General features: G+C 61.6%; 41 protein-coding genes and 1 pseudogene (2 of these 42 running past the window's edge). 18 read left to right on the top strand and 24 right to left on the bottom strand.

The features are described from left to right. Window positions 1–66 carry the 5' portion of an acyl-CoA synthetase gene (locus AB7M25_RS12755; RefSeq protein WP_429518702.1) on the bottom strand. It extends 1,557 nt beyond the left edge of the window, so only the first 66 of its 1,623 coding nucleotides appear in the window; its start codon is at window positions 64–66; its stop codon lies off the left edge, out of view. A gap of 230 nt (window positions 67–296) precedes the next feature. Here AB7M25_RS12755 and AB7M25_RS12750 point away from each other — a divergent pair, with 230 nt between their 5' ends. The 3 genes from AB7M25_RS12750 to AB7M25_RS12740 all read left to right on the top strand — a co-directional run bounded on the left by AB7M25_RS12750 (window position 297) and on the right by AB7M25_RS12740 (window position 12,566). Continuing rightward, on the top strand, window positions 297–2,567 hold the full coding sequence (locus AB7M25_RS12750; protein WP_429384643.1) for a PAS domain-containing sensor histidine kinase: 2,271 nt from the start codon (window positions 297–299) through the stop codon (window positions 2,565–2,567). A 10-nt stretch (window positions 2,568–2,577) separates the two neighbouring features. Next, window positions 2,578–3,213, top strand: coding sequence for a response regulator transcription factor (locus AB7M25_RS12745; RefSeq protein ID WP_429518704.1), 636 nt, complete (start codon window positions 2,578–2,580; stop codon window positions 3,211–3,213). A 686-nt stretch (window positions 3,214–3,899) separates the two neighbouring features. Continuing rightward, window positions 3,900–12,566 carry a GH36-type glycosyl hydrolase domain-containing protein gene (locus AB7M25_RS12740; RefSeq protein ID WP_454237402.1) on the top strand — a complete coding sequence of 2,889 codons (8,667 nt, stop codon included), beginning with the start codon at window positions 3,900–3,902 and terminating at the stop codon, window positions 12,564–12,566. A 27-nt stretch (window positions 12,567–12,593) separates the two neighbouring features. Here the strand turns inward: AB7M25_RS12740 and AB7M25_RS12735 are convergent, their stop codons facing one another. After that, the gene (locus AB7M25_RS12735; RefSeq protein WP_007977081.1) at window positions 12,594–12,773 is read right to left on the bottom strand and encodes a hypothetical protein; all 180 of its coding nucleotides are present in this window, start codon (window positions 12,771–12,773) and stop codon (window positions 12,594–12,596) included. A gap of 148 nt (window positions 12,774–12,921) precedes the next feature. Here AB7M25_RS12735 and AB7M25_RS12730 point away from each other — a divergent pair, with 148 nt between their 5' ends. Continuing rightward, a complete protein-coding gene (locus tag AB7M25_RS12730; protein ID WP_429384650.1) occupies window positions 12,922–13,662 on the top strand; it encodes a Crp/Fnr family transcriptional regulator in 741 nt (246 codons plus the stop codon). Window positions 13,663–13,790: 128 nt separating this feature from the next. On the opposite strand, the gene AB7M25_RS12725 is transcribed toward AB7M25_RS12730, so the two are convergent. The 3 genes from AB7M25_RS12725 to AB7M25_RS12715 all read right to left on the bottom strand — a co-directional run bounded on the left by AB7M25_RS12725 (window position 13,791) and on the right by AB7M25_RS12715 (window position 17,543). Continuing rightward, a complete protein-coding gene (locus AB7M25_RS12725; RefSeq protein WP_429384653.1) occupies window positions 13,791–14,198 on the bottom strand; it encodes a hypothetical protein in 408 nt (135 codons plus the stop codon). Window positions 14,199–14,268: 70 nt separating this feature from the next. Beyond that, window positions 14,269–14,610, bottom strand: coding sequence for a YciI family protein (locus AB7M25_RS12720; protein ID WP_429384656.1), 342 nt, complete (start codon window positions 14,608–14,610; stop codon window positions 14,269–14,271). 422 nt (window positions 14,611–15,032) lie between these two features. After that, window positions 15,033–17,543, bottom strand: coding sequence for a putative bifunctional diguanylate cyclase/phosphodiesterase (locus AB7M25_RS12715; protein ID WP_429384659.1), 2,511 nt, complete (start codon window positions 17,541–17,543; stop codon window positions 15,033–15,035). A 351-nt stretch (window positions 17,544–17,894) separates the two neighbouring features. Between AB7M25_RS12715 and AB7M25_RS12710 the strand changes: the two genes are divergently transcribed. Continuing rightward, entirely contained in the window at window positions 17,895–18,167 is a 273-nt protein-coding gene (locus AB7M25_RS12710) for a hypothetical protein (protein ID WP_429518707.1), read from the top strand. 11 nt (window positions 18,168–18,178) lie between these two features. Here AB7M25_RS12710 and AB7M25_RS12705 read toward each other — a convergent pair whose 3' ends face one another. After that, window positions 18,179–18,718, bottom strand: a complete 540-nt coding sequence (locus tag AB7M25_RS12705; RefSeq protein WP_429384662.1) for a LysR substrate-binding domain-containing protein — start codon at window positions 18,716–18,718, stop codon at window positions 18,179–18,181. After that, window positions 18,718–18,810: pseudogene (locus AB7M25_RS12700) on the bottom strand (LysR family transcriptional regulator); the annotation flags it as partial. The gene AB7M25_RS12705 and the pseudogene AB7M25_RS12700, both read right to left, overlap by 1 nt. 227 nt (window positions 18,811–19,037) lie before the next feature. Between AB7M25_RS12700 and AB7M25_RS12695 the strand changes: the two are divergent. Further along, on the top strand, window positions 19,038–19,844 hold the full coding sequence (locus tag AB7M25_RS12695) for a lytic transglycosylase domain-containing protein (RefSeq protein ID WP_429384664.1): 807 nt from the start codon (window positions 19,038–19,040) through the stop codon (window positions 19,842–19,844). Window positions 19,845–19,875: 31 nt separating this feature from the next. Here the strand turns inward: AB7M25_RS12695 and AB7M25_RS12690 are convergent, their stop codons facing one another. From AB7M25_RS12690 to AB7M25_RS12645, 10 genes are all read right to left on the bottom strand, one after another. After that, a complete protein-coding gene (locus AB7M25_RS12690; RefSeq protein ID WP_429384667.1) occupies window positions 19,876–22,434 on the bottom strand; it encodes an efflux RND transporter permease subunit in 2,559 nt (852 codons plus the stop codon). A 29-nt stretch (window positions 22,435–22,463) separates the two neighbouring features. Next, window positions 22,464–23,540, bottom strand: a complete 1,077-nt coding sequence (locus tag AB7M25_RS12685; RefSeq protein ID WP_454237401.1) for a WD40/YVTN/BNR-like repeat-containing protein — start codon at window positions 23,538–23,540, stop codon at window positions 22,464–22,466. A gap of 168 nt (window positions 23,541–23,708) precedes the next feature. Continuing rightward, window positions 23,709–25,067, bottom strand: coding sequence for a DUF1329 domain-containing protein (locus AB7M25_RS12680; RefSeq protein ID WP_454237400.1), 1,359 nt, complete (start codon window positions 25,065–25,067; stop codon window positions 23,709–23,711). A 38-nt stretch (window positions 25,068–25,105) separates the two neighbouring features. Continuing rightward, entirely contained in the window at window positions 25,106–26,932 is a 1,827-nt protein-coding gene (locus tag AB7M25_RS12675; RefSeq protein WP_454237399.1) for a DUF1302 domain-containing protein, read from the bottom strand. Window positions 26,933–27,111: 179 nt separating this feature from the next. Further along, on the bottom strand, window positions 27,112–28,119 hold the full coding sequence (locus AB7M25_RS12670; protein ID WP_429518712.1) for a YeiH family protein: 1,008 nt from the start codon (window positions 28,117–28,119) through the stop codon (window positions 27,112–27,114). A gap of 3 nt (window positions 28,120–28,122) precedes the next feature. Beyond that, on the bottom strand, window positions 28,123–29,397 hold the full coding sequence (locus AB7M25_RS12665) for an MFS transporter (protein ID WP_429384682.1): 1,275 nt from the start codon (window positions 29,395–29,397) through the stop codon (window positions 28,123–28,125). Between the two features lie 61 nt (window positions 29,398–29,458). Beyond that, the gene (locus AB7M25_RS12660; protein ID WP_454237398.1) at window positions 29,459–31,039 is read right to left on the bottom strand and encodes an acyl-CoA carboxylase subunit beta; all 1,581 of its coding nucleotides are present in this window, start codon (window positions 31,037–31,039) and stop codon (window positions 29,459–29,461) included. Beyond that, window positions 31,036–32,595, bottom strand: a complete 1,560-nt coding sequence (locus AB7M25_RS12655; RefSeq protein WP_429384688.1) for a class I adenylate-forming enzyme family protein — start codon at window positions 32,593–32,595, stop codon at window positions 31,036–31,038. The genes AB7M25_RS12660 and AB7M25_RS12655 overlap by 4 nt, the downstream gene beginning before the upstream one ends. Window positions 32,596–32,660: 65 nt before the next feature. Further along, window positions 32,661–33,371, bottom strand: coding sequence for a GntR family transcriptional regulator (locus AB7M25_RS12650; protein ID WP_429384691.1), 711 nt, complete (start codon window positions 33,369–33,371; stop codon window positions 32,661–32,663). 5 nt (window positions 33,372–33,376) lie between these two features. Next, a complete protein-coding gene (locus tag AB7M25_RS12645; protein WP_102699883.1) occupies window positions 33,377–33,601 on the bottom strand; it encodes an acetyl-CoA carboxylase biotin carboxyl carrier protein subunit in 225 nt (74 codons plus the stop codon). A gap of 196 nt (window positions 33,602–33,797) precedes the next feature. Here AB7M25_RS12645 and AB7M25_RS12640 point away from each other — a divergent pair, with 196 nt between their 5' ends. The 12 genes from AB7M25_RS12640 to AB7M25_RS12585 all read left to right on the top strand — a co-directional run bounded on the left by AB7M25_RS12640 (window position 33,798) and on the right by AB7M25_RS12585 (window position 49,936). Further along, entirely contained in the window at window positions 33,798–34,265 is a 468-nt protein-coding gene (locus AB7M25_RS12640; protein ID WP_429384695.1) for an acetyl-CoA carboxylase biotin carboxyl carrier protein, read from the top strand. Then, entirely contained in the window at window positions 34,265–35,674 is a 1,410-nt protein-coding gene (gene accC / locus AB7M25_RS12635; RefSeq protein ID WP_429384698.1) for an acetyl-CoA carboxylase biotin carboxylase subunit, read from the top strand. Before AB7M25_RS12640 ends, accC begins: the two co-directional genes overlap by 1 nt. Further along, complete coding sequence (locus tag AB7M25_RS12630; RefSeq protein WP_454237397.1) at window positions 35,671–37,065, top strand: hypothetical protein; 1,395 nt, start codon at window positions 35,671–35,673, stop codon at window positions 37,063–37,065. The genes accC and AB7M25_RS12630 overlap by 4 nt, the downstream gene beginning before the upstream one ends. Before the next feature lie 3 nt (window positions 37,066–37,068). Continuing rightward, window positions 37,069–38,568, top strand: a complete 1,500-nt coding sequence (locus AB7M25_RS12625) for a hypothetical protein (RefSeq protein WP_454237396.1) — start codon at window positions 37,069–37,071, stop codon at window positions 38,566–38,568. A gap of 7 nt (window positions 38,569–38,575) precedes the next feature. After that, the gene (locus tag AB7M25_RS12620) at window positions 38,576–38,992 is read left to right on the top strand and encodes a Zn-ribbon domain-containing OB-fold protein (RefSeq protein WP_429518721.1); all 417 of its coding nucleotides are present in this window, start codon (window positions 38,576–38,578) and stop codon (window positions 38,990–38,992) included. An 8-nt stretch (window positions 38,993–39,000) separates the two neighbouring features. Further along, window positions 39,001–40,530 (top strand): AMP-binding protein, encoded by a 1,530-nt coding sequence (locus tag AB7M25_RS12615; protein ID WP_429384710.1) that lies wholly within the window; start codon window positions 39,001–39,003, stop codon window positions 40,528–40,530. Beyond that, a complete protein-coding gene (locus AB7M25_RS12610; RefSeq protein ID WP_454237395.1) occupies window positions 40,527–41,711 on the top strand; it encodes a thiolase C-terminal domain-containing protein in 1,185 nt (394 codons plus the stop codon). The genes AB7M25_RS12615 and AB7M25_RS12610 overlap by 4 nt, the downstream gene beginning before the upstream one ends. After that, window positions 41,708–41,866, top strand: coding sequence for a hypothetical protein (locus AB7M25_RS12605; protein WP_454237394.1), 159 nt, complete (start codon window positions 41,708–41,710; stop codon window positions 41,864–41,866). Before AB7M25_RS12610 ends, AB7M25_RS12605 begins: the two co-directional genes overlap by 4 nt. Continuing rightward, window positions 41,863–43,404: an acyl-CoA carboxylase subunit beta gene (locus AB7M25_RS12600; RefSeq protein ID WP_454237393.1), complete on the top strand. Its 1,542-nt coding sequence runs from the start codon at window positions 41,863–41,865 to the stop codon at window positions 43,402–43,404. The genes AB7M25_RS12605 and AB7M25_RS12600 overlap by 4 nt, the downstream gene beginning before the upstream one ends. 49 nt (window positions 43,405–43,453) lie before the next feature. Beyond that, window positions 43,454–44,188 (top strand): NAD(P)H-dependent oxidoreductase, encoded by a 735-nt coding sequence (locus AB7M25_RS12595; protein ID WP_454237392.1) that lies wholly within the window; start codon window positions 43,454–43,456, stop codon window positions 44,186–44,188. A 138-nt stretch (window positions 44,189–44,326) separates the two neighbouring features. Continuing rightward, a complete protein-coding gene (locus AB7M25_RS12590; RefSeq protein ID WP_454237391.1) occupies window positions 44,327–45,481 on the top strand; it encodes an HD-GYP domain-containing protein in 1,155 nt (384 codons plus the stop codon). A gap of 39 nt (window positions 45,482–45,520) precedes the next feature. Beyond that, window positions 45,521–49,936, top strand: a complete 4,416-nt coding sequence (locus AB7M25_RS12585) for a response regulator (protein WP_454237390.1) — start codon at window positions 45,521–45,523, stop codon at window positions 49,934–49,936. 35 nt (window positions 49,937–49,971) lie between these two features. Here the strand turns inward: AB7M25_RS12585 and AB7M25_RS12580 are convergent, their stop codons facing one another. From AB7M25_RS12580 to mhpA, 7 genes are all read right to left on the bottom strand, one after another. Beyond that, window positions 49,972–51,291 carry an outer membrane protein transport protein gene (locus AB7M25_RS12580; RefSeq protein ID WP_429384730.1) on the bottom strand — a complete coding sequence of 440 codons (1,320 nt, stop codon included), beginning with the start codon at window positions 51,289–51,291 and terminating at the stop codon, window positions 49,972–49,974. Window positions 51,292–51,437: 146 nt separating this feature from the next. Beyond that, window positions 51,438–53,339 carry an acyl-CoA synthetase gene (locus tag AB7M25_RS12575; protein ID WP_454237389.1) on the bottom strand — a complete coding sequence of 634 codons (1,902 nt, stop codon included), beginning with the start codon at window positions 53,337–53,339 and terminating at the stop codon, window positions 51,438–51,440. A gap of 2 nt (window positions 53,340–53,341) precedes the next feature. Next, window positions 53,342–54,298, bottom strand: a complete 957-nt coding sequence (locus AB7M25_RS12570) for a fumarylacetoacetate hydrolase family protein (protein WP_454237388.1) — start codon at window positions 54,296–54,298, stop codon at window positions 53,342–53,344. A 175-nt stretch (window positions 54,299–54,473) separates the two neighbouring features. Next, the gene (locus AB7M25_RS12565; RefSeq protein WP_454237387.1) at window positions 54,474–55,565 is read right to left on the bottom strand and encodes a VOC family protein; all 1,092 of its coding nucleotides are present in this window, start codon (window positions 55,563–55,565) and stop codon (window positions 54,474–54,476) included. A gap of 86 nt (window positions 55,566–55,651) precedes the next feature. Continuing rightward, entirely contained in the window at window positions 55,652–56,266 is a 615-nt protein-coding gene (locus AB7M25_RS12560; protein WP_429560703.1) for a TetR/AcrR family transcriptional regulator, read from the bottom strand. Window positions 56,267–56,516: 250 nt separating this feature from the next. Then, the gene (locus tag AB7M25_RS12555) at window positions 56,517–57,164 is read right to left on the bottom strand and encodes a TetR/AcrR family transcriptional regulator (RefSeq protein WP_454237386.1); all 648 of its coding nucleotides are present in this window, start codon (window positions 57,162–57,164) and stop codon (window positions 56,517–56,519) included. Window positions 57,165–57,166: 2 nt separating this feature from the next. Further along, window positions 57,167–57,671, bottom strand: partial view of a bifunctional 3-(3-hydroxy-phenyl)propionate/3-hydroxycinnamic acid hydroxylase MhpA gene (gene mhpA / locus AB7M25_RS12550; RefSeq protein ID WP_429518731.1) — the 3' portion only. The gene runs 1,154 nt beyond the window's last position; only the last 505 of its 1,659 coding nucleotides appear in the window; its start codon lies beyond the right edge, outside the window — the gene reads right to left on this strand; the stop codon is at window positions 57,167–57,169.

The raw sequence follows: 57,671 nt of genomic DNA, 5'->3' as shown, positions 1-57,671 counted from the left end.
ACTCAGCGGAGACAAGGCAATGTGGTTAACAGCCGAAGGGCCTAGGCCTTGGTCATAGATAGACATGTGCGGGTACTCGATGGCTGATTGTTAGCTCTATGGTTGACCTTCCAGCGTTGTCGCCGGGGTCACCTTCAAAGTCCGGATGACTTTATATAACATCTCGCCCTTGATATGGAAGTAAAACCTATAACGTATAGTATTTGTTCTATATCAACTTCTTTTAACTCCGAATCAATGCCGCCAACGCTCCAAGGCTGGTATATGCTTGGTTTCCCTGAAAAAGTGGACCCGCAATGACCCTGACGCCCGTTCGATTGCACAGCTGGTTGCGCCTGCAGCGCGAGGGTGTGCCTCTGGCCGCCCGGGCCGATGCGTTGTGTCGGGCACTGCAGGATTGCCCTGAGGTGCAGCGGGCGGTTTACCTGAGCTGGCAGCCCAATGCGCGGATCTACAGCCATGAAGGTGCCGCCCAGCATTTACCGCCGGGACTTGGCGACCCGGCGCTGGCCAGTGACCAATTGCTCTTCGAGCACCTGGTCGAGACAGGCCGCCTGGACCTGGCTCAAGTCCGTCAACTCGACTGCTGGTTGTCCGGCCGGTTGCGCCGGGCCGCGATCAGCCATGGCCAGGTATTTGATCTGGCCTTGCAACCGGGGCAGCCGGGCTTGTTGCTGGTGGAAGTGCGCGAGGGCGTGAGTCTCGACTGGCTGGGCTGGGTGCAGGATTTGCTGACGACGCTGCTGAGCAGCGTCAACGGCCTGCTGCGGGGTTCGCCACTGCTGGGTCACGATCCGCAACCGAGCCTGCTGCTCGATGCGCAAGGTCGACCGCTGGAGTTCAACGCGGCACTGATGGCGCTGCTCGCCGAGAAGTCACTGACCGATGTGTTGGGCTTTTTACCGGTCAATCATCGGGTGCTGGTTCGTGCTTGCCTGGACCAGCAACGCGCCGTCGAAGGTGTCGAGGCTCAGTTTGAAACGCAGATCCTGATCTGGACGTTCATTCCCGACCCCCTGGACAACCGGGTGCTCGCCCGTTGCCGCGACGCCACGGCTCAAGTGCTGGCGGAGCGTGAAGCGAGCACCGCACGACGGCTGTACCGTTTGATCATCGAAAACACCACCGACCTGATTTCCCGTCATACACCGCAAGGGCGCGTTATCGATGCGTCACCGGCCTCCTGGACCTTGCTCGGTTACTGGCCCGAAGAGTTACGCGGGCAAATGGCCCAGGGCCTGTTTCATGGCCAGGATCTGGCCGCTCTTGTACAGCGCGCGCGCGACGCGCTGGAGCAGGATGGCTATCACACCATGACGTATCGCATTCGCCATCGCGACGGCCATTACCTGTGGTTCGAAACGGCCAGCCGGGCGATCCGGGAAACCTACACCGGGGCGGTGGTCGAAATCGTCAGTGTATCCCGGGACATCACGGCTCGAGTGCAGGCCGAGGAGAACAAGCGACGTCTGGCCGAAGTGGTCGAGGCCAACATCGATCCGGTGTTGTTCATCGCTCCCGAGGGCCAAGTCACTTACCTCAATCCAGCCGCGCGACACATCCTCGGGATTGATGAGCAACAACCCATGCCGGCCCTGACCGCGTTGTTCGCAAGCGGCGACCTTGCGCGCCTGCAACGCGATGGCTGGAGGCGCGCCGAGCGCGACGGAGTCTGGAGCACCGATGCGCGGTTGCAACCGCCGGGCGGTGGCACATCGGTGCCGGTGTCGCTGGTACTGCTGGCGCACCGTTCCACTGGCGGCGAGCGTTACTACTCATTGGTCGCCCGCGACATGACCGAGCGCGAGCTGCGGGAAGTGCAACAGCGCCGTCATCAGGACGAACTGGCACACACTGCGCGGCTGGTCACACTCGGTGAGCTGGCCTCGGGGATCGCCCACGAAATCAACCAGCCGCTGGCTGCCGTGGTCAATTATGCGAATGCAAGCCAGCGCTATCTACAGACACTGGATTCCAATCCCCAGGCCGCTGCAAGAGTGACCCAGGGTCTGGAACGCATTACCCATCACGCCACCCACGCCTCCGAAGTGATCCGGCGCTTACGCTCCTTTTTGCGCAAGGGACAGCGTCGCATGCAGGCGCTGAACTTGACCGATGTCGCCCGCGAAGCCGTGCGTTTGTGTGCCTGGGAAGCAAGCAATTGCCAAGTGACAATCGAGGATCGACTGCCGGATAATCTGCCTCCCGTTTATGCCGACCGCGTGTTGCTGGAACAGGTGCTGCTCAATTTGTTGCGCAACGCCATCGACGCCAACCGTGAGCAACATCCCGGGCAACCCTCTCTGATCGTGATGGCCGTGGAGCATGGCAGTGGCGCCTGCGTGGAAATCAGTGTGCGAGACCAGGGGCCGGGCGTCAGCGAGCCGGAACTGGAGCAGATATTTACCCCGTTTTACACCAGCAAGGCCGATGGCCTGGGGCTCGGTCTGTCCATGAGCCGTAGCATCATCGAGGGTTTCGGTGGCGAATTGAATGCCCGGCGCCAACCTGTCGGGCTACTGATGTGTTGCCGCTTGCCGCTTGCCGGCCCAACAAAACAACAATAGGAATCAGGTAATGGCAGGTGTAACGGAGCACGTTGTGTACGTGGTCGATGATGACCAGGGCATGCTCGAATCGACGGTCTGGTTATTGGAGTCAGTCGGGCTCAAGGCCTTGCCGTTTACCAGTGGTGTCGCATTCCTCGATGCCTGCGATGCAAGCCTCGATGCCTGTGTGCTGCTGGACGTTCGCATGCCCGGTATGGGCGGGTTGAACGTGCAGGAAGAAATGCGTGTGCGCCAACTGAACCTGCCGATCATCTTCGTCAGCGGGCATGCGGATGTGCCGATCGTGGTGCGCGCGTTCAAGGCCGGTGCCCATGATTTTATCGAGAAGCCCTACAACGAACAGCTGTTGCTGGACAGCGTGCAACAGGCGCTCAGCAACTGTGCCGCCAACCGTTCGGGCAACCAGGGCCACGAAGCCTTGCAGGCGCGCTTGCAGACCTTGACCCCGCGGGAGCGCGATATCCTGTTGCCGCTGGTGCAGGGTTACACCACCCGCGAAATCGCGGAGCAACTGGGCGTGAGTGCAAAAACCATCGATCTGTACCGCGCACGCGTCATGAAACGCATGCAGGCCAACACGTTGCCGGACCTGGTGGGCATGGCCATCGCGGCACAGATGGTCGATCCGCTGAAGTTGCGCTGACCGGTTGAATCCACAATCAAAAGCAGGCGTTCGGCAGTTGAATCAAGGATGCTTGCCCATCAAATGCCCACGGGCTTCGGGGCCTCGCCCGGTTGCAGTCATCACTTTTTCTCTTCAGCAATCTTCAGATCGCAAAATCAAAAGATCGCAGCCTTCGGCAGCTCCTACAGGGGAACGCGTGCACCACCAAACAACGAGGTCGAGCGTTAGCTCTCCTCGCGGTGCTGTTGCGGTGCATGCCCCCTCGAGAGGCCGTGCGCGGCGGGCTCTGTAGGAGCGAGCTTGCTCCGGGCGGCGTTCCGACGAAAAACCTGAGAGCACCGCGGTGTGTCAGGCTCCCCGCATCATCGTTGACCTCCATCGCGAGCAAGCTCGCTCCTACAGGTATCGGGTTCCCCGCAATTACGTGAACAACCAAAAAAAGCCCTGGAAAACATGCCCAGGCTCTTGCAGGCCGTCGCAGGTTTGGCGCAAGAGTCCTGAGCGTCTGTACACCCTGAGTGACCCAGCCCCCGCGTTTGACATGGCCTATGTTCGCTAGCGAACAGACTTCGCCGCGATGAATCATCCACACTCGTCGGTGGAATGCAGCGCCCGGCGGCGCAATGCCCCGCACACCTGGCCTGGCGTAGAACCGCCATCATTCCACAAGCGACCTGCCCTGCGCGGGTCGTACGAAGGAATTCATGCAAAATATCCTGACTCGCACGCTGTCCAGCCTTTGGCGCTCACCGACCATCTGGCTCAGGTGGAGTGCAGCACGGCACAAGTTCGAGTACGAGCCCATTCTGCGTGCCGACCTGTTCAATGCGCAGCAGATGGCAGACCACGGCATCGTGCTGGCACGCCAGCATTTGCTCGGACGCCTTTCAAAAAAGGATGCCTTGCTCGGCCGCCTGACTGACAACCAACTGCTTCTGGAGCGTAGCTGCGCAGCGCTCAAGTCCGTACAACTGTCCAGCCGACGCCCGACCCCTGCGGCGGAATGGCTGCTGGACAACTTCTACCTGATCGAAGAGAACATCCGTACCGCCAGGACCCACCTGCCCGACGGCTATAGCCGCGAGCTGCCGCGCCTGGCCGAAGGCCCTTCGGCAGGCCTGCCGCGGGTCTACGACATCGCCCTGGAAACCATTGCGCACGGCGATGGCCGGGTCGACGCGCCAAGCCTGAACTGCTTCATCGCCTCTTATCAGACCATCACGCCGCTGACCCTGGGCGAGCTATGGGCAATCCCGATCATGCTGCGCCTGGCGCTGATCGAGAACTTGCGGCGCGTGGCATCCCGGGTCATGGCCAACCGGGATGACCGCAACCTTGCCGATGACTGGGCCGATCGATTGATCGAAATGGCCGAGCGCGACGCCAAGAGCGTGGTTTTGACCGTTGCCGACATGGCGCGATCGGCACCGCCGATGACGCCACCCTTCGTTGCGGAACTGGCGCGCCGCCTGCACGGACAAAGCGCCGCGTTGATATTGCCCATGGCGTGGATCGAACAAACGCTCGGTGAGTCCGGCCTTACGGTCGAACGCCTGGTGCAGATGGATGCCCAGCAGCAATCCGGTGACCAGGTGTCCATCAGCAACAGCATTGCCAGCTTACGGTTGCTGGCAGCGACCGACTGGCGCGAGTTCGTCGAGCTGCTCAGCCATGTCGAACAGGTATTGTGCACGGACCCGGCAGGCGTCTACGCGAACATGGACTTTGCCACCCGTGATCGTTACCGCCATGTGGTCGAACGCCTTGCCCGGCATTGCGTGCATTCCGAAACCAGGGTGGCACAAGCCACCCTCGAACTGGCCGCGAGCAAACAGCCCACGGCCGGTGTCACCGGGCACGTGGGCTATTACCTGGTGGCTGACGGATTGCTCAGCCTGGAGCAGGCACTGCATGCCAGTGTGCCGCTGCATGATCGATGGAAGCGACTGCTGCAGAGCTCCCCGTTGAAGTTCTACCTGTGCCCTTCCCTGCTGCTGACGCTGCTGCTGGCCTGGCCATTTCTCGGCAGTGCCTATCACAGCGGCACGCCAACCTGGTGCCTGGTCCTGCTCGCCGTGCCCGCGTTATTGATGACCAGCCGCCTGGCGATCGGGCTGGTCAACTGGCTGGTGACGCTCACGGTAGTCCCGTCGCTTCTGCCGCGCCTGGATTACAGCAAGGGCATACCGGCCGAGGCGCGGACGCTGGTGGCGGTGCCGACGATGTTTGCCAACGCCGGCGACATCGAGGCCCTGGCGGAAGGCCTGGAAGTGCGATTCCTGGCCAATCGCGATGCCAACCTGCATTTTGCGCTGCTCAGTGACTTCATGGACGCCCCTGCCGAGGTGATGCCCGAGGATGCCGAATTGCTCGCCCTGGCGCGCCAACTGATCGAGGCGCTCAACCACAAATATGCCGATGGCCAGGTCGACCGGTTCTTCCTGCTGCACAGGCCCAGGCACTGGAACGCGACCGAGCGGGTATGGATGGGGCATGAACGCAAGCGCGGCAAGCTCGCCGAGCTCAACGCGTTGCTGCGAGGTAAAGGACAGCAGCGCTTTGCATTGATCGTCGGTGATGTCGCGCCACTGGAATCGGTGCGTTTCGTCATCACCCTGGACACCGATACCTTGCTGCCCCGGGATGTCGCGCGTCAGTGCATCGGTGCGATGATGCACCCGCTGAACCATCCGGTATTCGATGAGCAGAGCGGCAAGATCGTCAGCGGTTACGCCATCCTCCAGCCACGCGTGGGGATCAGCCTGCCCAGCACGGCACGCTCGACCTACGCCCGCCTGTTTGGCAGCGATGCCGGTGTCGATCCCTATACCCGTGCCGTCTCCGATGTCTATCAAGACCTGTTCCAGAACGGTTCCTTCATCGGCAAGGGCATCTATGCCGTCGACGCCTTCGAACAGGCGCTCGAGGGCTGTCTGCCCGACAACCGCATCCTCAGCCATGACCTGATCGAAGGCTGCTATGCCCGCTGCGGGCTGCTCAGCGATGTACAGCTGTATGAGGAATACCCGTCTCGCTACAGCGCCGATGCCAAGCGCCGACACCGCTGGATTCGCGGAGACTGGCAAGTGCTGTACTGGGCCTCGCCGTGGGCACCGAAACCCCAGGGAGGATTTGCGCCCAACCTTCTGAGCAACCTTGCCCGCTGGAAGATTTTTGACAACCTGCGCCGCAGCCTGGAGCCAGGCGCCTTCCTGGCCATGCTGGCATGGGGCTGGCTGGGTTCGAGCGAGGCCGTCTCCTGGACATTGGCGGTGGTCATCCTGGTGTTTCTCCAACCCTTGCTGCAGTCAGTACTGGCGCTGGTACAGAAAGCCGCCGATATTCCATTGGGGCAACACCTGAGTGCGGCATTGCGGACCTCCGGCCAGCATTTCATGCGCGCGCTGTTGTCGATTGTCTGGTTGCCCTCCGATGCGCTGTTGAGTCTGGACGCGATTGGCCGCTCACTGTGGCGCATGCTGATCAGCAAGCGCCGCCTGCTGCAATGGCAACCGTCTCGTGAGGTGGAGCGCTGCAGTGGCAACGATCTGCCCGGCATGTACAGAAGCATGTGGATTGCCCCTGCGCTGGCGCTGATTCTATTCGCGGCCCTGCTGCCCTCTCTTCATGTACTCGCACTGGCGGCCCCCTTGCTGCTGGTGTGGCTGGTGAGCCCGGCGATTGCCTGGTGGATCAGCCTGCCGACAACCCCGGCGGGGTTTGACCCGTCAGTGCAAGACCTGCGTTTCCTGCGCATGCTGTCACGCCGGACCTGGGCGTTCTTCGATCGGTACGTGGGGCCTGAGGACAACTGGTTGCCGCCGGACAACGTCCAGGAAATACCCAAGCCAACCATTGCCCATCGCACCTCGCCGACCAACATGGGCATGGCCTTGCTCTCGCACCTGGCGGCCCACGATTTCGGTTACCTGAGTACCGGGCGCCTGCTGGAACGCGTCACTGCCACGCTTGAGTGCATGGCCGGTCTTGAGCGTCACCATGGGCACTTCTACAACTGGTACGACACCCAGTCACTCCTGCCGCTGGCGCCTCGGTATGTGTCCACCGTGGACAGCGGTAACCTGGCGGGCCTGCTGCTCACCCTGCGGCCGGGGCTGCTGGGGTTGGTCGATACGCCCCTGCTCGATCAACGCACCCTCAGCGGTCTGGGCGACACCCTCGATGTGCTGCAACAGGCGTTACAGGAAGGGAACCTCGATGACCGTGCCGTGCTTGAACTGCGCGCGAAGGTGACCTTGGCCATGGCCCAGGACACCCCGGACAACCTCCTGCAATTACTCGATCAGGCGGATGCCTTGGCAATCGACACGGCGGCCACCGCGGCTGAAGAAGCACACTATTGGTTGCAGGCATTGCAGGTGCAGTGTGCGGATCTGCGGGCAGAACGACTGCGCTTCGAGCTGCCGTTGGCACCCGGCCAGGCACCAACACCAACTCCGACACCCGCACTCAGCCTGCGGCAAATGGCCGAGCTCGATTGCACGCTGTGGCTGCCCGCCGATCAAGCGCAAGTGCAGGCCGTACAACGCCTGGCTCGCGAACGAATCAGCCAACTTGAGCGCCTGGCCGAGTTGTCCGCGTCACTGGCGAGCATGGACTTCACCTTCCTCTACGATGCTCAACGCGACCTGTTCTCGATAGGCTACAACGCCGACGAGCGCAGGCTGGACAACGGTTATTACGACCTGCTCGCGTCAGAGGTTCGCCTGACCAATTTCGTGGTCATCGCCCAGGGCCAGCTGCCGCAACAGGCCTGGTTCACCCTCGGACGCTTGCTCAGCAACAATCGGGGGGTACCGGTACTGCTTTCCTGGTCCGGATCGATGTTCGAGTACCTGATGCCAAACCTGGTCATGCCCAGCTATGAAGGTACGCTGCTGGAGCAGACATGCCGCGCGGCCGTGGCCTTGCAGATCGAGCATGGCAACCTGTTGGGCATCCCCTGGGGCGTGTCCGAGTCGGGTTACAACACCCTGGACGCCCACTTCAATTATCAGTATCGGGCGTTCGGTGTTCCTGGCCTTGGCCTAAAGCGCGGGTTGGCCGAGGATACCGTGATTGCGCCGTACGCCAGCGCCCTGGCGCTGATGGTCGAACCGCAAGCGGCCTGCCGCAACCTGCAACGCCTGGCGGCCCAAGGGTCGGCCGGCCGCTATGGCCTGTACGAAGCGGTCGACTACACCGAGGCACGCCTGCCACGCGGCCAGCGCTATGCGGTCGTGCGCTCGTTCATGGCGCACCATCAGGGCATGAGCCTGCTGGCCTTGACCAGCCTGCTGCTGAACCGGCCCATGCAGCGACGCTTCGAGTCGATCCCGGCCTTCCAGGCGACCATCCTGTTGCTGCAGGAACGCGTCCCCAAAACCGCCGTCCCCTACCTGCATGCAACCCTGGCACCTGCCACAGCGGAAAACGGCCGCGCGCAGGAAACCAGGCTGCGAGTGTTCGCCGATCCCGGGCGCAAGCGCCCCGCCGTCCAGCTACTGTCCAACGGCCGTTACCACGTCATGCTCAGCAGTGCCGGCGGCGGCTACAGCCGCTGCAACGACATCGCCGTGACCCGCTGGCATGAAGACGCGACCTGCGACAACTGGGGCATGTTCTGCTACCTGCGCGATGTCAGCAGCGGCGTGTTCTGGTCCTCGGCCCACCAGCCGACCCGGCACCGGCCAGAAAGCCATGAAGCGATTTTCAGCGATGCCCGCGCGGAGTTTCGTGTTCGCGAGCTCGACTTCGATACCCACACCGAGATCGTCGTGTCCCCCGAAGACGATATCGAACTGCGCAGGCTGCACATCACCAACCGCGGTCGCGTGCGCCGTAGCGTGGAGATCACCACCTACGCCGAGGTGGTCCTGGCGCCGGCAATCAGTGATGCCATGCACCCGGCCTTCAGCAACCTGTTCGTGCAGACCGAATTGTTGCCGGCGCTGCAGGCCATCGTCTGCACCCGCAGGCGGCGTTCCAGTGAGGAAGCCGTCCCCTGGATGTGCCACCTGCTGGCCGCCCATGGCGTGGACATCGACGCCATTTCCTACGAGACCGATCGAGCGCGATTCATCGGCCGCGGCCGCAACGTTGCAGCACCGGCGGCGCTCGATGGCAATGTCGAACAGTTGTCCGGCACCGCAGGCTCGGTGCTGGACCCGATCGTGGCCATCCGCTGCCGTATTACCCTGGAACCCGGACAAACGGCGACCATTGACCTGGTGACCGGCATCGCGGACAGCCGTGAGGACTGTCTGTACCTGATCAATAAATACCGCGACCGGCACCTCGCCGACCGCGTCTTCGACCTGGCATGGACCCACAGCCAGGTGTTGCTGCGCCAACTCAATGTCTCGCTGGAAGATGGGCGCCTGTTCGAACAGATGGCCTCCTCGATCCTCTACGCCAATGCCTCGTTGCGCGCGGAAAACAGCGTCTTGATGGCCAACCGACGCAATCAATCGAGCCTCTGGGGCCAGGCGATCTCCGGCGACCTGCCCATCGTTCTGCTGCAGATCGCCACCGTCGACAACATCGAACTCGTGCACCAGATGGTCAAGGCCCATGCCTACTGGCGGCAAAAGGGGCTGATGGTGGACCTGGTCATCTGGAACGAAGACCAGGCCGGCTATCGCCAGCAACTCCAGGACTTGATCATGGGTGTGGTGACGTCCGGCAGCGAAGCTTCGCTGATCGACCGTCCCGGGGGCATTTTCGTGCGTCCCGCACAGCAGTTGTCGAACGAGGACCGTACGCTGATCCTGTCGGTGGCGCGCCTGGTGCTGAGCGAAGGCAACGGCAGCATTGCCGAGCAGGTCCATCGGCGTCACGCAAGCCCGGCCTACCCGGCATTCGTGCCCACGCTCAAGCGCCAGGCAAAAGCGGCCGCTACCCTGCCCGCCATCGAAGGTTTGCTCCTGGGCAACGCCTATGGCGGCTTCAGTGCCGATGGCAGCGAGTATGTCATGACCTTGCAGCCGGGAAGGCCGACGCCGGCGCCATGGGCCAACGTGTTGGCCAACCCGCACTTCGGTACGGTAATTTCTGAAAGTGGTGGCGCTTACACCTGGATGGAAAACGCTCACGAATTTCGCCTGAGCCCCTGGCATAACGACCCGCTCACCGACGCCAGCGGCGAGGCGATCTACGTGCGCGATGAAGAAACCGGGCATTTCTGGTCGGTGACGCCACAGCCTTGTCCCGGTACCGGCGCCTACCGCACCCGGCACGGCTTCGGCTACAGCGTCTTCGAGCACGACGAAGGCGGTATCCACACCGAGTTGTGGGTGTACGTGGCGCTGGATGCTTCGATCAAGTTCTCGCACTTGCAGATTCGCAACCGTTCAGGCCGCGCCCGGCGCCTGTCGACGACCTGCTATGTCGAGTGGGTGCTGGGCGACCTGCGCAGCAAATCGGCGATGCATGTGGTGACGGAAGCCGACCCCAGCAGCGGCGCATTCTTCGCCAGGAACGCCTATTCGATCGAGTTTTGCGAACGGGTGGCGTTCCTCGATACCGACTCGACCGCCACCAGCATCAGCGGTGATCGCACCGAGTTCATCGGCCGCAACGGCAGCCTCAAGGCACCAGCCGGACTGCAGCAGGCACGCCTGTCGGGCCGAACCGGTGGGGGCATGGATCCCTGTGCGGCGATTCAGGTGACCCTCGACCTCGACAACGGTGACGACCAGGACGTGGTGTTCCGACTCGGTGCCGCCAGGGATACGACCTCGGCCCTGCGCCTGGTTCAACAGTACCGCGGCCTGGGGGCGGCCACCGCAGAACTCGAGGCAGTACGCGAGCATTGGCGTTCGCAACTGAGCGTGATTCAGGTCCAGACCCCCGACCCGAGCATCGATGTCATGGTCAATGGCTGGCTGATGTACCAGGTCATCGCCTGTCGCTTCCAGGCTCGCAGTGGTTATTACCAGTCCGGCGGGGCCATCGGCTTTCGCGATCAACTGCAAGACAGCATGGCGATGATCCATGCCGATCCCGCCAGCGTACGTGGCCATTTGTTGCTGTGCGCAGCCCATCAATATGCTGAAGGCGACGTGCAACATTGGTGGCACCCGCCGCTCGATCGAGGGGTGCGCAGTGGCTGTTCGGACGACTACCTTTGGCTGGCGCTGGCAACAAGCCACTATGTCAGCGTCACCGGCGACCTCAGCGTGCTGGCCGAATCCGTGGGTTACCTTGAAGGCCGACCGCTCTATGCTGGGGAAGAGTCCTATTACGACCTGCCGGGCAAGTCGCACCTCGAAGAAAGCCTCTATCAGCATTGTGTACGCGCCATCGAGCACGGCCTGAAGCGCGGCAGCCACGGCCTGCCCTTGATGGGCACGGGCGACTGGAACGACGGGATGAACCGGGTCGGCCATCTGGGCCAAGGGGAAAGCGTGTGGCTGGGCTTTTTCGGCTTTGATGTGTTGCAGCAGTTTGCCATTACTGCCCAATTGCATGGCGACCCGGTTTTCGCCCAGCGTTGTACCCAGCAGGCCGCCATGCTGCAGGCCAGTCTGGAGACGCATGCCTGGGACGGTTCATGGTACCGCCGCGCCTGGTTCGACGACGGTCAGGTCCTGGGCTCGGCCAACAATGACGAATGCCGCATCGACTCGATCTCGCAAAGCTGGTCGGTACTGTCGGGGGCCGCCTCGCCAACGCGGCGCCACACGGCCATGGCGTCATTCGAGAAGCATCTGGTACGACCCGACACAGGCGCGGTCCTGCTGCTCGATCCGCCCTTCGACACAGGCTCGCTCGAGCCCGGCTATATCAAGGGCTATGTGCCGGGCGTACGGGAAAATGGCGGCCAGTACACCCATGCCGCCGTCTGGGCCGGCATGGCGTTCGCCGAGCTTGGCGACAACGTCAGGGCCTGGCGGTTGCTCAACATGATCAACCCCGCCGGCCATGAAGTCGCCAAGCGGCTCGAAACCTACAAGGTCGAGCCCTATGTCATGGCTGCCGACGTCTACGGCACGCCGCCCCATGCGGGCCGTGGGGGCTGGACCTGGTACACCGGGTCGGCCGGCTGGACGTACCGGTTCATCGTCGAGTCATTGCTAGGATTGCAGCGGGTCGGGACTGCGTTGCATATCGTACCGCTGCTGGCGCAGGGCTGGGCTGGCTACACGCTGCGCTACCGCTATGGGGCGACGCATTACCATATCCATGTACGCCCCGGCACGAGCACCACGGCTTCGATCACGCTGGACGGCGAGCTGCTGGGCAATGACGCGCTGGAATTGCTCGATGACGGCACAGAACATCAGGTCCTGGTGACCTGCCCGGTAAAAGCGCAGCAACCCCAAACCCCTGGGTGGGATAGAACCGTCGAAGCCGATCTTGAGCGCTGAGAGACAGCGCTCCTGGCGGGTCTGGATTCAGACTGGATGATTCGGGCCCTGGTGATGCAGCTGCACGGCCTCACCCAGTTTGATGTGTACAGGCGGGTTGGCAGCCTGCCCGGGCTTGTCATGCCGGGGGATCGGCGTGCTCTGTGGCTGTTTCGAAGTGGGCTTGCCTGGCCCCTGGCGAAGATTCGGGTCAATGTGCTTGCTCATGACAACCTCCAACGTTCGGCGCTGCAGAGGCAGCGTCGCTCCCTTGAGCATCGCAGATGGCAGCGGCCGCTTCGGTGCGCTGCCCCGCATAGCGCGCTTTGGAGTACCCTGTCCCTCTCAGGGAATTCTCCCTCGAAGGGTGGCTGATATGTTTGCTGTACCCAAGCCACAACAGAACTACCTGCTGGCGGCGCTTCCGGCGCCAGCGCTGGATCGCCTGCTCCCCCACCTCGAACTGGTCGAGCTGCCACTGGGCAAAGTGCTTTATGAGTCCGGCGGCGCCCTGCGGCATGTCTACTTCCCCACCGACGCCATCGTGTCGCTGTTGTACGTGATGGAGAACGGCGCCTCGGCCGAGATTTCGGTGGTCGGCAACGAAGGCCTGATCGGCGTTGCAGTCTTCATGGGCGGCGAAAGCACGCCCAGCCGCGCCGTGGTGCAAAGTGCCGGGCATGCCTACCGGTTACCCGGCCAGCCACTCAAGGACGAGTTCAACCGCCATGAAGAGATGCTGCTGCTGATGCTGCGCTACACCCAGTCCCTGATCACGCAAATGGCCCAGACGGCGGTGTGCAACCGCCACCACTCCATCGACCAGCAGCTGTGCCGCTGGTTGCTGTTGTCACTCGATCGCTTGCAAGGCAATGAACTGACCATGACCCAGGAGCTGATCGCCAACATGCTGGGTGTACGCCGCGAAGGCGTGACCGACGCCGCCGGCAAGCTCCAGCGCCTGGGTGTCATCGAATACAGTCGGGGACACATCAAGATCCTGGACAGGGCCCGGCTCGAGGCGCTGAGTTGCGAATGCTACGCCGTGGTCAGAAAGGAAACCGAACGATTGCTGCCCTACTTTCCCTGGGCGGTGGATTCAACCGGTCGAAAGTGACGCAAGAATCCCTCGAAGACGTATTCCAGGCACCGTCCGGGAAGGGTAAGTCCAATGCTTTGCCTCAGGGAAGAGGACCGGCATTGGTCTCGCTGCGGGCGAGCCCCTGTAGCTCTCGCCAGTAGTCCTCAAAATAGCCTGGTGATTTCATTCAAGATCCGATCCTGGGTTTGAGTACTTGGCCTGTGGCGATAAGCTACTGCGAGAAAAGCAACGCCTTCGTAGTCGCAGCGAATCGAAAAAGTCATCCCTTCACGCAACCCATAGACTGATCTTTCTCCTGCTTCAACAAAATATCTCGCTTTTGTAAGAGCCGCTCTGGCGTGCTGCAGGCAACCCGTTTGGCTAAGTGAGTGTTGTAGCCAACTGGTTGTGATTCGTACAGACGACGTCTCGCTGTCATCGACAGGTGGTCGAGTAATTTCTTTAGTCGCTGCAGTCATGTTCTCGTCGCTGGTGCAGGCGGTCAGCCCCATTGAGATAACACCCAGTAAAAAACCACAACGAACTCTTGAATGCTTAAGCGGATTTCGCATGGTGGGGCGTACCTGTGATGATCTGCAATGAATGAAGTGTCAGCCGCACTTGCCGGTTTCAGTGCTGCCCTCAGGATTGCGGGTCGAAGCCGAAAACGCGCAGTTCCTGGTCGCAGCGACAGGCCTTGGCGATGCGCGCCGCCCACGCTATGGCCTCATCGCGCGAAGGCAGTTCCAGCACGGTGAAGCCCCCGTCGAGCGTGGGCCCCCAAGGATAGCCACCCATTGCAACCGCGCCGTCGGCAGAGACGAGTATGGGCGGTACGTCGTCGTCGATTCCGCCGCCGAAGACGTAGACACCGGCGGTTTTCGCCTCATCAATCACAGCGTGTGAGTCGCGGCGCACCGCTCCCCATTCGCCATCGGGCACAACCATCGCCGCGCTTGGAAAAGAGATCAGGTATTTGGCCACGGGGCTTCTTCCGGGAATTGATGGCGGTCGTGACGCCTGTGGGCGGCATGCACCGTCCAATGGACTCACTGGCTGCTCGGGCAAGCGTTTAAAGGCTAGCGCATTGGGCCGCCGCAAGGCTGCCGCTCGTCGGCGACAGCTCCTGGCCGTTATCAGTCACAAGCTGGGGTACGCCCGAAGGTGGTCAGTTGGTACAAGTCCTGATGACGGCACTTCAAGTGCTAAATACACCTGTGAGCGATTTGCAGAACCATGATGTGTGGTTCTGCAAATCCTCGGGTGGGCAAGAAGGCACGCTCCTAATATCCGTTCGAGGCTACCTCCGGCAGGTGCGGGTGCGAGCCACATTTGAGTCGACCTCTCATCGTCCGCATTGGGTTGAATCCACAGCCGAAAGCGGACGCTCCCAGGCGCTTACGACGTTATGGCGATTTAGTCTTGGTCCGTGGGAAATCAGTGCTCGCCACTAATCCTTCGTGAACGTACGCCTCAAATTGTTCGGCTGGCAGTGGCGGGGAAAACAGGAAGCCCTGGTAGGTCTGGCAACCATGCTTGACCAGAAAGGTGCGCTGAGCTTCTGTCTCCACACCTTCTGCAATCACCGAAAGCCCCAATATCTGGCTCAGGCTCACAATCGCGCAGGCGATGGCGGCGTCGTTGGAATCAACCAGCACATCTCTGATGAAGGACTGGTCGATCTTGAGTTGATCCAGCGGAAGGCTCTTGAGGTATGACAGTGATGAGTAGCCGGTTCCGAAATCATCCAGCGAAAGGCCTATGCCGATCTCTTTCAACTCGATCATTTTGGCGACAGTACTTTCCATATCTTCTATCAGCAGGCCTTCGGTCAGCTCCAGTTTCAATTTCTTCGGATCGGCCCCCGTGTATCTCAGTACTTGCAGTACCTCCTCGACGAAGTCCGGATGGTGAAACTGGCGGGCGCTGACATTCACAGCCATACCCAGTCGGGCGGTTTCCGAATGCTTTGCCCAGGCAACCAACTGAGTGCAGGCTGCCTGCAGCGCCCAACGGCCTAACGGCAGAATCAACCCCGTTTCCTCTGCCAATGCAATGAACTCGCCTGGAAACACGACTCCGCGCTCAGGATTCTGCCATCTCATCAGTGCCTCTGCGCCAATGATACGACCCTCACTGTTCACCTGCGGCTGGTAATGAAGAAGGAATTCGTTGTTCTGCAAGCCTTGACGCAAGTCTACTTCCAGTCTGGCGCGTGCCGTGGCAACCGCCTGCATTTCCGGATCGAAGAAGCGCATGGTATTGCGACCCGCCGCCTTGGCGCGATACATCGCCAGGTCAGCGCGCTTCATAATATCGTCCACTGTACTCAACTGCCCCTGGAACAGCGCAATGCCGAGGCTGGGGGTGCTGTGGTGCTCATATCCATCCAACTGGTAGGAAATGTTCAGAGAGTCGAGAATCTTTTCGCCAACAGCCTTGGCCTGGATAGCTGCGTCTCGAGGATTCTCATTAAGGCCATCCATCAGGACGACGAATTCGTCTCCGCCCAGGCGAGCCACGGTATCGCTCTCGCGTATGCAGCCGCAAAGGCGCAGGGCAACTTGCTGCAGCAACATGTCGCCTCTGTCATGCCCCAGCGTGTCGTTCAGTGCCTTGAAGTTATCCAGGTCAATGAGGATTATCGCGCTCGTATGCAGGCTACGGGAGCTGCCCGCCAGCAGATGCTGTAACCGGTCCAACATGAGCCGCCTGTTGGCCAGCCCCGTCAACTGATCGTAGAAGGCCAAACGCTGGACCTCTTGCTCAGCGGTCTTACGGTGGGTGATGTCAGTATTGATCGACAGAACGGATTGCGGCTGGCCATCATCGTCTCGCACCAGGGTTCGATGACTTTCGAGCGTGATGGTGCAGCCATCCCGGCGTCGAAGTGTAACTTCGTCCGCCCAGTCACCCGTTTCTATCAGACTGTTAGTGGCCGTATTGAAAGCGGCGCTCCCCTGGTAGATCAACTCCTGTGCCGATTTGCCGAGTGCCTCTTCCTTTGACAGACCGTAGAGACGCTCGGCACTTTTGTTCCAGTACAGGATGCGGTTATCCATCCCGTGAACGACAATGGCGTCCTGGGCCTTGTCCAGCAGCGATGCTTGCTGGCGGGCCTGCTTCTCGCTTTCGCGCAGCACTGCCAGATAACCTTCCCTTTCAGCTGCTTGCGACTCCATTTCGCGCCTGATCTTGCCCCCGTAGATAACGGCCGCACTGACCATCAGTAGCACGAACACCATGATCGCGTATTCGACCCGGCGCAGTTTTTCGACCGACTCAAGCTCCTCCTCCAGGAGCTTGCTTTGAATCAGGCCAACGCGATCGCGCACGGTACTGAGTGAGGCGAGCAACAGGGCATACTTCCTGTCCATCGTTGCCATGCGTTTGCCGGCATTATCCGACTGCCCCTCCCTGAAGTAGGAAAAGATCAGCAAGGCCTCGTTCACCATTTCGACCATCGCGGCATCAACTGCACCCACCTCATCCTTCAATGCAAGGGTAAAGGCTTGTATATCCGCACTGTGTTCAGCCTCATGGGCGATCCGTACTTCCAACTGTTTTTTGGCCATTGCCAAATGCTCGTTGAAGGCGCGCAAGGCTTCATTCATGTTCCGTGATTCGGCTTCAACATTATGTGTATCGAACACATTATTGCCCGGCGCATTGACTGTGGAAGCCAGGCTGCCCAGCGTTGAATAGCTCGACAGCTGTTGGACCCACGACTGGTTTGCCTTGATGGAGCGGTGATAGGTATCGACGATCAGGTGATTCAAAAGCACGCTCAGCACAACAACCAGCACGTCGAATCCCGCAAGAAAAAAGTACATGCGGTGCCATTTGGCCGAGCGCGGCTTATTTGAACGGGTGGGTATGGCTTGCTTTGCGGCGCTTTTACTCCTGAAAAAATCCATTTCACAATCTCCAAACATAATCCTTCTAAATTGACCAATAGAAGCGGTATTCGGAAACCAATAAACCTTTTGTGGTGACGCTTGAACCTGAGAACACACCGCACGGCCAGCATGTCTTCCCGAGTGTCGTTGCGGATTTGCGCCCCTGAACTGGATGCATCACGCAGAATAGTCGGGTGACATAGGGCACGTTGCGGGTCATTTCCGCGCAGCCTGCCGGATTGCCTGATCAGTTTCGACAGCAGACCAAGCATAGCCACTAATTTGCAATTATTCTGTTCGCCGACTGCTCCAGGTCGGTAGCAGCCCTTGGTGGTCGGCAGCTTTCGGCCCAGAGTGTGTAAAAACGCTTTGACCTCATCGTTTTGGATCATCGACCTTCGTTGGCTGAGCGATCGCACGGTCAATGCTGCGGGTCGCATCGGTCGCGACCTGGAACACGTCAACGCTGTTTTTACAGCCTCTGGGATGGGCCAAAATCAGCCTTTTTTAGGCCGTCAGCGCTTTTATCAAACCGTTGGCACCGATGATTTTCATAACCCGTTTCAAGTTGTAGGCGAGCACATTCAAGCTCATCTCGGCCAGGAGCGGACGTTCGTGATATCCCTCAACTCAGCCCAGTAATGCTCGTTTCTCTACAAGGAAATCGATGAGCACCAGGATTGCAGTACTCTCACCAATTCCCCCGACTCCAACTGCTCACGTAGACAGATATCGAGATACTTGATCAGACCGACGCCCTGAATGGCGGCCCTGAGCATGCTCTCATCATCGTTGAATACGGCGCTGCCTCGTGGTTCAAACACCTGCGTGTGCTCCTCGGCATCTGGTGCTGTGAAAGACCAGCGGTCCAGCGCTCCACTGCTGGTGAAGCGGTAGGCCAGACAATTGTGCTGAATCAGATCTGCCGGAGACTGAGGAACTCCATGGCGTTTGAAGTAACCAGGTGAACCAACGACCGCCATCTCGATGCGCGGTGTAATCGGTAAGACCACCATGTGCTCATCCAAGCTCTCGCCCAATCGAATCCCCACATCCGCGCTGTCGGCGATGATGTGGGCCAAGCCGTCATTCAGTACCAGCTCAAGGCGCAGGCCCGGGTATCGAATGGCAGTAACCGGCCAGAAAGAGGCATTCGTTTGCGTCGGGATGTCCCCTATCCAGTCGTCAGGCATTAAGCACGGTTGAGAGGGTCGCCCATGAACTCGATAAACCGCTGGGTCTTCGCAGGAAGCTGCCGTGTTTCGGTCAGTGCGTTGACCGAGATGCGAGTGCGACTACGACGAGATGTGCCACATCCTCCAGTGCGAGCAATCAGGCCTGGGCCTCGCCTGGGAACGCCGGCAGCCCGTACGTCAACGCAAGTTCCAAGGTCGGTTACAAGGGGTATAACTATCAGAACAAAAGGCGGGTCACCCAGAACAGGCCCTCCAACGGCAGCGCCCGGACCAGGCGCCCCAAGTCTGATCGGCACCTGCGGCGCGGAGCGATGTGATGAGTTGCAGAGCATGGCGATGGGCTCGCAAGAGCCTTCTTGGCTGCATCGAGCTGGCCTTGCTGGTCGCTCCACTGTGCGCCAGCGCCATGTACAAGTGCCAGGCCAGGGACGGAGCCATCAGCTACACCAGCCAAGTAATCGCCAGCGCCCGCTGCACTCGCCTCAATGGCATGGCGGGCGCCGGTGTCGGCGCCAAGACAACGGCCCTGCCACGGCTTGTGCAGGACGACAGCTCAGGCGCGGTGCGGGTTCGGGTGTTCACTTTCATCCACAGGGGTGTGCGTCAATATGTGAGCCGGCGCCCCGTCGGGATTTCCGCACGGGTCGAGGTCCTTGAGCTCTATTACATCAAGGGCTGCTATCTGTGCAGGGCGCCGAAGGATTTCAAGGTCGCCTCACTGCGCCTGGACACCCAATCCTACCGGCGGGAGATCGAAGCCGCTTCGGGACTTTATGGTGTCGACCGGGCGCTGGTCCGCGCCGTGATACATGCCGAATCAGCGTTTCGCCCCTACGCCATTTCCGAAGCCGGCGCCCAGGGGCTGATGCAGTTGATGCCCGCCACCGCCGAGCGCTTCGCCGTGGACAATCCGTTCGACGCACGACAGAACATTCGTGGCGGCGTGCGCTACCTGGCCTGGCTGCTCAAGCGCTTCAACGGCAACCAGGTGCTGGCGTTGGCAGGTTACAACGCCGGCGAAGCGTCTGTGGTCGAGTACAACGGGGTGCCTCCCTATGCCGAGACGCAATCCTACGTCACCCGAGTGCAGTCCTTGACCGAACGCTATCGCAACCATCGCTAGTACCGTGGGGCGGATAACCCGGAATATCCCTTTAGTCCACCCGACTGACGGGCATCCTGCCCTTGCCCGCCAGTTCAGCGTCGCAGTGCTCAAGCCCTTGCGACGCCTCGGCACCTGACACTTCAGGCGCCATCGCGTCCGCTTTCTTGCCGAGGACGTGATGAGTACGCAAAAGAAAATGCGACAGCGCCGGGATCAGTATCAATGCACCCAGCATGTTCCACAGGAACATGAAGGTCAGCAGCATGCCCATGTCGGCCTGGAACTTGATCGGCGACCAGACCCAGCACACCACGCCGGCGGCAAGGGTGATGCCGACCAGGCCGACCACCCGGCCGGTAAAGGACACGGCATTGCGGTAGGCCTGGGACAACGGCAAGCCCTGGCGCTGGTATTGCAGCTGGACGCTGAGCAAATACAGCGCGTAATCCACGCCGATGCCGACGCCCAGGGCAATCACCGGTAGCGTTGCCACCTTCACGCCAATGCCCATGCCCACCATCAAGGCTTCGCAGAGGATCGAGGTCAGCACCAGGGGCAACAGCGCCACCAGCGTGGCCCGCCAACTGCGGAAGGTGATCAGGCAGAACAGCGTCACCGCCGCGTAGACGTACAGCAACATGGTGCGATTGGCCTCGCGCACCACAATGTTGGTCGCCGCCTCGATCCCGGCAGTGCCGGCGGCGAGCAGGAACTGGCGATCGTCGGTGCTGTTTTCCCTGGCGAACCTGTCGGCAATCGCCACCACCGCATCCAGGGTTTCAGCCTTGTGGTCCTTGAGGAAAGCGATCACCGGCATCAGCGAGCACTCGGTGTTGAACAGCTCCGGGGAGTTGACCGAGGCTTGCTGCGCGGCGTAGTTGAGCACGTCCTGGTTGCGCTGGATGCTGTTGAGCTTGGGGTTGCCTTCATAGGTGCCGGCGGTGATCTGCCGTACCGCGTTGACCAGCGAAGCCGTGGCCTGCACGCCTGGATACTGTTGCAGCTCCCAGGCCAGACGGTCGGCGAGCACCAGGGTCTTGTAGTTCAGGCAGCCTTCCGCCGGGGTCTTGATCATCACCGCAAACAGGTCGCTGGACAGCGCGTAATGCCGGGTGATGTAGGCGTTGTCGCGGTTGTAGCGCGAGTCGGCGCGCAACTCCGGTGCACCGCTGTCGAGGTCGCCGATTTTCAGTTGCAGGCTGACCACGAATCCGCCGATCCCGAGCAAGGCTGCAACGAGGACGGCGCCGGTGGCCCACTTCGGTGTCGTGAAGCGATCAAGACTGTCCCACAGTTTGCCGAAGCCTTTATGCGCGCTCGCCCGCGTGTCGATTTGCAGCGCACGCTCGGCGGCTTTGCTGCCGACGCCGACAAAGGACAGCGCCACCGGCATCAGCAGCAGCGAGGTGAAAATCAGCACCGCGACACCGATGCTGGCGGTGATCGCCAGGTCCTGGATCACCGGGATGTCGATCAGCATAAGCACCGCGAAGCCCACCGCGTCGGCCAGCAACGCGGTGACCCCGGCGATAAACAGGCGGCGGAAGGTGTAGCGCGCGGCCACCTGCTTGTGGGTGCCACGGGCGATGTCCTGCATGATGCCGTTCATCTTCTGCGCGGCGTGGGACACACCAATGGCGAAGATCAAAAACGGCACCAGCACCGAATACGGATCGATGGCATACCCCAACCAGGCGACAATGCCCAATTGCCAGACCACCGCGATCAGCGAACAGCCGACCACCAGCAAGGTGCTGCGCACACAGCGAGTGTAGAGGTAGATGATCAGCAGCGACGTGACCACGGCCAGGCCGAAGAACATCATCACCTGGATCAGGCCGTCGATCAGGTCGCCAATCAGCTTGGCAAAACCGATCACCCGGACCTTGTAGTGACCCTTGCCCTCCTCCCCGGCCTTGCGCGCCGCAGGGTCACCGGCGTATTCGATCTTGTCGCGCAGACGCTCTTCGAGCATTTGCGAGAACGCGTGATAATTGATGCCGTGCCCCGTCGCCGAGGGCTTGTCCAGCAAGGGCACGATCAACATGCTCGACTTGAAGTCGCTGGCCACCAGGCTGCCGACGATGCCGGCGCGGTTGATGTTCTGGCGCAGCTGCTCGATATCGGAAGGCGAGCCCTGATAGCTGTCGGGCATGACCGGGCCACCCTGAAAGCCCTCTTCGGTGACTTCGGTCCAGCGTACGGCCGGGGTCCAGAGCGATTTCATCCAGGCGCGGTCGACGCCTTCGGTGAGGAACAGCTCATCGTTGACCTGCTTGAGCATGTTCAGGTATTCGGGGTCGAAAATATCGCCCTGGGTGTTCTCCACCACCACGCGCACCGAATTGCCCAGGCCGCGCAACGAGTGGCGGTTCTCGAGGAAATTCTGAATGTACGGCTGGCTCTGCGGGATCATTTTTTCGAAGCCAGGGCGCAGTTCCAGACGGGTCGCCGCCATGTAGCCCAGCACCAGGGTGGCCAGGGTCATGAGCACGATGAACAGCGGGCGATAGTTGAACACCAGCCGTTCCAGCAGGTTGCCGGAGCGCCGATCAAAATCGCGCAGGTCGCGGATCACCGGCATGTTGTCTTGCTTGGTAGGGGCCATGTCTGAGTACTCGCTCTATGTTCTGGCTCTTATTCTTTGAGAAGCGCACGTGCGCCACGCGTACCCACCACGACCAGCGAACCATCGACGGCCAGGGTGGCACCGGCGACCGGTGACGGGTTCGGTTGCGGCATCAATTGCAATTGGGCGTTATCACGCTGATCGGCGAGCATGTGCCCCGCCTGGGTGAACAGGCGATAGCGCCCCTGGGCATCAATCGCGGCGGCAGTGACGCTGACCTGCAGGCCAGTGTCGAACGGCGTCCAGCTCGACCCGCCATCGGTACTGCGCAACGCATTGCCGCGCAGGCCGTAGACAACGACTTCGCCAGGCTTGCCGAGCACGCCGAAGAAGCTGCCCTGATACGGCGTCGGCACGGCATTGAAGCGTTGGGCGCTGTCGTCCCACTTGAGCAGCAGGCCCTGCTCGCCGGCGATGTACAGCGCATCACCGGTTGAGGCGATGGCATTCAAGTGAAAGTTCTGCGGGTTGTCGGTACGGTCCTGGAACGGCGTCCAGCTCTGGCCGCCATCCTCGGTGCGCAGGATCAGGTTGAACACGCCGACCACGTAGCCGACCTTGTCGTCGGCGAACCAGACGTCGAGCAGCGGCTTGTCGGCGCCCTCCTCGACCAGCCGTTGACCGTCAGCGAGCAACAGCGGCCACTGCTCATTGGCCGGCTCGGCACTGGCCAGCGCGGCGTAATGCCTGACCAGCAACGCGCCGATCTGTCGACCGTCCAGTTGCTTGTTCCAGGTCACGCCAGCGTCGCTGCTGTGCAGGATCACGCCATCGTTGCCGACGGCCCAGCCCTGCTGCGGCGAAGCAAAATACACCGCACTCAAGTCACTGCTGACCGGTACGCTCGCCTGCTGCCATTGCCGGCCGCAATCGTCGGAATAAAGAATGTGCCCGCGCTGCCCGACCGCGACCAGGCGTTGCCCGGCATTGGTGACGTCCAGCAACGGGCTGCGCACGGCCAATGCACTGGGCTTGGCGGGCAGGTCCAGCACATCGACGTAATCGGCCGCCTGGCTGATGCCCTGCGACAGGCCGAGCACAACGCCTAACGCCAAACGCAAAATATTGTTTTTATACGAACACATGCTGCGTCCTCTTCGGAAAACCGCGTCGTGCAGGTCATGTGGGAGCGAGCCTGCTCGCGATGGACGTTAACGATGACGCGTGCTGTCTGGATGCCCGCGTCGCCTCTGGTCCATCGCGAGCAAGCTCGCTCCTACAGTGGATCGTGCGAGCGTTTGCTTGCGGTTGGCTTAGCGAACGCCGTTACCGGCCAGCGCATCCGGCGACCACTGCGCCTTGGAGAGCGGCGCGATGTACTTGATGCCGCCATAGGCGCCCGACAGACCGTTGATGTTGTAGGTGCCGCCGACCAGGTCGTAGATCACGTGCGGCGTGGTGTTGGGCGTGGTCACGTCATAGCTTTGCGAGAGGAAGCTGAATGAACCGCGATAGAGCTGGCCACGGGCGTCGTACTGATCCGAGGCCAGAGCGACCCAGCTGTCCTCATCCAGATAGAAGCGGCGCTTGGCGTAGACGTGACGGGCACCGGCCTTGAGCGTGCCTTCCACCACCCACACCCGGTGTTTTTCCCAGCGCACGAATTGCGGTGCCAGGTGGTTCGGCGTGGTCAAGGCTTTCGGGTCCTTGATGTAGCTCAGCGCGTAAGTGTTGTACGGCACGATCATTTCCTGCTTGCCGACCAGTTTCCAGTCATAGCGATCCAGCGCACCGTTGAACACATAGACGTCGTCGTAAGTGCCGGAACCTGCGGTGCCCGGGTTCGGCGTGTCGTAGGCCAGGGTCGGTGCCAGTTTCACCCGGCGCTGCCCCGGCAGGTACTGCCAGGCACGACGGGCCTGGGCCAGCGGGTTGGCGGCGTCCTTGAGCATGATCGCCTCACCGGCACGGCGCGCCGGGCCGGTGTAGAACAGACGGGTCTGGAAGTAGGTGTCCTTGCCATCGATGACCTTGGTCGGGTCTTCGAAGATCGGGAACGAGTTGACGATCTCGCCGCTGGTGGCGAGGTTTTGCGCGCCCGAGGCGTCGACGTTCCACGAATCGTACTTGGTGGAATAAGCCACGCCCTGATAGCGCAACAGGTGGTTCCACATGGCTTCGGCACCCGACTGCGGGATCGGGAACGGCACGCCAGGCAGCACGTTCTCGATCGCGTTGCCGCCTTCCAGCGACTTGGCGCCGGTGGCGTTTTTCAGGGTGTTGTCCAGCACGCTTTGCGGCAGCGCGACGCTGCGGTGGGTCGGGTAGACCTCGACGCGGAAGCTGGGAAAACGCGTGGCCAGTTCGACGGTGACGGCGGTCAGCTGGTTTTTGTACTGCGCGACGTTCTTGCCGTCGATCACCAGCAAGGGTTTCTCGTTGGCGTAAGGATCCGGGCGGAAAGTGTCACCGGCCTTGAAGCCTGCCGGCAGGCTGGTCAGCCCGCCGTTGTAGGCCGGGATGGAGCCGTCGGCATTGCCGGCCTTCTCGGCGCCGACGGCGGTCAGGTTGCCGCCCAGTTTGGCGGCTTCGGCGGCGGGTACGGCGGCCTGGACCAGGCCGGCGAAGGCCAGCGCAACCGAGGCGGTCAACAGCGTGTGCATGCATTTCATTGTGTCGTTCTCCTGATTGGGTTTTAAGCAATCGCGAATCAGAAAGTTGTCTTGAAGGTGGCCGTCACCATGCCGCGATCCTTGAGCTGGGCCGGAGTACCGCCGAAGGCGGTGGTTTGTCCTGGAGTGCAGTTGTACTGTCCGTTCACACCCGGTGCGGTGCCGTCGCCCTGACTGCCTGCGCTGCCCGGTGAGCTGCAGGTATCGAATGGACCGAAGTTGTCCACGTATTTCAGGTCGAAGCGGTATTGGTTGCGAATGTCGAAGCCGACGCCGACCGAGTAGCTGCCGGAGTCTTCGTTGCCGCCCAACTGCACGGCGGAGTTGCCATTGAGGCCGACGTTGTAGGTCATCGGCATGTACATATCGACGCCGGGGAACACCTGGTACCAGGTCGGGTTGAAGTTGACGCCGATGATGTAGTTGTCGCGGGTGACCTTGTCGGTGCCGTGGTACCAGTCTTCGCCCTTGAACAGCTGTTTGTTGTCGGTCACTTTCAGCCAGCGGCTGTAGCCGAGCTCGACCAGCAACGAGGAACTGTCCCACAGCGGCGTGTCGCCAAAAGTCGTCAGGCCGTTGAGCACCGCGTGCACGGTGTTGCCGCGCGCCACGCCGTTTTCGCCGTTGAAGCTGCCGATGAACCCTGGCACCCCGGCGGCGGCCGCCGCCGCATTGACGGTGCCCGGCACGCTGGCCAGCGGCATGTTTTCGCGATAGTTCAGGTCGAATCCGACGCTGACATCGCCAACGCTTTTCGACAGGCTGATGCCATAGATATCGATGTCATCGACGTAGAACTGGTTGTAGCTGCCGATGTTGCCGGAGATCAGCTGCGCCGGGCCGATGGCGGTCGGTTGCAGCACCAGGTTGGGCAGGATGTCGGACGTCTTGCGGTAGTAGACGCCGAGCGTGCCGTCCAGCCATTCCGGGCTCCACTTGGCCATCAGGCCGAAATCGCCATGCTTGTCCGGGGTAAAGGTATGGCCATTGCTCAGGCGCAGGAACTGGTTCGCCCCCAAGGGTCCGGGCGTACCGAAACGCGGATTCAAGCCACCGATCAGCGACAGGTTGTGCCCACCGTTCTGGATGCCGTCGTTGAAGCCCAGGTAGGTACCCGATTCCGGCAGGCGCGAAGCGTCCCAGTCGAGGAAATACTGCGCACCCAGCGTCAGCTCCGGGTTGACCGTGAAGCTCATCGACAACTGGTTGCGCGGGATGAACAATTCCTTGGCTTCGGTACCTGGCACCGCCAGCGCCTTGGTGATGTCCAGGCCGGACTGGCCGTAGCTGTTGCCGTGGGCGAAGGCCAGGACACTCTCGCCCCAGTACTGGGTGTGCTTTCCGAGCTTGGCACTGAGGATCGACTCGTCACCGATTTCCGCGCTGCCGAAAACGAAGGCATCGAGGATTTCCGCCGACGGCCCGTTGTAATAGCGATCGACATAGCCGCTGACATGGCGCGAGTCCGGGCGACCATTGTTCAACTGGTTGGTCGCCGCGTTGTCACTGCCGACATTGTCGTAGGCATGGTCGTACCAGCTGTTGGTGCTGACGCGAAAACCCATCTTCTTCTGGTAGGCCACGTCCAGTTCCGAGAGCACGTCCAGGCGCTGGGACACCGCACTGCCCGAAGAGAAATTACGGTTACCGTCGTTGTTGTTCCATGACCGGGCCAACTTGCTGTTGGGACTTTCCACCCGCTGGGCATAGTTGAACTTGAAGGTGTTGTCGAAACGCACCGTCCAGTCTTCATTTCCGGTATCGAGTTCAAAGGCATGAGCCGCCGGCAATGCCGCGATAAATAGCGCAGAGGCCAGCAGTGTTGGCTCCCACACACCCACACCAGGTTTTTTGTTGATCCGCATACGTTGGCTCCGATCTTTTCTTGTTGTTGTTTTATGTTCATGAAAAAACATCTGGCCACCCGATTCGGGCGCGACAGTGCTCACCACTCTTATCCCCATCAGGGGAGTGTTCGATTCATTCAAGCAACCCGATCAATACCGCCGGACTCAGCGTCCTGCGCGGTATGGAACGACCCGACTCAACCGGCGAGTCGTATCAACAGCAACACCAGCCCCAGCAGGAACACGGTTTCACCGACCATCAACACAATGGGTTTGAGCCCCACCGTGGCCAGCTCCTTGAGCTGGATTTTCATCCCCAGCGCACTGATCGCGACCACCAGGCACCAGCTCGACATCTGATTGCCCAGGCTCTGCACCGCCGCAGGCACCCAGCCGAAACTGGTGACCGTCGCCAGCACCACGAAGGCCACGGCAAACCAGGGCAGCAACGGCGGCCGCTGACCGGTGTCGTTCCCGCCCTGGGAGCGGGTGATCAACACCGCGCAGACGATCACCGGCAGCAGCATGGCGATGCGCATCAGTTTCACCACCGTGGCGGTATCGCCGATGTCATGGGACATGCTGTACCCGGCACCCACCACCTGGGCGACGTCATGGATGGTGGCGCCGAGAAACACCCCGGCCTGCAGCGGGTCCAGACCGAGCGCCCGGGCAATCACCGGATAGACAATCATCGCCAGGGTCGAGAGGCTGGACACGCCAATCACCGTGAACAGCGTCGCGCGCTCCTTGGCAGAATGGGCCGGCAACGCCGCCGCCAGGGCCAGCGCCGCCGAAGCACCGCAAATGGCCGTGGCACCCCCGGACAACAGGCCGAACAGCACGTTGAAGCCCATGGCGCGCGCCGCCAGCATGGACACCACGATGGTCAGCACCACCGACACCACAACGATCAGCACCGGATGCCAGCCCAATGCCGCAATCTGCTCCAGGGAAATGCGCAGCCCCAGCAGGGCCACGCCCACCCGCAGGATTTCACGGGCGCTGAAGTCGATACCCGGCTTGCTCGGCCCCGCCGCCAGGAAATTCATGGCCATGCCGAGCAGCAGCGCCAACAGCATCACCGGCGCGTGGTATTGATCAGCCAGGAAGCGCGCGGCAATCGCCACGACAATGCTCGCCAGCACACCCGGCAGGTACTGGCTGACAACCGACTGAAACTGAATCACGGCGGACCTGGACATAAGCTAGACCTTGATTCCCATGGCCGGCAGCGCACGCGTGCTTTCACGCTTGATCCGCGCTGCCACATAAAAGAACAAGCCACCGAGCAGCAACGCCAGAACGTCGCTGACCAGCAACACACGGCTCAGCGGCGAAGCCACCCCGGCAGTGGTCAGCACATCACTGATCCAGCCCACAACAAAGGTGCCGAGCGCTACCGAGAACAGGTTCAGCAGCAACATCGAGCACCCCATGACCGTCGAACGCATGCGCACAGGCACGGCGCCCTGGATCGCGGTGGTCGCGCAACCGTACAGCGACATCAGCATGAAAATGCCCACCGCCATGCCGACGTAGAACAGTGGCGAGTCCGTCGGCACCAGGCGATAAGCGATCATGAACGGCGCACTCACCAGCACCAGCAGTACCAGCACACTGGCGGGGCCACCCTTGAAACGCGGGGCCAGGCGATCGCTCAAGACGCCACCGGCCAACGCGCCCAGCGAACCGAAGACAATCTGCATGACGCCCATGGTCGTGGCGATGGTCGCCGGGTCCATGCCGCGCTCGCGGGCGATCCACAATTGCGCGAACGAAATGCCCGGATAGACCAGATGCGCCAGCACGAAACCGGCCACCGTGTAGCGCACCACGCGGTTGCTGCGCAGCTCCGCGAACACCGCGGCCATCTGCGTCGTCAGGGACGCGCCGCGTTCCTGCACGGCGTGGCTGCTGCGTTTGTCGCTCATCAACATCAACGGCAGGCCGATGACAATCCCGGCAAGTCCCAGGAAGTGGAACGTGGTGCGCCAGCCATGGGCGGCGCCAAGGGTACCCGCCAACAAAAAGCTGCAACCGATGCCCAGTGGAATGCCGAGGTAGAACAGGCCCATCGCCGTGCCCCGGCGCTTCTCCGAGAACAATTCCATCAACAGTGCCGTGGCGGCAGGCACCAGCGCGGCTTCACCGGTGGCCACCATAAAACGCGCCGCCACCATTTGCTCGAAGTTCTGCACGTAGCCGGAGGCAATCGTGCAGGCGCTCCAGACCAGCATGCCGGCACCGATCACCCGTGGCCGGCTGTGCCGATCGGCCAGCGCGCCGAGAAACACCGCCATCACCCCGTAGCTCAGGACCCAGACCGCGCCGACCAGAAAGCCGTACTGGGCGTTATTGATCGCCAGCTCGCCGGTGATTTGCGGGGCGAAGCCGAGCAGGATATTGCGGTCCACCTGGGCCAGCAGGTGAATCACCATCAGCGTTGCCAAAACGGCGCAAGGACTCTTTTTCCAGAACATCGTCTGTACCTTTGAGTTGTTGTTATGAAGGTAAGGCCGGATGCCGCTCGTCCTGCCAGGACTAGCGCATGGTCCGCCGCTTCGGCCCAAGGGAAAGTGCGGTGACGCGATACGCGTCACCCACCCAGTTGCACAGCAATGGACGCGTGCTGTCCGGCTCGATGATGTCGATCACGCCAAAACGCTCGGCGGTACGCAGCGGTGAAGCCAGGGCCTGGTAATGCGCCTCCAGTTCCTTGCGCCGGGCCAGCGGGTCTTGCGCGGCAGCGATTTCCTGTTTGTAGGCAGCGGCCACGCCGCCCTCGATCGGGATCGAGCCCCACTGCGCCGAAGGCCAGGCAAAGCGGTGCGGCAAGGCGGTGCCCGTCGGGCCGTGCCAGGGGCTGACCATGGCGCCGGCGAGGCCGACACAGCGGCGCAGCACGATAGTGATGACCGGCACGCTCGCCTGCTCAATGGCATGCACTGCCTGCATCGCCGCAATCAGCGTGCCTTGCATTTCGGCTTCCTGGCCGGTCATCACCCCGGGCTGGTCGACGAGGTAGATGATCGGCAGATGAAAGGTGTCGCACAGGTCGATGAAACGGGTCTGCTTGAGCGCCGCCGCACGGGTCAGCGCACCGCCGCCGACGCGCGGGTTGTTGCAGATGATCCCCACCGGGTAGCCGTCGAGACGGGCGAACGCGGTGATGGTCGACGCACCGAAATCCGGGGACATCTCGAACAGGCTGTCCTTGTCCACCAGCGACTTGAGGATCTTGTGCGGGTTGAAGATCTTGCGCCGGTCATGGGGAATCGCATCGTTGAGCCAGGCGTCGCGGCGACCAGGGGAATCGGTCGATACCGCGCGCGGTGGCTGCTCCCAGACATTGCCCGGCAGGAATGAGAGAAAGCGCTTGGCCAGGTCCAGCGCCTCGGCGTCGCTGTTGGCCGCGAGGTTGATCATGCCGCTGTGGCGATGCACCTGGTCGTATCCGCCGAGGTCGTTCTTGTCGATATCGACGCCGAATGCCTGCTTCACCACCGGTGGGCCGGCCGCGAACACCTGGCTCTGGCCGCGCACCATGATCGACAGGTGCGAGGCGGCAACCCGCAGCGCACCGAGGCCGGCACAAGCACCGTGGGCGATACCGACAACGGGCACGGCACCCAGCAGGTTGGTGATCGGCAGCAAGGCATAACCCGGGATCTTGGTGTGGCCGAGCTTGTCGAGCAGCTTCACACTGCCGCCGGCGCTGTCGATCATGCGAATGATCGGCAACTTGTATTCCCAGGCATAACGGTCGGCGTAGATCCACTTTTCCGCGACCGCCGCCTCCGACGAGCCACCGCGAATGGTGAAGTCGTCCGCCGCGACCACGGTGCGTCGCTGCTCGATCTTGCCCACGCCAACCACCGCCGTGCTCGGCGTGGCGGAAGCGATCTTGCCCTCGGCCGTGTATTTCACGGCACCGGCGAGGATGCCGAACTCCTCGAAGCTTTCGCCATCGAGCAGGTGACCGATGCGTTCACGCGCCGTCAGCTTGCCCTGGGCATGATGCTTCTCCACCGCTTCCGGGCCGCCCAACGCATAGGCAACTTCACGGCGGGCGCGGATGTCGGCGAGTTCCAGGGACCATTCAGGGGCAACAGGCGTGCTCATGACGATTTCCTCTGCAGGCGCGCGAGATAGTCATCGCGCAGAATGTTTTTAACCACCTTGCCGGCGTTGTTGCGCGGCAGGGCGTCGACGAATTCGATCAGGCGCGGCTTCTTGTAGCCGGCGATCAGTGCGGCGCAGTGAATGCCGAGTGCTTCGTTGTCGACGGTGGTGCCTTCGCGGCGCACGACGAACGCTGCGATACGCTCGCCCCACTCGGCATCCGGCAAGCCCAGCACCGCGACTTCAAGCACCTGCGGATGGCTTTCCAGGGCGTCCTCGACTTCCCGCGCATAGACGTTGAAGCCACCGGAAATGATCATGTCCTTGTTGCGCCCGACGATATAAAGGAAGCCCTGCTCGTCGAGGTAGCCCAGATCGCCCGAGTAGTACCAGCCATCACGGATCGCCTCGGCTTCCAGATCGGGACGGCGCCAGAACGCCACTTCGCCGATGCCGTCGGTGGCGATGGCGATCTCGCCGATCTCCCCCACCGCCCTCTCTACACCCCGGGCGTCGCGCACCGTGATCTGCACGTTGGCGGTCGGTTTGCCGCAGGAGCGCAGCACGCCATCCTCTGTGTGTTCGTACGGATACAGCACCGCCAGCGGCTGCACCGCCTCGGTCATTCCGTACTGCTGGCGCATCACCGGACCGAACCGCGCCATGGCCCGACGGATCAGGTCGACGGAAGTCGGCGCGGTCCCGTAATGGATGCACCGCAGTGACGACAGATCGGCCGCGACCCCGCTGTCGAGGGTGTCGAGCAAACGCGTGAGCATGGTCGGCACGCACATCATTTGCGTGATGCGGTGGCGTTCGATTTGTTGCAGCGTTTCCAGCGGCTCGAACTTCTCCAGGATCACATTGCGCGCCCCCCGCAAGTAGCACGGCAACAGGTGCACGCCCGCGGCATGGGTCAAGGGGCCGACGTGCAACATCGCATCGGTCACGCCCAGGCTGTATTCCATGGCGTAGAAGTGGTTGGTCAGGCGCTCGTACCAACGCTTGACCGTATAGGTGACGCCCTTGGGTTTGCCGGTCGTGCCGGAGGTATAGGCGATACGCAGCAAGGCTTCGGGCGACACCTGGACGTTGGGCGCACCGGCCGGCATCGAGGCGAGTTGCTGGCGGTAATCGAGCACCTGCGGTGCCTGCCAGTCGAGCGCCATGACGTGACGCAGACTCTCGACGCGCCCCATGACCCCCAGGCTGATCTCGCGAAATTCCGGCCCCGCCACCAGCAGGCTCGCGCCAGCGTCGTCGAGGATCGCAATCTGCTCGGCCAGGGTATGCCGGGCGTTGAGCGCCACGTAGACCAGGCCGGCCTTCTCTGCAGCGAAAACGCTTTCTATCGCTTCAGGCGAATTGTCGAGCAACACGGCGACGCGCTCCCCCACTTGCAAGCCAAGGGAAATCAGGGCGTGGGCGAGACGGTTGCTGCCCGCCTCCACCTCGTCGTAAGTCAGTGCCGTGTTGCCGAAGATCAGCGCGGTGCGGCCGCGGTGTTGCCGGGCTGCCCAACTGAGCATGAGACCTGCGGTGCGTTTTTTTGTCATGATATTTTGTCTTATTGTCGACAATTAGACACAGCACTAGGGAGTGTTGTGCCCCCTGTGTACGGTTATTCCAAGTGGTTCAATGCCGCTTGATGGGAAGCGTTGATCAGCTCGACCATCAGGTTGCCGGCGGCGCTACTGTTGTTCTGCCCAAGTGCCTCGACCAACCCGCGCCAATAAACGGCGGAAGCCTGCCGACGCTCCGGTGAACGCAAGCCCAAGCGGGTGTAGCGTGCGGTCTGGATCGCCAGTGCACCCATCAGTTCTGCCAACTGCTTGTTGCCGCAGGACTGGAACAACACCGTGCTCAGGCGATAACTGCCCTGGGCATACTCGTCCAGCGCATCGGCTTGCCCGGCGATCAGTTCAAGCCGGGTGACGATGGCGTCCATCTGGTTGACGACCGATGCATCGAGATCGACCAGGTACTTGGCCAGCAATCCGGCCAGCACCGCGCGGATCTCGAACAGGTTGTCGATTTCCTGCCTGCTCAATGAAGTCACATGCGCGCCACGCTGCGGCACGATGGTCACGACGCCGACTTTCTCGAGAATGCGCAGGGCTTCGCGGATCGGACCACGGCTGACCTGGAAGTGATCGGCCAACTCCTGCTCACGCACCGAATCGCCCGGCCCGTATTCACCGCGCAAAATCGACAGCGTAATGCTCTCGGCAATCTGCTCCGGCATCGTCAGAACGCGCTGGCGACCGGCCCGCGTGATACCTATTGCACTACCGCCCTTGGCGGCCGACGCCGAACCTGCATTCATTGACATAGACTTCAATCGCACTCCATCAGCAAAACATCCTGGCCATCTTTCACTACGTCGCCTTCGGCAACGAGAACACTCACTACTCGACCGGACTCGAGCGCCATCAAGGGGATTTCCATCTTCATGGACTCCATGATGACCAGGGTCTGATCTTCTTCAACGATGTCGCCTTCGCGGACATGGATCTGCCACACCGTACCCGCGACATCCGACTTAACCGCGATTGTACTCATTCTCGCCCCCTCCAAAACACCACTGTTTTCTGAAATCGCCAGGCCTCTGGCCGTCGCGGGCTACGCTTTTTGTATCCAGCGCTGTGCGAACGCCTTGGCTCACGAACTGCAAATTACATGATTGTACGATTGTTGACAATCATACGTTTCGATGTTTTTATCCGACCAGGCAATTCGAACAACAAGAGGCCGAGGCATGTCGCTCACACATAAAGAAGCACGAAGAATCCTGGAGATCCTGGATCACACGACCCACCTGGACTTCCTTGAAGTCCGCGTCGGTGACACCACGCTGACCGCCAGCAAATCAGGCACGATCCAGCGCTCGCTGGCGCCTGCCCAAGGCGCCGCGCCGGCAACAACCGCATCGGCCGCCGCCCCTGCGGCAGCCGCGAGCGAGCCTGAAATCGCCGAGGGCCAGGTGGCCGTGCGGGCGACCATGATGGGCACCTTCTATCGCAAACCCAGCCCCGACCAGGCGTCGTTCGTTGAAGAAAACACCCTGGTGGAAACCGGCGCGCCGCTGTGCCTGGTGGAGGCCATGAAGCTCTTCAACACCCTCGCCTCCCCGGTGAAGGGCCGTGTGGTGCGCATCGTCGCCCAGGACCTGCAGATGGTTGAGCGCGACCAGATCTTGATGATTATTGAATCGGAGGCTCGTTGATGAGCAGCATTCCCGTGGCAACCCGTGACATTCGTCGGGTCCTGATCGCCAACCGTGGCGAAATCGCCGTTCGCATCGTGCGAGCCTGCAAGACCCTGGGTATCGAATCGGTGGCGGCGGTGTCCGAAGCCGACAGCGACAGCCTGGCCGCCCGCCTGGCCGACCAGTGCGTGATCATTGGCCCGCCGCCCGCCGCGCAAAGCTATTTGTGCGCCGAGTTGCTGGTCCGTACGGCGCTGGAGCATCGCTGCGACGCCATCCACCCCGGCTACGGCTTCCTGTCCGAACGCTCGCATTTCGCCCAGGCCTGCGAAGACGCCGGGCTGGTGTTCATCGGTCCGTCGGCACAGATCATCGATTCGATGGGCGACAAGATCACCGCCGTCGGTCTGGCGGAAAAAGCCGAAGTGCCACGCGTCCCCGGTTCCGATGCGGTGGCCGATGCCGAGACCGCACGCGGCATCGCCAGCGCGATCGGCTATCCGGTGCTGTTCAAGGCCACCGCCGGCGGCGGCGGACGTGGCATGCGCATCGTGCGCAGCGATGAAGAGGCCGAGGCGGCGTTCCGCTCGGCCTCTTCGGAAGCCCAGGCAGCCTTTGGCGATCCGACCCTGTACGTCGAGAAGTTCATCGAACTGGCGCGGCATATCGAAATCCAGATCATGGGCGATCGCCACGGCAACGTGGTGCACCTGGGCGAGCGCGAGTGCTCGACCCAGCGTCGTCACCAGAAGTTGATCGAGGAAGCCCCCTCCCCCAGCCTCGCCGCGCAAACCCGTGAGCAAATGGGTGAATGCGCCGTGCGTCTGGCGAAAAACGTCGGTTACTTCGGCGCGGGTACCATCGAATTCGTAGTCGATGACCGTGACGGCGCGTTCTATTTCCTGGAAATGAATACGCGCATCCAGGTCGAGCACCCGGTGACGGAAATGATCACGGGCTTCGATCTGGTGGCCGAGCAGATCCGCATCGCCGCCGGCCTGCCGCTGTCGTTCACTCAGGCCGACGTCAAGCTGAGCGGTCATGCCATCGAATGCCGGATCAACGCCGAAGACCCGGACCGCAATTTCCTGCCCAGCCCCGGCCTGGTGAGCGAGTGGCTGGCACCCAAGGGCCAGGGCGTGCGCGTCGACACCCACTGCTTCAGCGGTGCCACCGTGCCGCCGTTCTATGATTCGCTGCTGGCCAAACTGATCGTGCACGCGCCGACGCGCGGTGAGGCGATCGTGCTGATGCGCAAGGCGCTCGAGGACATGAAAGTCGTTGGTCTGTCGACCACCGCCAGCTTCCACCACGCCGTGCTCGATCATCCGGATTTCGTCGCCGGCCGCGTCACCACGCGCTGGGTCGAAGACGTGTTCGTACCGGCCCGCAAGCAGGCGTTGAAACAAGCCAGGGAGCGCGCATGAGCATGACTACTTTGGTCGATGTCAGCCTCAGTGACGGCCAGACCGCTGTCTGGGGTGGTGCCGCCAGCACCGCGATGTTGCTGGGGACGATGAGTTCGCTGGGGCACGCGCGTCTTGCCGCCATCGAAGTCTTGAGCCCGGCGGTGATCGCCCAGTGCGTCAGCCGTGAGGAAAACCCGCTGCAACGCGTTGCTGCGCTGCGCGAGCGCGCCAATGGCACGCCGTTGCGCGCCACGGTGAATCTGCTGGCGACCCATGGCTATATCGATGTGCTGTCGGGCGAGGCACTGAACACCTGGCTGCGAATGCTCGCCCGGCATGGCATCAGCGAGGTCGTATTGATCGATCCGCAGCTGGATTTCCAGCGTCTGGACAGCGCTGTGCAAATGGCCTTGGCCAACGGCCTGAGCGTCATCGCCGCCCTGCCCTACGTCGACGATGATGAACACAGCGATGCCCACTATTCGGCAGCGGCTGCACGACTCGCCCAGACCGGCGCACAGCGCATCATGTTGCGCGACGAAGCCGGCCTGCTGCATGTCGATCGCCTGCCCGGGTTGCTTTCAGCACTGCGCGATGGCCTCGATGGCACGCCGCTGGACCTGCACACTCGCTGCCATACCGGGCTCGGCCCGCAGGTGGCACTGGAGGCGATCCGACTGGGCATCGAACGTCTCGATGCCGCGCTGCCCTGTGTCGCCAATGGTGCATCGACGCCTGCGCTGCCCCTGCTGGTGCGCTCCGCGGCGTTGCTCGAACTGTCGCTGCTAGCCCCGGACCCGGACCGTATAAAAGCAGCCGAGGACCAGTTCGCCGCCGTGGCGGATCAGCAAGGCTTCCCCGAAAGCCAGCCCTGGGCATTCGACCTGGCGCCTTACGAACATCAACTGCCAGGTGAAATCGCCGCCGACGCCATGCAGGCCTTGCGCTCGCGCGGACGCCTGGCGGATCTGTTCGGGTTTGCCCGCGAGTGCACGCGCATACGCCAGGAGTTGGGTAACCCGCCGATGCTGCCGCCCTTCGCACAGGCGATTGCACGACAGGCACTCGAACATCTGGATGCCGAACCACGCTATGCCACGCTGCAACCCGCCTTGCGCCGCTGGCTGCAAGGCTGCTACGGCCCGATCGACACGTCACTGACCCGCCTGCAACAACGCATCGGCGCGGTCGCGACGCCGTGCCGCCCGATCAATCTGTCCACCGATGATGCCTTGGCCGCCCTGATCTGCGGCTGCCCGGCACTGCCGCCTTTTCAGAAGCTTGAGTATGAAATCCGCACCCCCGAGCAAGCCCTGACCCAAGGGCTGCTGCAACGCTGGCCCGGCTACACCGTACTGAGTGTCACAGGCCCGGGCCTGTCCATCCATCTCGAACACAGCAAGGGGTGACATGTGCTGAATCAACTACGCGAAAAAGTGAATGCGGAGTTCATCCGCACCGGCAAACGTCGCCGAATCCAGCTGGTCGATGCCACCTTGCGTGACGCGCACCAGTGCCTGTGGGCCACGCGCATGCGCACCGAGCACATGCTGCCGATGGCCGAGCGTCTGGATGCCCTGGGCTTCGATGCGATAGAAGCCATTGCCCTGGTGCAGTTCGACGCCAGTGTATTGTTCCTCAACCAGAGCCCGCTGGAACGGCTGCGCCTGTTGTCCGAGCGCATCCGCCACACGCCGCTGCGTGGCATCGTGCGCAGCAACATGCTGCGCAGCTTCTACCCCGAGCCGGACGACCTGAGCGAGTTGTACGTCGAACGCCTGGTCGCCAACGGTGCGCGGGATATCGGCTTCCTCGACTCCCTGCATTGCTGGGACAACCTCGTCCCGGCCATCGCCACCGCCAAGCGTCTGGGCGCTACGACCACCCTGGCGATGATCTACAACCTGGCGCCGGGCTACGACGCAGCGTTCTACGCCGCCAAGGCGCGCGAGGCGATCGAGCGCTTCGACATCGACGCCTTTGCCTTCGGCGATGCCGGCGGCAGCATGACTGTCGAGCAAGTGCGCAGCATTGTGCCGGCGATCAAAGCCGTGATCGGCGACCGCCCGCTGGAAGTGCTCACCCATTGCCTGAACGCCACCGGTTCGCTGGTGGCGCTGGAGGCGGCGGTGCACGGTGCCGACCGCCTGCTGTGCTCGATCGATCCGCTGGCCAACGGCAACGCCGGGCCGTCGGCACAGATGCTGGCGCGCAACCTGCGCGAGATCGGCTTGGAGGTCAGTTTCGACGACCGCGCGGCAGACGAAGTCGGTGACTACCTCACCGGCATCGCCGAAGAAAACGGCTTCCCCGTGGGCGTCCCGGCGGAATACGACCCGGCGCACTTTGTCACCCAGTACGCCGGGGGCGCGATGTCCAACCTGCAATCGCAGCTGCAACTGGCGGGCATCGCCGACAAGCTGCCGGTGGTGCTCGAAGAGATCGCGCGCATCCGCGTTGAACTCGGCTCGCCGGTGATGGCCACGCCCTTCCCCGCGATGATCGCCGCGCAAGCGGTGATGAACGTGCTGAGCGGCGAGCGTTACAAGGTGGTGCCGGATGAAGTGAAAAAGTACGTGTGCGGCTACTTCGGCGCCCTGCCACTGCCGGTGGACCCCGACGTCAAGGATCGTGTGCTCGCCAACGGTTCCCGCGAAATCGCCATGCAACCACCGCTGCTGGCGCCAAGAGTCCCTGAGCTGCGTCGCCGCTATCCCGGCCTGTCGGACGATGAACTGCTGCTGCGGGCCATGTACGGCGACGAAAAAATCACCGGCCTGATTCCGACCGCGATCGACGACACCTTCAGTGTGCGTCGTCCGCTGAACGAGCTGATCGCCGGTCTGGCCGGGCTGCCAGAACAACGTCATGTGCATATCGCCATGGCCGGTTTCGAATTGCGCACTCACTGAGGCTGCCATGTCGACTTCCATCCCGACACGACCACTGCCGCAACCCACCGCCGAAACGGCCGCCTATTGGGCGGCCGCGCAGGAACAACGATTGGTCATCCAGCGTTGCGCGAGTTGCGGCAACTGCCAGTTCTACCCGCGCGCATTCTGCATCGGCTGCCTGTCCGAGCGCATCGAGTGGATCGATGCCAGCGGCCAGGGGCGCATCTATTCCTGGACGGTCAGCCGCATTGCCCCGTCGCCGGCCTTCGAGGGCCGGCTGCCTTATGTCGTCGCGCTGATCGACCTCGATGAAGGCGTCCGGCTGGTCGCCAACATCCTCGACGCCGACCTTGAGCGCGTGCGGATCGGCGCCGCCGTCAGGGTCTGTTTCGAAACCGTCAGCGAATCCTGCACGCTGCCCCAGTTCACTCTTTTGGATTAGCCGTCACCATGGAAATGATCACCGACTACTTCGATGCCGGCGCCAATCGCCATCCCGATAACACCTGCCTGCAAGGCACCGGCTTCAGCCTCACCTACGCCCAGGTGCAGGCCGAATCCCACGCGATCGGTCATGCCCTGTCCCTGCTGCGCCTGCGATCCGCCCATGTCGGCGTGCTGGCACCCAATCACCCGTTGGGTTTCGTCGCCATGCTGGGCGCATTGCGTGCGGGGGCGACGTTCGTGCCGCTCAACGCCCGCGACTCGATCGACAGCCTGATCTGGTTCATGAGCTTCACCCAATTGTCGGTGCTGGTCCTGCATTCCCAGTATGCCGAACATGCCGAACGCATCCGCGCAGGCGTACCGACGCTGACCACGGTGATCGGCCTGGACCAGCCAATCGCCGGTTTGAGCATCGCCGACTGGTGTCGCGAACACGCCGGCCAGCGCTGCACCGTGCGTAACTCGCTGGACGACACCGCCCTGATCAAATCCTCGGGCGGCACCACCGGCCGGCCGAAAGCGATTATGCAAAGCCACCGCGCGCTGCTGGCCTGCTACCGCATCAGCAATCAGTTCATGCCACCGGCGAAAAGCCCGGCGCACCTGGTCGTGGCACCACTGACCCACGCCGCTGGCGCGACCGCCATGGCGCTGTCGATTTTCGGCACGCGCAACGTCATCGCAGCGTCCGCCGATCCGGGTGTCGTGCTGGAAACCATCGAGCGCGAACGCATCACCCACCTGTTCCTGCCGCCGACCCTGATCTACCGACTGCTGTCGCACCCGGATGCCCGGACCCGCGACTGCTCCTCACTGGAATACGTGATCTACGGCGCGGCGCCGATGTCCGTGGACAAGCTGCGCGAGGGCATTGCCCTGTGGGGACCGGTGTTCATGCAGGCCTACGGTCAATCCGAAGTGCCTGGGGTGATCACTCTGCTGACTCGCGAAGACCATATGCGCGACGGCAAGCACCTGGGCTCGGCCGGTCGCCCCACCGGGGCCTGCGAAGTGGCGCTGATGGATGAAGAAGGACGCTTCGTCGAGCCTGGCGAACGCGGCGAAATCGTCGCCCGCGGCGAGCTGGTCGCGCCGGGTTACTACGACAATCCGCAAGCCAACGCCGAGGCCCGCCGCTTCGGCTGGCATCACACCGGCGACATCGGCGTGTTCGACGAAGGCGGCTATCTGTACATCGTCGATCGCACCAAGGACATGATCATCTCCGGCGGTTTCAATATTTACCCGAGCGAGATCGAGCAAGTGATCTGGGCGCATCCGGCGGTGATGGATTGTGCGGTGGTCGGACTGCCCGATGCCGACTGGGGCGAGAAAGTCATCGCCGTGATCGAACTCAAGGCCGGCGCCAGCGCGACCGCCGAGGAATTCGTCGCGATCTGCCGCGAAAAACTCGGCAGCCTGAAAACGCCCAAGCAAGTGTTGTTCTGGGAGAGCCTGCCGCGCAGTCCGGTCGGCAAGGTATTGAAGAAAGACGTGCGCGCGCAGCTCGTCGCCCAGGAGGCGCAAGCATGAGCAACGACCCTTCCCACCTCGCGGGCCGCTACGCCATCGTCGGTGTCGGCGAGGCCGGGCTTGGCAAGGCGGCGCCTGGCGACACCGCACTGTCGCTGCAATGCCGCTCGGCCCGTGACGCCCTGCTCGATGCCGGCCTCACCCTGGCCGATGTCGATGGGGTTTTCGCGCACTGGGACGACCGCGCCAACGCGCTGCTGGTGAGCGAGTACCTGGGCATCACGCCGCGTCATGTCGACAGCACGGTGGTCGGCGGCGGTTCGCCGCTCACCCATTTGATCCACGCCATGGCCGCGATCGAGACGGGGTTGTGCTCGGTGGCGCTGGTCACCTACGGCAGTACCCAGCGACTGGATCAAAGCCGCAATCGCGGCGGCGTCATCAACGACCCGCGCTCGCCGTCGGGACAATTTGTTGCGCCTTACGGTGTACTGAGTCCGATCAGCTGGTACGCGATGCTCGCGCAGCAGTATTTGCATCGTTACCACGCGAGCGAGGAGGACCTCGGCGAGGTGGCGATCAACGCACGACGCTGGGCACAGTTGAATCCTCAGGCGACGCTGCGCAAACCGCTGACGATGGAGGAGTACCTGGCGTCGCCACTGATCTCGGACCCGCTGCGCAAGGCCGATATTTGCCTGGTCAGCGACGGCGCCGGTGCGTTGGTTCTCACCAAAGCCGACCGCGCACGCACGCTGGCGAAACCGCCGGTGTACATCCGTGGCTACGCCGATACCTACCGGCACCACGTCACGCCGCTGGGCTCGACCGACTGGCTCGCCCCTGGCGTCATCGCCGACTGCGCCGAGCGTGCGCTTTGCATGTCCGGCATCGCGCGCGACGAATTGAGCATGGTGCAGATCTACGATGCGTTCACCATCAACGTGCTCGTCGCGCTCGAAGCCCTGGGTTTCTGCCCACCCGGCCAGGGCGGCGCGTTTTTGCGCAGCGGCATTGCCGCGCCCGGCGGTGCATTGCCGGTCAATACCTCCGGTGGCGGGCTGGCCTTCAACCACTCCGGCCAGTTCGGCATGCAATTGATAATCGAATCTGTGCGTCAGCTGCGTGGCGAATGCGCCGGGCGCCAGGTCGCCAACGCCAGCAGTTGCCTGGTCCAGGCCAGCGGGCTGTTGATGTCGGCGTTCATGACCCTGGTTCTGGCAAAGGGTGATCGACCATGAAGACGACAATCCCGATCCGCACCCTGCAGGCCCTTCGTCTGTTCGACTGGGGCGATGGCGCCCGTCTGTACGAAGTGCCGCAAGTCCTGCGCACATTGCGTCACGGCGAAATCGTCGGACGTGTCGTCATGGTTCCCAATGAGACCTCACGATGACCTGCGAACATCCATCACCGGAACAGCAACTGCAAGCCCGCCGCGAAAACGCCCTGCAAATGGGTGGCGAGGCCAAGCTCCAGGCGCGTCGCGAGGCTGGCGTGCTCAATGCACGCGAACGACTGGAGGGCCTGCTCGACCCGCAGTCGTTCAGCGAAATCGGCATGCTCGCCCACGCCTCCCGGCCCGAGGACCGGGACAGCACGCCGGCGGACGGCAAGATCACCGGTTTCGGTCGCATCGATTCGCGTCGGGTGGCCGTGGTGTCCAACGACATGACGGTCAAAGGTGCGTCGTCTTCATGGATCAATGCACGCAAGATCGCTTACATGAAGGAATGCGCCACCCGCAATGGCATGCCGCTGATCTTTCTTGGCGAATCGTCCGGCCAGCGCATGCAGGACGCGATGGGCGCAGCGAGCATGGCCAGTGCCGGTCAGGACGCCCAGCAATACTGCCGGCGCCGCGAAACCCCGTGGGTCAGCGCGGTACTGGGCCCGTGTTTTGGATCGGCAAGCTGGTACTCGTGCCTGGCGGACTTCACCGTCATGCGCAAGGGTGCATTGCTCGCCGTCTCCAGCCCCAAAGTCACCTCCGTGGCGATCGGTGAATCCTCGGACGCCGAAGAACTCGGCGGCTGGCGCATGCATGCTGAAATCACCGGGCTGGCCGACAGGGTGGTCAACACTGACCAGGAAGCATTGACCGCTATCCGGCAGTTTCTCAGCTACCTGCCCTCTCACTCGAATGAAACACCCGCCCTCCTGCCCTGCGGACCCGAGGATCGACCGGACCCGGCGGGCCCGGAAACCATCGTCCCGGTGGAGCGCAGCAAAACCTACGACATGCGCAAGCTGCTGGCGACGCTGGTCGATCGCGACAGCCTGTTTGCGCTCAAGGACCGATTCGGCCGCTCGGTCGTTACCGCTCTCGCCCGCCTTGAAGGCGCCAGCATCGGGATCGTCGCCTCCAATCCGCAATTCAAGGGCGGAGCGCTGGACGCCGATGCCTGCCGCAAGGCCACCGGCTTCATCGCAATGTGCGACTCGTTCAACATTCCGCTGGTGTTTCTTGTCGATACGCCTGGCTTCCTCGTGGGCATCGAAGGCGAGAAACGCAGCGCACCGGCGCACATCATGAACATGATCCACGCCGTACAACTGTGCTCGGTACCCAAGCTCTCGGTGATCGTGCGCAAGAGTTTCGGCCAGGCCTATCTGAATTTCGGCGGTGGCCGCAACAGCGACCAGTCGGCCGCCTGGTGCTCGGCCGACGTCAGCTTCGTCGACCCGGGCGTGGCGGTCAGCGTCGTGCATGACGTGACGCGCGAGACGGATCCCGAGCGCTACGAGCGCCTGTACGCTGAATTCTCAAAAGACACCTCGGCCTTTGCACTGGCCGGTGCGCTGGGCACTCACGAGGTGATTACGCCGGGAGAAACCCGTCGTTTTCTCGTCGAGGCACTGGCGGCACAGCGGCGCGCCATCAATAACGGCATCGGGCGCCACGAAATGCGCACATGGCCCACCTACTTTTGACCGGCGCGAGTGCACTTCACTCAGCCCTTCGCGAATTCAAGGAATCGCCATGAATGTCTTAATCGTACATGCCCATCCCGAACCAAAATCCTTCACCGCCGCCTTGCGCGACCAAGCGGTTGAGACCCTGCAATCCCAAGGGCATCAGGTCCGGGTATCCGACCTGTACGAAATGAACTGGAATCCGGTGGCCGGTGCCGGGGATTTCCGCGCCCGGGAAAACCCCGAGTATCTGGTCTACGCACTTGAGCAACGACGCAGCAGCCAAGAACAGACACTCGCCGCCGATATCCAGCAAGAGTTGGACAAGCTGTTGTGGGCGGACCTGCTGATCCTCAACTTCCCGGTTTACTGGTTCTCGACACCGGCCATCCTCAAGGGCTGGATCGATCGGGTTCTGGTGTCCGGCATCTGTTACGGCGGCAAGCGTTTCTACGATCAGGGCGGTCTGCGCGGCAAGAAAGCCCTGGTGACCGTGACCCTGGGCGGGCGCGAACACATGTTCGGCGACAACGCCATCCATGGTCCATTGGAAGACATGCTGCGCCCGCTACTGCGCGGAACCCTGGCCTATGTCGGCATGGACGTGCTGCAGCCATTTGTCGGTTGGCATGTGCCGTACATCACGGATGAAGCTCGACAGGATTTCCTGAAGGGGTACCGCCAACGCCTGGAAAACATCGGCGAGGATCACCCCATCGCGTACCCGCGCTTGAGTCAGTTTGATGATCGACTCTATCCCCTTGGAGTCGCGCCAGAAGAACCGGACACCACCTGCTGTTGATGCCGCCAGGCTTCGGGTAAGCAAGCGGCCCTTCAGGGGGGGTGAGCCGATGCCCGGCAATTGCCATGAATAGAGCTACGCTTGTCTGCAATGGAGGAACTTTGCGCAATCCTTCATAGGGCAGCGGAGCCTAAAGACATGGACATTGAACAGGATGTTTATCCTGCGGCCACCGTTCTGGTGGTCGATGACACGCCAGACAACTTGATGCTGATGACCGACCTGCTCAAGGACAAGTTTCGGGTCAAGGCCGCCAACAGCGGCGAAGCGGCGTTACGCGTGCTACAAAGTAATCCGCTGCCGGACCTGATCCTGCTCGACATCATGATGCCGGGGTTGTCGGGTCATGACGTGGCCCGGCACCTGCAGAAAGATCCGCGCACCCGCCAGATTCCAATTATTTTTCTCACTGCCCTGGCGTCAATGGAAAACGAAATCCAGGGCCTGGAGCTGGGCGCGGTCGACTACATCACCAAGCCGATCAGTCCGCCATTGGTCCTGGCCCGGGTGCAGACCCAACTGAAGATCAAGGCCGCGGCTGACTTCCTTCGCGATCAGAATGACTTCCTCGAACTGGAGGTCCAGCGCCGCACCCGTGAAGTGATGGCCATTCAGGACGTCACTATCCAGGCCATGGCTTCACTGGCCGAAACCCGCGACAACGAAACGGGCAACCACATCCGTCGTACTCAACACTACGTCAGGCTGCTGGCTGAACTGTTGCGCGATCATCCGCGTTTCAGTCAATTCCTGAACGATGACAGCATCCGCCAGTTGTTCAGGTCGGCACCGCTGCACGATATCGGCAAGATCGGCATTGCTGATCACATCCTGCTTAAACCGGGGCGTTTCACCCCGGAAGAATTCGAGATCATGAAAACCCACACCACCCTGGGGCGCGATGCCATTCAACGTGCCGAGGATCAGTTGGGCCTTTCGGTGGACTTTCTGCGCATGGCCAAGGAAATCGCCTACAGCCACCAGGAAAAGTGGGATGGCAGCGGCTACCCGCAGGGACTGGTTGGCGAAGAAATCCCGATGAGTGCCCGATTGATGGCGGTGGCAGATGTCTATGACGCACTGATCAGTCGTCGTGTGTACAAGGCTGGAATGCCGCACGAACAGGCCGTGGAGATCATTCGACAGGGGCGTTCGACTCACTTCGACCCAGACGTCTGTGATGCTTTCCTTGCCAACGCCGAGCAATTCCATGTCATCGCCGAACGTTTTGCGGACAGCGACCAGGACATGGCCCGGCTGGTCGACCTGCAACGCACTGTCCAGAAACCCTGAACGGTCAACACGCCGGTTTTACATCAACGGGGACCTACAATGACCAGAGTGCTCGCCCTGCTGGAAAAACTGCCCCTGCGCATCAAGTTGATCCTCGGTTTCGCGACGCTGGGGATGCTGGTTCTGGTGCTTGGCGCGCAGAGCCTGCGTACCCAGGATTTGCTGGAAACGGATATGCAGCGGCTGTACCAGCAAGAGTTGGCGGGCATCGAACCCTTGCAGGAAGCGCGGGTGCTGATGCCGCATCTCATGCAGGGATTGCAGCATGCCGTCGGTGGCAACAGCGAAGATGTTCGTAGCAAGGGCGTCGAGCAATTTGGTGAGGCTCGACAACATCTTCAAGTGGCGCTGCTGCAGGTACAACCGACCCTCTGGCGCCAGGAAAACCAAGAACGATTCGCCCTGTTCGAGGTTTTGCTGAAGCGTTTTCTGCACGACGGTGAGGCAGCACTGGAACTGGCCGCTGCAGGAGATCAAGCGCGAGCGTTGCGGCTGATCGATAGCGTCGAGTTCCAGGGGCTGGATGAGCAGGGAGACGACTTGCTCAAACAGATGGCGCGAATCAAACAGGCCTCCATTCATGACACGGCCAAACAGATCGCAGACTTTGCCGGGCGCAGCACCCGGCTCACCTATCAATTGCTGCTGGGCGGCCTGACACTGGCATTGTTGATGGGCTGGTTGATCAGCCGTTCGATTCGCCTGCCCCTTGACCGGGTGCGCGCCGCCGTTGACGAGCTGACCGCCGGCCGACTGGACGGGACGATTCCCTATACCGATCTGCAAAATGAAACCGGTGATCTGGCGCGTGCAATCGCGATGCTGCAGACCGAGTCGCAACAACTGGAGCGCCAGCGCTGGGTCAAGGCGCAAACCGAGCAACTCCAGGCCGACTTGCCACATGCGGAAACGCCACGGGAGCTGGCCCAGGTCTTTTTACGGCACATGGCGAGCATGCTCGGCATCTGCCGGGGCGTGCTCTATAGCGTGCAAGAGCAGGATAAAAGCCTGCAATTGATTGGCAGCTACGCGACCGATCCCGATTACCCGCCGGCGCCGACGGTGGCTCTGGGAGCCGGCCTTCTAGGGCAATGCGCGCTGGATCGTGCGCCCCGAGAATTGCAGGGGCTGACGCAGCCGCTCGGACGGTTACATTCGCAGTTGGGTGAAGTGCCGGCCAGCTATCTGCTGGTGCAGCCGGTTTTGCGTGGTGAGCGTCTGCTCGGCATGCTCGAGCTGGCGGGTTATCAACCGCTGGGGGCCCGTGAGCAGTCGCTGTTGCAGGAGGCCATGCCACGCCTGGCCGGCGCCATGGCGGTGATGGAGCGTCATCTGGCGGTGCAATCCTTGCTGATCGAGACCCGGCGCCAGGCCGACGAAATGGGTCAGCAGGCCTTGCGGCTGGAGTTGCAATCGAAGGAGCTGGAAGCACAACAGACCGCGTTGCGTGCCACCAAGGCCTGGTATCGCGCGATCCTCGAGGCGGCACCGGACGGCATGATCGTCATCAATGCCGAGGGCGCGATCCTGATGACCAACCCGCAGCTGGACACGCTGTTCGGTTATGCCACGGGTGAGTTGGTGGGCGAGACCATCGAGCGGCTGGTGCCTGACGCGGCGCGCGGCCGGCATGTGACATTGCGCAATGGCTTCATCGCCCATGGCAGCACCCGGCAGATGGGCGCGAACCTGGACGACCTCAAAGGCCTTCGCAAGGATGGCAGCCTGTTTTCCGTGGAGATCGGCCTGTCGCACTTGCCGCTTCTGGAGGGGCGTGGCACGTGCATTTGCGCTTCGGTTCGCGATGTCAGCGAGCGTCGGCAGATGCAAGCGGCGGTCAAATCCAGCGAAACGCAGTTGCGTGCGGTATTGGACAGCAGTCCGGTGGCCATGCTGATCCGTGACGATGATGGCCGCCTGAGTTACTGCAACCCGGAGCTGGAGGGCCTGTTCGGCGTCAGCCGCGAGCAACTTGGCGAAATGGACGAAAGTCGCTTCTGGTGCGATGCACAGGCACACGACCGCTTCCTGGCCGCAGCCGCCAAGGGCGCGGTCTTAAACTTCGAGGCCAGCCTGCAGCGCGATGGAGGAAAGCGTTTCGAGGTGTTGCTCTCGGCCGTACCCTTGGCACTCGGAGAGCGCAACATCAGCGCCAGTTGGTATTACGACATCACCGACCGCAAGGCCGCCGAGGCACTGGTGCAGCACGCCCGGGAGATCGCCGAAGAGGCGACACGGGCCAAGAGCGAATTCCTCGCCAACATGAGCCATGAAATCCGCACGCCGATGAACGCCATTATCGGCATGAGTCACCTGGCGCTGCGCACCGACCTCGATAACCGGCAACGCAACTACATTGTGAAGGTGCATCGCTCGGCGGAAAGCCTGCTGGGGATCATCAACGACATCCTCGACTTCTCCAAGATCGAAGCCGGCAGGATGGACCTGGAGCTTATTCCGTTCCGCCTGGAAGACGTGCTGGAGAACTTCACCAACGTGGTGGGCCTGAGGGCCGAGGATAAAGGCCTGGAGCTGCTCTACAGCACGGTTGCCGATTTGCCGACCGCACTGATTGGCGACCCGCTGCGGCTGGGCCAGGTCCTGGCCAACCTGGGCAACAACGCGACGAAATTCACCGAACAGGGTGAAATTGTGCTGGGCATCGAGCGCGTCGGAAGTGACGAGGGCAAGGTCGAGCTGCATTTCTGGGTGCGCGACACGGGCATCGGCATGAGCGAAGAGCAATGCCAGAGAGTTTTTCAGTCTTTCATCCAGGCCGATAGTTCCACGACTCGCAAGTACGGAGGGACCGGCCTGGGCCTGGCGATTTCCAAGCGTCTGGTGGAAATGATGGGAGGCCGCATCTGGGTCGAAAGTACACTGGGCAGCGGTTCGACGTTTCACTTTTGCGTGAGTCTGGGCCTGCAGACAGCGGCGACCGCGCGACGCATGTTCACCGCCGAGGAGCTGTTGGGTATCCGCGTGCTGGTGGTCGATGACAATGCCAGTGCCCGGGAAATTCTTTCGGGCATGGCGCACAGCTTCGGTGTCGAAGTGGACGTTGCCGAAAGTGGTCGCATGGCCCTGCGCATGCTGGCGCAGGCCGAGAAAGATTCGCTGCCTTTCGACCTGGTCCTGATGGACTGGCGAATGCCGGGCATGAATGGGGTGGAGACGGTCCGCCAGATGCGCTCCGCCAACCTGACACGCACACCGTCAGTCATCATGGTCACCGCCCTTGATCGCGAGGAATTACTTGAACAGGCCAGGCACCAGGACGTCCATCTGCCGGTGGTGCTGACCAAGCCGGTCACCCCGTCCACCTTGCTCGAAGCCATAGGCACAGTGTTCGGCAAAGTGCCCCAAACCGGTACCCGCGCCCATGAGCGCACCGAGCAGAGCGCTGACAACATGGCACGCCTGAAGGGTGCGCGCCTGCTGCTGGTGGAGGACAACGAACTGAACAGGGAGCTGGCGTGCGACTTGCTGCAAGAGGCAGGCATCGAGTTCGAGCTGGCAGATGATGGCCAACAGGCACTCGACTGGTTGGCACGGGACAGCGATTTCGACGGTGTGCTGATGGACTGCCAGATGCCAGTGATGGACGGCTATACCGCGACACGCAGGATTCGCCAGCAATCGAACTTCGCGGCGTTGCCGATCATCGCCATGACCGCCGACGCCATGGCCGGGGACCGCGAACGCGCCCTGACCTGCGGCATGAATGACCACCTGTCCAAGCCATTGGACGTAGACGGCATGTTCGCCACGCTGGCCAGGTGGATCACGCCACGGCCCGGGCGTGGCGGCCGGGCGCGGGAGGTGACCGTTGCCGACACATCCGGACAGTTGCCCGCCGAGCTTGCAGGCATCGATCAGGTCGCCGGGCTGGCTGCCTGTTCGGGCAAGACGGCCCTTTACTTGCGACTGTTGCGCACATTCCACGCGACCCAGAAGAGCTTCGTCGAACAGTTCAAAACGGCAATCGCCGACGCCGATCCGACGGCGGCGGTTCGAGTGGCTCACACGCTGCATGGTAACGCGGGGAACATCGGCGCCAGGGCGCTGGCACAGGCTGCAGCACAACTGGAGCAAGCGTGCCGGGCTGGCGAGCCGAGCGATGGCGTGCAAGCTCACTTGACCGAGGTCAGTCGGTGTTTGATACCCGTATTGAGCGCGCTGGCGGTTTTGCCCGAGGAAAAAACGGCTTCAGGGGCGAAGCCGCCGCAGGCCGAGGCGGAACTCGGTGACCAGCTCACTCGGCTCGGGCAATTATTGGCCGAGAGTGACACCGCAGCCTTTGAAGCGCTTGATGAGTTGCGTCGGTTGTCTCTCGATAATGCATTGGCCAGGCGTCTGAGCCGAGTGGCCCAGCAGCTTGAACGCTTCGACTTTGATCGGGCCCTGGCGTTGCTGCAAGGCGAAATCAACCACTCCGCCCTGCCCCCCGAATGACCAGAGTGCACCGACAGCAAGGAACCAGGTGTCGCTTAGTACCGATAGGTTGCCTGCACTGAAACGCCATTCGCACTATTGCGGTAGTTGGCACTGTATTCCGGTTGAAGACCGGAGTTGTTCGACTGCTTCACCGAGACTTTGGAATCCCAGAGATAACCATAAGCAAAGTCTATCGTCAGATCTGGACTGGGCGAATAAGCACCACCCAGGGTCACGGCCTGGCGATTCCCGACCGGAACACGCACGCTGCGATCGGCATTTCCAATGGGCGACGGATCATAGGCGTAGCCGGCGCGCAGCAGCCATTGTTGGTTCAATTGCCAGGAGGCGCCCACTGCGGTGGACCACGTGTCGTGCCAGTTCATTTCTTCGGTCACACTTCCCAGACCCGCCGCCTGCCCCAAGGGGGAAAGACCGCTGTTGACTGCCTCGACCTTCTTGATCCGGCTCCAACGTTTCCAGGTAGTCCCCAGGTATCCCGTCCAGCGACTGTTGAAATGATGGGTGATGGACGTATCCACGGATTCGGGCATCGTGAGGTCTATCTTGTTGTCATAGTTTCCGTCCAGCGGGATAACGCTCGGCGAGCCGGAAACCTGAGTATGCCCTTTGAGTTCATAGCTCACCTTCGAGTGATAGTTAATCCCCCAACGGGTCGCTTCACTCAAATCAAACAAGACGCCGACGTTGTAGCCAAGTGCCGTGTCATCGCCTTTGATCGTGACCAGTGTGTCCTGGCCGTTGTTCAGGGCGCCGGTGGCCAGGTAATTCTGAAGCTTTGCATTGAAACGGTTCAGGGTCGGTCCGCCACCAATGGACACGTAATCATTGATCCGCCAGGCAATGGTGGGCTGCAGGGTTATTTCCTTGGTCGTGCTATAGGAACCATGGTAACGGCCCTGAAAACTGCTCTCGTAATCATTGATCAGACCACTCGGAGCATAAAGGCCCAGACCAATGGAAAAACGGTCGTCAAGCGGCGTCGACATATAGGCAAAGGGCACAACCCCCAAAGGGACCGAGTCCCCCTTATTCGTTCCTGGGGCACTGCTTTGCGCATTACTAATGTCGTCGCTCACCGAGACGACTGCGGCTCCGCCGGAAATCTCGGTACGTTTCAATTTGGTCAGACCTGCAGGGTTTCCAAAGATAGTGCTGGCATCCAGCGCGGAAGACGACCTTCCGGCATAAGCAGTTCCCGCACTGCTTGCACTTTGTTCGTTAAGGGCAATGCCATTGGCGCTTGCACTTGTTGAAACGCTGAGTATTGCCGCGGCACCTGTGAATCTGATCCAGGAAGACACTTCTCGCACAGCCGAGAGACACGGAGTTGCACGGTTGCTCAGTTTCATTTCCCACCTCGTATTGTTTTTATAGATTGGTGCGCAGGCAAGGCTTCGCCTTCCGGTGCACTTGGCAGTGCCGGCAGGCGTTGTTCGAAGTTGTGAAAGGCCCTGTCTGACGACTGGGCCGAGGTGCCGAATTTACGAAGCCGGGATCATTTGAGCCACTCCACTTGAAAGCTATAGCGACCAAGAAGGAGGGCCAAAGACTCTTGATCTGTTCCGGCCCGGATGCACGCGACTAACCCACGTTGTTCATGCTGGATGACCTCGACCGCAATGTCCTTCAGACACATGCGTTCCACTTCCTGCCGAACTGTTCGGGTCACTTCGCGCTGCTGCAAGGCGGGCTTGAAGATTTTGCCAACGGCCGTCAATGGCAGTGCTTCGAGGATTTCGATCCGCTTGGGTATGGCCGCCCGCTCACTGATGTGGTGCTGGGCAAATTGCTCAAGTTCTTCAATATTGCAGACGTGGCCTGGTCGCAGTTGCACGTAGGCGACCGGCACTTCGCCCGAATAGGCGTCCGGGCTGCCGATGGCCGCCGCCAACGCCACCGCCGGGTGGGCTTGCAGAGCCTCTTCGATTTGCTTGGGATCGATATTGTGGCCACCGCGGATAATCAGCTCCTTCTTGCGCCCGGTCAGCCAGAAGTAGCCATTTTCATCCTGGCGCCCCAGATCGCCCGTATTCAGCCAGCGCTCACCATCTATGTTGATCCACAGACCCCGGTTATGGCTGTCCTCAACGTAACCCTCGAACAGGTTCGGACCTGTGATGGTGATCACGCCAATTTCGCTGGGGTCAGCATCGCGCAGATACTCTCCAGCCTCATCGAGCATGACGGCGCGCATGTCCTGATAGGCAATCCGTATACCGATGGAGCCGATGTAGCGCTCGCCATGGGGCGGGTTAACCGAGGAGACGCACGCGCCTTCCGTGAGTCCATAACCTTCGAGGATCTTCACCCCGGTCCGGCCTTCGAACGCCCGGAAAAGTTCGACCGGCATCGGCGCGGCGCCACACATGGCATAACGAAGGCTGGACAGGTCGCGGCCTTCCAGCTCGTTTTGCAACAGTGCGGAATAGACGGTTGGAACACCGGAAAAGAAGTTGATGCCGAAGTGCTCAACCATCTCCCAGAAGCACGGGATCACACCCTCACCGCGATAACCCTGCGGCGTGCCGAGGATGACATGATCACCCTGGGTCCAAGGCATCAGGCCTGTTACCAGCTGAGCGTTTACATGGAACAGCGGCAACCCACAAAAAATGACCTGACCACTCCCGCGTGGTTGCATGTGCGTGGCCATGGCCCACGCGTTGAAAACCTCCGCCCCATGGGTACGCATCGCAATCTTGGGCAGACCGGTGGTACCGCCAGTGCAGAAGTAAGAGGAACGATCCTGCGGGCGAAACAGCCGGGCACTCTTCAAGTGCGTGCCTGGCTGAGCATCCATCAGCGTGCGTAATTCGTGAATCGTGGTGCCCTTGTGCAACTCACGTTCTTTTTCTGCCAGGGACTCCAGGGATTCACGTTGAGCGACATCAACGTAGGGCCCCATCCCAACCCAAACGACGTGCTTGATCCGGGGAAGTTGATCCAGCTGCGAAGCCAGCTTGGGCCACAGGTCGCTGCCCGGAGTCGGTGCGAGCGTGACCACCACGCTGGCCTTCGCGGCCCGCAACAAGGCCGCTATCTGTTTGGCCTCTTGCAGCGGATTGATCGCCATGACGATACCGGCCGCTTCACCCCCCCAGATGGTGAAGTGGGTTTCCGGCAGGTTGGGCAGGATGAAGGCCAGCACTTCACCCGGAGTAATGCCCAGGTCGTGGAAGGCATTCGCCGCGCGGGTGATGTCTGCGACGAGTTCGGCATAGCTCCAGTGGTGGGTGTTCCTGAAGCGGGTAGCGTCGGCGAAGAAACTCAGTGCCGGCGCGCTGGGGCCAAGCTCGGCGGTCCGGGTCAGTGCTTCATAAGTGCTTGAAGCCAGGCCACGCAATGCCAGCGGGACCTGCTCAATACTTTCAATGTCGCTCAGAGATCGCACCATCATTTTCAGGCCTCCTCTACGACTCGGTTGCGTTGCACACCCAGGTCAATCACGCCATCGGCACTGCGAATGCGCGCCTCGACCACGTCTCCTGCCTTGAGATATTGCGTCCGCCCTTCCTGCGCCTTGAGGAAAAGCTTCCATTTGGTGGCTTCCGGCATCAGGGCTGCAATGCGCTGTTTGGCCGGCGAAGGGATGGTCAGTGCGCATCCCGCAGGCGTACCGGTGGCGATCAGGTCGCCGGGGGCGAGATCCTGGACGGTGGAGAGTTCGGTCAGGGTTTCAGCGGGGCCGTATACCAGGTTGGCCGTGCTGTCGCTTTGTCGGACTTCGCCGTTGACCGTCAGGCGCAACTGCAAGGCTTTCAGGTAATGCATGTCCCGGGCATCCAGCAGGCAGAGATACGGGCCGACCGGGCCAAAAGTGCGGAAGCTCTTGCCCTTGTAGAACTGCATCTGAGGGATCTGGATGTCGCGTGCCGAGTAGTCGTTGACAATGACCACACCCGCAACGAACTCATGCAGGTTGGCGTCATTGACGGTCACTGCGCCGCCGATTGCGCGTTTCATCACCAGCCCGAGCTCGATCTCATAGTCAAGGAAGCGCACGGCGCGCGGCTTGATCAGGACGCTGTCTGCGGCCACCAGGCAGCTGGTCGCCTTGGTGAACATCATGTTGTATTTCTTCGCATCCGGGTCCATGCCCGACTCGATCATGTGCTGTCGGTAGTTGGCCCCCTGGCAGACAAACTGTTGGTTGCGGGTCACCGGCGACAGCAGCTTCACTTCGTGCGCCTCCAACTGCGAACCTTCGAGTTGAGCGAGGTCGTCGATACTGTTCTGGCAGATGAAGTCACCCGTGGTCTCAAAAGTGCCCGGGACAATGGTGATACGGTCTTGGCGCAGCACGCCCCAGTGGATACCGTTCTCAAACTCAAAGCGGACGACGTGTACAGCGGACATTGAAGGTACTCCTGGGGCAGCGTTTGTCCCGCGCTCGATGGCGCGAGAACTGTGGTGTTGTTCTGAGAGTGGGCTGGCGACGCTGTAGAGCAACGAGCCGCTGGCGATCAAGGCTCCGGCTTTGAGTACGTCTCGCCGGCTATACCGGGTAGCGATGCCCGACATGGCGGCTGCTCTACCCGAACATCCGCATCAGCGTGATCAACTTGCGAATCGTCAAGTCCGGGCTGCGTCGCAGGTTGCGAACCAGCGCCCGCACATTGCTGAAGCTCATCTTGGGTTTTGTGAAACGCCTGGGCATGCGCTGCCCCCACTGCGCCATTGCTTCCGGGCTCACGGGATGGATGCCCGTAGGCCGAGTGGCCGTGAACACATCCCCGTCGCAGTAATGCTCGTGCTTATCGCCCCATGGGTCTTGCCAGTAATCGAAGATCTGGCTGCCCAGGATGTGCCGGCCGATCCCCCACGAGTGTTCCCACCCCTGCTCCCGCAGGACGCGCTGCCCCATGCCCACCGCATCTGCATCGACGACTTCATAGGCACTATGGCTATAGGCAGCCATGAACCCCTGCGCTATCGCGAGCGTATGGTGTGCAGTGGGCGTTTCGCCGAGGTCAAGGCGCATGAAGGCAACGATAGGCGAGCCGTCGGGGAGTACCTGCACATCGCTGGGAATAAATCCGAAATGCCGGGTATACCAGGCACAGGTCGACTGGTAGTCGGCCACTTCAATCACGATATGACCGAGTTTGAGTACCTCAGGCGGAGCCATCGGCGGGCGTTGTGTGGCGTTGATTCGCGGTTGCTGCTGCGCCAGGTTCCAGGATAGAGGTGCCCGATGTTCCAAAGGTCTGGCTGGCGTCCGGTCGCAAACAGCCTCCACGATGAAACCGGAAGGATCCTTCAAATGGACGCAATACCCGCCACCGGGATGTTCCGACTTCTCGATCGATGACGCACCCGGGATCTGAGTCAGTTTTTCCAGATCGTCGAGAGTCTCTACAGCCAGCCCGAACCCGACAAACCGTGCCTGCTCGGCACGCTGGACGCGGTAGCAATAGGAACTCGCTTCAGTAGCGCGCAGATAGAGTGTATCGGCGTCCTGATGACCTACCGTCAGGCCGAAGTCCGTCAGGAAGCACGCCGCCTGGTTCAAGTCCGGCCGTTGAAAGATCAGGTGCGTCAGATCCTGCGCCTTCACTGTCGGCTGCGGATGCCGGGCCGGTTGCGGTGTCGCCAGCCGGTGCAGTTCTTTTTTGTGGGTCATTGTTGTTGTTTTCCGGTTTTTTAAGGCAAAGCTATCCCGCCCCCTGAAAAATCAGGGGGTGTTATCGGGTCGAGTGGGTTACGTGATCAGTCTGGTGACAGCAGTACCGGCAACTCCGAGGTTGCCAGCGCACGAGCCTCCTGCGGTGGAATGCCCAGTGCCCGCAGCACCAGCTCGGCCGTGTCAGAGCCCGCTTCGCGCCACGTTCTATGCCCTTCCAGCACCAGGAAGATCGAGCCAAGGACACCGCTCGATATCAGCGTGAGTATCGAGAGCAATTGCTCCTGGCGAAAGGTGTAGCGCCCACTGGAAAGTCCGTTCAGAAGATCGGTCGTCGCCTGGCCGCTGAACATTTCGCGCAATGCCGGGGTGCTCATGGCGAACTTATGGATAAAGGCCCCCCATTGGGAATCCTCATGCGCTCGACGGATGAAGAACCGGATGCCATTGGCAAGGCGCTGAGCGGGATCGGACAGGGAGTTGAAGCTCTTGCTGACGCGCTCATGCATCTCCGCCGCAAGCTGCCCGGCAACTGCCTCGAACAGGCTTTCCATGTTGTCGATGTTGCTATAGACCGTTCCGCGAGCCACGCCGGCCGCTTGTGCAAGGTCCAGGATGTTCACTTGCGAGGTACCTCGTTCAGCGAACAGGCGAAAAGCGGCTTGATGAAGGCGGCGTTGCGTTGGATTCAGGGATTCCACGGTTCTCTCTCCAGGATTACCTTTATGACGTCAATTGAACACGCGTGTTCAATTGACGTCAACAGCGGTTTTTGAATTAAATCCGTCAATCCCCATGAAAAGCGTTATAACTCTTGAAAACAGAGCGTACGAAGCCATAAAAGGCTAAAAATTAGCTCTTCGCACAGCCCACGAATGAACATGCATGTTCAGTATTTTCGAACAGTGGCTTCGGCCGGATAGTCACTGGCAGCGTCGGGATGACATCCGATCAGGCGGGAAGCGGCTTGCTGGCAATTTTCCTGGCCCTGGCAGGTGTTGCGCCCAGCGCCTGGAGAACCATTTCGCTGACCCGCTGATCGTGTTCCACCGCTGCACGGCCCTCGACAACCGAGCGCATTGCTCCAGTGGTGCATGACAAGACCATGTCCAGGGCAACGCCTTCGTCCACGTAGGCGAAAGTGCCCGCACGCAGCCCCTCGCGCAAATCGTCAAGTACGTGGGTAGCCAGGCGCGAGCGCATTGCCTGATCGAAATGGATGATGCGCAGCAACGCATTTGCCCATTGATGGTCGGTAGCGGCCCGACAGATAAACATGCGAACGCCAATCGAAAGCCGCTGCGCACCGCACTGCACGTCCGAGGTCAACACGGAAATGGCGTCAGAGAACTCCGCGGCCATGGCGATGCCCACCGCCTCCAGCACTTCGTCGCGCGTGCGGAAATAGTTGTAGATGGTCCCGTTGGATACCTCCGCTTCCGCGGCCACCTCCAACAGTGCGATCTCCCCCACCTCTTTGCGTGCAACCAGACGCAATGCCGCGTCCACCAGGCCGCGACGGGTGCGCTCACGCTTCTTGTAGCCCCTGGTAAGAGGTTGGGGCGCGGCATCGTCTGACGACAGTGTGGGGAAAGGCATGATCAAGCTCGCAATCGGGTGGGCTCGTTGATAGTAATGGAAACGCGGTCAGGCGTGGCGTCATCATGCATCAGCAAGCCCCGGCAGTCTCGAAGGAGTCTGCTGGCCTCTGCACCGGGGGCGTGGTGCATGATGATACGGTCAGGACGAACGGCGACCAGTGTTCCTTTTGCAGCCAGCGGCAGGATGTCATGGTTCATGTCTTCGATGAAGTCACAACGGCCGCCGGAACGTTGGCCGCGGGGTCTGACCTCCAGAAAGTGCCCCCCCATCTTTTCCCAGGAAACGATCTGATCAGTGGTGAGCAGCGACAACGGGTCAACACCGAATCCAACCAGGGTCAGGTTGTCTCCCAGTGCGTCGTCGCTCAGCTTGATCTGCTTTTGCAGGGTGCGAACCCAGGCTTGGGGAAACAGGCTGCCACGGACCAACTTGTCACCCCTGCGATGCTGCACGAACAGGCCGTGCTTGAAGGTGTTTTTCGGCTTGATGTCCAACTGCTCGAAG

It is taken from the genome of Pseudomonas sp. AP3_22 TE3818 (genome assembly GCF_053628995.1).
This window is presented reverse-complemented; position numbering and strand designations above follow the sequence as displayed.

Coding starts and splice junctions, on each gene's coding strand:
- AB7M25_RS12555 (WP_454237386.1), bottom strand. CDS start 57,164: ATGCCTTTCCCCACACTGTCGTCAGACGATGCCGCGCCCCAACCTCTT.
- AB7M25_RS12675 (WP_454237399.1), bottom strand. CDS start 26,932: ATGCGGATCAACAAAAAACCTGGTGTGGGTGTGTGGGAGCCAACACTG.
- AB7M25_RS12695 (WP_429384664.1), top strand. CDS start 19,038: ATGAGTTGCAGAGCATGGCGATGGGCTCGCAAGAGCCTTCTTGGCTGC.
- AB7M25_RS12690 (WP_429384667.1), bottom strand. CDS start 22,434: ATGGCCCCTACCAAGCAAGACAACATGCCGGTGATCCGCGACCTGCGC.
- AB7M25_RS12735 (WP_007977081.1), bottom strand. CDS start 12,773: ATGAGCAAGCACATTGACCCGAATCTTCGCCAGGGGCCAGGCAAGCCC.
- AB7M25_RS12565 (WP_454237387.1), bottom strand. CDS start 55,565: ATGACCCACAAAAAAGAACTGCACCGGCTGGCGACACCGCAACCGGCC.
- AB7M25_RS12595 (WP_454237392.1), top strand. CDS start 43,454: ATGAATGTCTTAATCGTACATGCCCATCCCGAACCAAAATCCTTCACC.
- AB7M25_RS12600 (WP_454237393.1), top strand. CDS start 41,863: ATGACCTGCGAACATCCATCACCGGAACAGCAACTGCAAGCCCGCCGC.
- AB7M25_RS12705 (WP_429384662.1), bottom strand. CDS start 18,718: ATGCCTGACGACTGGATAGGGGACATCCCGACGCAAACGAATGCCTCT.
- AB7M25_RS12610 (WP_454237395.1), top strand. CDS start 40,527: ATGAGCAACGACCCTTCCCACCTCGCGGGCCGCTACGCCATCGTCGGT.
- AB7M25_RS12615 (WP_429384710.1), top strand. CDS start 39,001: ATGGAAATGATCACCGACTACTTCGATGCCGGCGCCAATCGCCATCCC.
- AB7M25_RS12680 (WP_454237400.1), bottom strand. CDS start 25,067: ATGAAATGCATGCACACGCTGTTGACCGCCTCGGTTGCGCTGGCCTTC.
- AB7M25_RS12630 (WP_454237397.1), top strand. CDS start 35,671: ATGAGCATGACTACTTTGGTCGATGTCAGCCTCAGTGACGGCCAGACC.
- AB7M25_RS12645 (WP_102699883.1), bottom strand. CDS start 33,601: ATGAGTACAATCGCGGTTAAGTCGGATGTCGCGGGTACGGTGTGGCAG.
- AB7M25_RS12640 (WP_429384695.1), top strand. CDS start 33,798: ATGTCGCTCACACATAAAGAAGCACGAAGAATCCTGGAGATCCTGGAT.
- AB7M25_RS12655 (WP_429384688.1), bottom strand. CDS start 32,595: ATGACAAAAAAACGCACCGCAGGTCTCATGCTCAGTTGGGCAGCCCGG.
- AB7M25_RS12740 (WP_454237402.1), top strand. CDS start 3,900: ATGCAAAATATCCTGACTCGCACGCTGTCCAGCCTTTGGCGCTCACCG.
- accC (WP_429384698.1), top strand. CDS start 34,265: ATGAGCAGCATTCCCGTGGCAACCCGTGACATTCGTCGGGTCCTGATC.
- AB7M25_RS12570 (WP_454237388.1), bottom strand. CDS start 54,298: ATGTCCGCTGTACACGTCGTCCGCTTTGAGTTTGAGAACGGTATCCAC.
- AB7M25_RS12650 (WP_429384691.1), bottom strand. CDS start 33,371: ATGTCAATGAATGCAGGTTCGGCGTCGGCCGCCAAGGGCGGTAGTGCA.
- AB7M25_RS12620 (WP_429518721.1), top strand. CDS start 38,576: ATGTCGACTTCCATCCCGACACGACCACTGCCGCAACCCACCGCCGAA.
- AB7M25_RS12575 (WP_454237389.1), bottom strand. CDS start 53,339: ATGATGGTGCGATCTCTGAGCGACATTGAAAGTATTGAGCAGGTCCCG.
- AB7M25_RS12670 (WP_429518712.1), bottom strand. CDS start 28,119: ATGTCCAGGTCCGCCGTGATTCAGTTTCAGTCGGTTGTCAGCCAGTAC.
- AB7M25_RS12725 (WP_429384653.1), bottom strand. CDS start 14,198: ATGCGAAATCCGCTTAAGCATTCAAGAGTTCGTTGTGGTTTTTTACTG.
- AB7M25_RS12590 (WP_454237391.1), top strand. CDS start 44,327: ATGGACATTGAACAGGATGTTTATCCTGCGGCCACCGTTCTGGTGGTC.
- AB7M25_RS12605 (WP_454237394.1), top strand. CDS start 41,708: ATGAAGACGACAATCCCGATCCGCACCCTGCAGGCCCTTCGTCTGTTC.
- AB7M25_RS12580 (WP_429384730.1), bottom strand. CDS start 51,291: ATGAAACTGAGCAACCGTGCAACTCCGTGTCTCTCGGCTGTGCGAGAA.
- AB7M25_RS12665 (WP_429384682.1), bottom strand. CDS start 29,397: ATGTTCTGGAAAAAGAGTCCTTGCGCCGTTTTGGCAACGCTGATGGTG.
- AB7M25_RS12750 (WP_429384643.1), top strand. CDS start 297: ATGACCCTGACGCCCGTTCGATTGCACAGCTGGTTGCGCCTGCAGCGC.
- AB7M25_RS12685 (WP_454237401.1), bottom strand. CDS start 23,540: ATGTGTTCGTATAAAAACAATATTTTGCGTTTGGCGTTAGGCGTTGTG.
- AB7M25_RS12715 (WP_429384659.1), bottom strand. CDS start 17,543: ATGGATTTTTTCAGGAGTAAAAGCGCCGCAAAGCAAGCCATACCCACC.
- AB7M25_RS12660 (WP_454237398.1), bottom strand. CDS start 31,039: ATGAGCACGCCTGTTGCCCCTGAATGGTCCCTGGAACTCGCCGACATC.
- AB7M25_RS12745 (WP_429518704.1), top strand. CDS start 2,578: ATGGCAGGTGTAACGGAGCACGTTGTGTACGTGGTCGATGATGACCAG.
- AB7M25_RS12585 (WP_454237390.1), top strand. CDS start 45,521: ATGACCAGAGTGCTCGCCCTGCTGGAAAAACTGCCCCTGCGCATCAAG.
- AB7M25_RS12730 (WP_429384650.1), top strand. CDS start 12,922: ATGTTTGCTGTACCCAAGCCACAACAGAACTACCTGCTGGCGGCGCTT.